At 31.1% G+C, this 56,294-nt stretch carries 70 protein-coding genes, 1 tRNA gene and 1 other annotated feature (1 of these 72 only partly in view); of the genes, 64 read left to right on the forward strand and 7 right to left on the reverse strand.

Going from position 1 to position 56,294, the window contains the following annotated elements; all coding sequences use genetic code 11:
• The 19 genes from mutM to rpmF all read left to right on the forward strand — a co-directional run.
• A protein-coding gene (mutM, locus tag FC55_RS02560; protein ID WP_003699782.1) for a DNA-formamidopyrimidine glycosylase crosses the window boundary here: on the forward strand, positions 1–277 show its final stretch. Its footprint begins 554 nt before the window's first position; the window shows 277 of its 831 coding nt (coding positions 555–831); its start codon lies off the left edge, out of view; it ends in the stop codon at positions 275–277.
• On the forward strand, positions 274–879 hold the full coding sequence (gene coaE / locus FC55_RS02565) for a dephospho-CoA kinase (protein ID WP_003699783.1): 606 nt from the start codon (positions 274–276) through the stop codon (positions 877–879). The genes mutM and coaE overlap by 4 nt, the downstream gene beginning before the upstream one ends.
• Positions 880–893: 14 nt before the next feature.
• Positions 894–1,367 carry a transcriptional regulator NrdR gene (gene nrdR / locus FC55_RS02570; protein WP_003699785.1) on the forward strand — a complete coding sequence of 158 codons (474 nt, stop codon included), beginning with the start codon at positions 894–896 and terminating at the stop codon, positions 1,365–1,367.
• Positions 1,368–1,376: 9 nt separating this feature from the next.
• Positions 1,377–2,723: a DnaD domain protein gene (locus FC55_RS02575; protein ID WP_003699787.1), complete on the forward strand. Its 1,347-nt coding sequence runs from the start codon at positions 1,377–1,379 to the stop codon at positions 2,721–2,723.
• A gap of 9 nt (positions 2,724–2,732) precedes the next feature.
• Positions 2,733–3,662, forward strand: coding sequence for a primosomal protein DnaI (gene dnaI, locus FC55_RS02580; RefSeq protein ID WP_035149667.1), 930 nt, complete (start codon positions 2,733–2,735; stop codon positions 3,660–3,662).
• 307 nt (positions 3,663–3,969) lie between these two features.
• Positions 3,970–5,919, forward strand: a complete 1,950-nt coding sequence (gene thrS / locus FC55_RS02585; RefSeq protein ID WP_003699791.1) for a threonine--tRNA ligase — start codon at positions 3,970–3,972, stop codon at positions 5,917–5,919.
• Positions 5,920–5,972: 53 nt separating this feature from the next.
• Positions 5,973–6,108 (forward strand) — a sequence feature (ribosomal protein L20 leader region).
• A 43-nt stretch (positions 6,109–6,151) separates the two neighbouring features.
• Entirely contained in the window at positions 6,152–6,652 is a 501-nt protein-coding gene (gene infC, locus FC55_RS02590) for a translation initiation factor IF-3 (RefSeq protein ID WP_003705897.1), read from the forward strand.
• A gap of 32 nt (positions 6,653–6,684) precedes the next feature.
• A complete protein-coding gene (gene rpmI / locus FC55_RS02595; RefSeq protein ID WP_003699793.1) occupies positions 6,685–6,885 on the forward strand; it encodes a 50S ribosomal protein L35 in 201 nt (66 codons plus the stop codon).
• A 92-nt stretch (positions 6,886–6,977) separates the two neighbouring features.
• Entirely contained in the window at positions 6,978–7,340 is a 363-nt protein-coding gene (rplT, locus tag FC55_RS02600) for a 50S ribosomal protein L20 (protein WP_003699795.1), read from the forward strand.
• Positions 7,341–7,482: 142 nt separating this feature from the next.
• Positions 7,483–8,022 (forward strand): YqeG family HAD IIIA-type phosphatase, encoded by a 540-nt coding sequence (locus tag FC55_RS02605; protein ID WP_003699796.1) that lies wholly within the window; start codon positions 7,483–7,485, stop codon positions 8,020–8,022.
• Positions 8,009–9,130 (forward strand): ribosome biogenesis GTPase YqeH, encoded by a 1,122-nt coding sequence (gene yqeH, locus FC55_RS02610; protein WP_003699798.1) that lies wholly within the window; start codon positions 8,009–8,011, stop codon positions 9,128–9,130. Before FC55_RS02605 ends, yqeH begins: the two co-directional genes overlap by 14 nt.
• Before the next feature lie 21 nt (positions 9,131–9,151).
• On the forward strand, positions 9,152–9,463 hold the full coding sequence (yhbY, locus tag FC55_RS02615; protein WP_003699799.1) for a ribosome assembly RNA-binding protein YhbY: 312 nt from the start codon (positions 9,152–9,154) through the stop codon (positions 9,461–9,463).
• An 18-nt stretch (positions 9,464–9,481) separates the two neighbouring features.
• Positions 9,482–10,114: a nicotinate-nucleotide adenylyltransferase gene (locus FC55_RS02620; RefSeq protein WP_003699801.1), complete on the forward strand. Its 633-nt coding sequence runs from the start codon at positions 9,482–9,484 to the stop codon at positions 10,112–10,114.
• Positions 10,107–10,706, forward strand: coding sequence for a bis(5'-nucleosyl)-tetraphosphatase (symmetrical) YqeK (yqeK, locus tag FC55_RS02625; RefSeq protein ID WP_081036599.1), 600 nt, complete (start codon positions 10,107–10,109; stop codon positions 10,704–10,706). The genes FC55_RS02620 and yqeK overlap by 8 nt, the downstream gene beginning before the upstream one ends.
• Before the next feature lie 22 nt (positions 10,707–10,728).
• Positions 10,729–11,082 (forward strand): ribosome silencing factor, encoded by a 354-nt coding sequence (gene rsfS, locus FC55_RS02630; protein ID WP_003699805.1) that lies wholly within the window; start codon positions 10,729–10,731, stop codon positions 11,080–11,082.
• Between the two features lies 1 nt (position 11,083).
• Entirely contained in the window at positions 11,084–11,818 is a 735-nt protein-coding gene (locus FC55_RS02635; protein ID WP_003699806.1) for a class I SAM-dependent DNA methyltransferase, read from the forward strand.
• A gap of 15 nt (positions 11,819–11,833) precedes the next feature.
• The gene (locus FC55_RS02640) at positions 11,834–12,976 is read left to right on the forward strand and encodes a nucleotidyltransferase (RefSeq protein ID WP_003709850.1); all 1,143 of its coding nucleotides are present in this window, start codon (positions 11,834–11,836) and stop codon (positions 12,974–12,976) included.
• Between the two features lie 76 nt (positions 12,977–13,052).
• Entirely contained in the window at positions 13,053–13,598 is a 546-nt protein-coding gene (locus FC55_RS02645; protein ID WP_003699809.1) for a YceD family protein, read from the forward strand.
• 82 nt (positions 13,599–13,680) lie between these two features.
• Positions 13,681–13,857: a 50S ribosomal protein L32 gene (rpmF, locus tag FC55_RS02650; protein WP_003699811.1), complete on the forward strand. Its 177-nt coding sequence runs from the start codon at positions 13,681–13,683 to the stop codon at positions 13,855–13,857.
• 158 nt (positions 13,858–14,015) lie between these two features.
• Here the strand turns inward: rpmF and FC55_RS02655 are convergent, their stop codons facing one another.
• Positions 14,016–14,639, reverse strand: a complete 624-nt coding sequence (locus FC55_RS02655; RefSeq protein WP_003699812.1) for a lysophospholipid acyltransferase family protein — start codon at positions 14,637–14,639, stop codon at positions 14,016–14,018.
• Positions 14,640–14,728: 89 nt separating this feature from the next.
• Here FC55_RS02655 and FC55_RS02660 point away from each other — a divergent pair, with 89 nt between their 5' ends.
• The 5 genes from FC55_RS02660 (at position 14,729) to FC55_RS02680 (ending at position 18,295) form a co-directional block, all read left to right on the forward strand.
• On the forward strand, positions 14,729–15,487 hold the full coding sequence (locus FC55_RS02660; RefSeq protein WP_003699813.1) for a tRNA1(Val) (adenine(37)-N6)-methyltransferase: 759 nt from the start codon (positions 14,729–14,731) through the stop codon (positions 15,485–15,487).
• Entirely contained in the window at positions 15,471–15,758 is a 288-nt protein-coding gene (locus FC55_RS02665) for a GIY-YIG nuclease family protein (protein WP_003699814.1), read from the forward strand. Before FC55_RS02660 ends, FC55_RS02665 begins: the two co-directional genes overlap by 17 nt.
• Before the next feature lie 163 nt (positions 15,759–15,921).
• The gene (gene rpsB / locus FC55_RS02670; RefSeq protein WP_003699815.1) at positions 15,922–16,719 is read left to right on the forward strand and encodes a 30S ribosomal protein S2; all 798 of its coding nucleotides are present in this window, start codon (positions 15,922–15,924) and stop codon (positions 16,717–16,719) included.
• A 93-nt stretch (positions 16,720–16,812) separates the two neighbouring features.
• Positions 16,813–17,688 (forward strand): translation elongation factor Ts, encoded by an 876-nt coding sequence (gene tsf / locus FC55_RS02675; protein WP_003699817.1) that lies wholly within the window; start codon positions 16,813–16,815, stop codon positions 17,686–17,688.
• Positions 17,689–17,974: 286 nt separating this feature from the next.
• Entirely contained in the window at positions 17,975–18,295 is a 321-nt protein-coding gene (locus FC55_RS02680; protein ID WP_003699818.1) for a hypothetical protein, read from the forward strand.
• A gap of 63 nt (positions 18,296–18,358) precedes the next feature.
• Here the strand turns inward: FC55_RS02680 and FC55_RS02685 are convergent, their stop codons facing one another.
• Positions 18,359–19,081, reverse strand: a complete 723-nt coding sequence (locus tag FC55_RS02685; RefSeq protein ID WP_003699820.1) for a deoxynucleoside kinase — start codon at positions 19,079–19,081, stop codon at positions 18,359–18,361.
• A gap of 204 nt (positions 19,082–19,285) precedes the next feature.
• Here FC55_RS02685 and purE point away from each other — a divergent pair, with 204 nt between their 5' ends.
• From purE to FC55_RS02705, 4 genes are all read left to right on the forward strand, one after another.
• Complete coding sequence (gene purE / locus FC55_RS02690) at positions 19,286–19,774, forward strand: 5-(carboxyamino)imidazole ribonucleotide mutase (protein ID WP_014568261.1); 489 nt, start codon at positions 19,286–19,288, stop codon at positions 19,772–19,774.
• A 1-nt stretch (position 19,775) separates the two neighbouring features.
• Positions 19,776–20,888, forward strand: a complete 1,113-nt coding sequence (gene purK, locus FC55_RS02695; RefSeq protein ID WP_003699823.1) for a 5-(carboxyamino)imidazole ribonucleotide synthase — start codon at positions 19,776–19,778, stop codon at positions 20,886–20,888.
• 11 nt (positions 20,889–20,899) lie between these two features.
• Positions 20,900–22,195, forward strand: coding sequence for an adenylosuccinate lyase (purB, locus tag FC55_RS02700; RefSeq protein ID WP_003708065.1), 1,296 nt, complete (start codon positions 20,900–20,902; stop codon positions 22,193–22,195).
• A 113-nt stretch (positions 22,196–22,308) separates the two neighbouring features.
• Positions 22,309–23,286: a choloylglycine hydrolase family protein gene (locus FC55_RS02705; RefSeq protein WP_003699826.1), complete on the forward strand. Its 978-nt coding sequence runs from the start codon at positions 22,309–22,311 to the stop codon at positions 23,284–23,286.
• 80 nt (positions 23,287–23,366) lie between these two features.
• On the opposite strand, the gene FC55_RS02710 is transcribed toward FC55_RS02705, so the two are convergent.
• Positions 23,367–23,440, reverse strand: a tRNA-Arg gene (locus tag FC55_RS02710).
• A 231-nt stretch (positions 23,441–23,671) separates the two neighbouring features.
• On the opposite strand from FC55_RS02710, the gene FC55_RS02715 reads away from it, so the two are divergent.
• Both FC55_RS02715 and FC55_RS02720 read left to right on the forward strand, forming a co-directional pair.
• Entirely contained in the window at positions 23,672–24,358 is a 687-nt protein-coding gene (locus FC55_RS02715; protein WP_003699827.1) for a response regulator transcription factor, read from the forward strand.
• A gap of 19 nt (positions 24,359–24,377) precedes the next feature.
• The gene (locus FC55_RS02720) at positions 24,378–25,868 is read left to right on the forward strand and encodes a HAMP domain-containing sensor histidine kinase (protein WP_003699829.1); all 1,491 of its coding nucleotides are present in this window, start codon (positions 24,378–24,380) and stop codon (positions 25,866–25,868) included.
• Positions 25,869–26,068: 200 nt separating this feature from the next.
• Here FC55_RS02720 and yidC read toward each other — a convergent pair whose 3' ends face one another.
• Positions 26,069–26,992, reverse strand: a complete 924-nt coding sequence (gene yidC / locus FC55_RS02725; protein WP_003699830.1) for a membrane protein insertase YidC — start codon at positions 26,990–26,992, stop codon at positions 26,069–26,071.
• Between the two features lie 107 nt (positions 26,993–27,099).
• Complete coding sequence (locus FC55_RS02730) at positions 27,100–27,372, reverse strand: acylphosphatase (RefSeq protein WP_003705923.1); 273 nt, start codon at positions 27,370–27,372, stop codon at positions 27,100–27,102.
• Between the two features lie 112 nt (positions 27,373–27,484).
• On the opposite strand from FC55_RS02730, the gene FC55_RS02735 reads away from it, so the two are divergent.
• From FC55_RS02735 to recN, 14 genes are all read left to right on the forward strand, one after another.
• Entirely contained in the window at positions 27,485–28,648 is a 1,164-nt protein-coding gene (locus FC55_RS02735) for a hydroxymethylglutaryl-CoA synthase (protein ID WP_003699832.1), read from the forward strand.
• Between the two features lie 110 nt (positions 28,649–28,758).
• Entirely contained in the window at positions 28,759–29,640 is an 882-nt protein-coding gene (locus FC55_RS02740; RefSeq protein WP_003699835.1) for a hypothetical protein, read from the forward strand.
• A 1-nt stretch (position 29,641) separates the two neighbouring features.
• The gene (locus FC55_RS02745; RefSeq protein ID WP_003699836.1) at positions 29,642–30,637 is read left to right on the forward strand and encodes a hypothetical protein; all 996 of its coding nucleotides are present in this window, start codon (positions 29,642–29,644) and stop codon (positions 30,635–30,637) included.
• A 30-nt stretch (positions 30,638–30,667) separates the two neighbouring features.
• The gene (locus FC55_RS02750; RefSeq protein WP_003699838.1) at positions 30,668–31,120 is read left to right on the forward strand and encodes a hypothetical protein; all 453 of its coding nucleotides are present in this window, start codon (positions 30,668–30,670) and stop codon (positions 31,118–31,120) included.
• Positions 31,121–31,253: 133 nt separating this feature from the next.
• Entirely contained in the window at positions 31,254–31,811 is a 558-nt protein-coding gene (efp, locus tag FC55_RS02755) for an elongation factor P (RefSeq protein WP_003699839.1), read from the forward strand.
• A gap of 16 nt (positions 31,812–31,827) precedes the next feature.
• Positions 31,828–32,250 (forward strand): Asp23/Gls24 family envelope stress response protein, encoded by a 423-nt coding sequence (locus FC55_RS02760; RefSeq protein ID WP_003699841.1) that lies wholly within the window; start codon positions 31,828–31,830, stop codon positions 32,248–32,250.
• Positions 32,250–32,645, forward strand: coding sequence for a transcription antitermination factor NusB (gene nusB, locus FC55_RS02765; RefSeq protein WP_003699843.1), 396 nt, complete (start codon positions 32,250–32,252; stop codon positions 32,643–32,645). Before FC55_RS02760 ends, nusB begins: the two co-directional genes overlap by 1 nt.
• Positions 32,646–32,789: 144 nt before the next feature.
• Positions 32,790–33,647, forward strand: coding sequence for a bifunctional methylenetetrahydrofolate dehydrogenase/methenyltetrahydrofolate cyclohydrolase FolD (gene folD, locus FC55_RS02770; RefSeq protein ID WP_011475808.1), 858 nt, complete (start codon positions 32,790–32,792; stop codon positions 33,645–33,647).
• Positions 33,640–34,980: an exodeoxyribonuclease VII large subunit gene (xseA, locus tag FC55_RS02775; RefSeq protein ID WP_003699846.1), complete on the forward strand. Its 1,341-nt coding sequence runs from the start codon at positions 33,640–33,642 to the stop codon at positions 34,978–34,980. Before folD ends, xseA begins: the two co-directional genes overlap by 8 nt.
• Positions 34,980–35,207, forward strand: a complete 228-nt coding sequence (locus FC55_RS02780) for an exodeoxyribonuclease VII small subunit (protein WP_003699848.1) — start codon at positions 34,980–34,982, stop codon at positions 35,205–35,207. The genes xseA and FC55_RS02780 overlap by 1 nt, the downstream gene beginning before the upstream one ends.
• Positions 35,197–36,090 (forward strand): polyprenyl synthetase family protein, encoded by an 894-nt coding sequence (locus FC55_RS02785; RefSeq protein WP_003708049.1) that lies wholly within the window; start codon positions 35,197–35,199, stop codon positions 36,088–36,090. Before FC55_RS02780 ends, FC55_RS02785 begins: the two co-directional genes overlap by 11 nt.
• A 2-nt stretch (positions 36,091–36,092) precedes the next feature.
• Positions 36,093–36,920, forward strand: coding sequence for a TlyA family RNA methyltransferase (locus FC55_RS02790; RefSeq protein WP_003699852.1), 828 nt, complete (start codon positions 36,093–36,095; stop codon positions 36,918–36,920).
• Positions 36,921–36,944: 24 nt separating this feature from the next.
• Positions 36,945–37,403 (forward strand): arginine repressor, encoded by a 459-nt coding sequence (locus FC55_RS02795; RefSeq protein ID WP_003699854.1) that lies wholly within the window; start codon positions 36,945–36,947, stop codon positions 37,401–37,403.
• A 4-nt stretch (positions 37,404–37,407) separates the two neighbouring features.
• Positions 37,408–39,075: a DNA repair protein RecN gene (recN, locus tag FC55_RS02800; RefSeq protein WP_003699855.1), complete on the forward strand. Its 1,668-nt coding sequence runs from the start codon at positions 37,408–37,410 to the stop codon at positions 39,073–39,075.
• A gap of 63 nt (positions 39,076–39,138) precedes the next feature.
• Here recN and lexA read toward each other — a convergent pair whose 3' ends face one another.
• Entirely contained in the window at positions 39,139–39,759 is a 621-nt protein-coding gene (gene lexA, locus FC55_RS02805; protein WP_003699857.1) for a transcriptional repressor LexA, read from the reverse strand.
• Between the two features lie 110 nt (positions 39,760–39,869).
• On the opposite strand from lexA, the gene FC55_RS02810 reads away from it, so the two are divergent.
• The 12 genes from FC55_RS02810 (at position 39,870) to FC55_RS02865 (ending at position 49,000) form a co-directional block, all read left to right on the forward strand.
• Positions 39,870–40,160, forward strand: a complete 291-nt coding sequence (locus tag FC55_RS02810) for a DUF896 domain-containing protein (protein ID WP_003699858.1) — start codon at positions 39,870–39,872, stop codon at positions 40,158–40,160.
• A 126-nt stretch (positions 40,161–40,286) separates the two neighbouring features.
• Positions 40,287–40,511 (forward strand): YneF family protein, encoded by a 225-nt coding sequence (locus tag FC55_RS02815; protein WP_003699860.1) that lies wholly within the window; start codon positions 40,287–40,289, stop codon positions 40,509–40,511.
• 82 nt (positions 40,512–40,593) lie between these two features.
• Complete coding sequence (gene yihA / locus FC55_RS02820; protein WP_003699861.1) at positions 40,594–41,184, forward strand: ribosome biogenesis GTP-binding protein YihA/YsxC; 591 nt, start codon at positions 40,594–40,596, stop codon at positions 41,182–41,184.
• Positions 41,185–41,201: 17 nt separating this feature from the next.
• Positions 41,202–41,501, forward strand: a complete 300-nt coding sequence (locus tag FC55_RS02825; protein ID WP_003699862.1) for a nucleoside triphosphate pyrophosphohydrolase family protein — start codon at positions 41,202–41,204, stop codon at positions 41,499–41,501.
• 103 nt (positions 41,502–41,604) lie between these two features.
• Positions 41,605–43,419 carry a DUF2207 domain-containing protein gene (locus tag FC55_RS02830; protein WP_225356278.1) on the forward strand — a complete coding sequence of 605 codons (1,815 nt, stop codon included), beginning with the start codon at positions 41,605–41,607 and terminating at the stop codon, positions 43,417–43,419.
• 157 nt (positions 43,420–43,576) lie between these two features.
• Positions 43,577–45,730 (forward strand): SEC10/PgrA surface exclusion domain-containing protein, encoded by a 2,154-nt coding sequence (locus tag FC55_RS02835; protein ID WP_003699867.1) that lies wholly within the window; start codon positions 43,577–43,579, stop codon positions 45,728–45,730.
• 147 nt (positions 45,731–45,877) lie between these two features.
• Positions 45,878–46,027: a 50S ribosomal protein L33 gene (gene rpmG / locus FC55_RS02840; RefSeq protein WP_003699868.1), complete on the forward strand. Its 150-nt coding sequence runs from the start codon at positions 45,878–45,880 to the stop codon at positions 46,025–46,027.
• Between the two features lie 54 nt (positions 46,028–46,081).
• Positions 46,082–46,630, forward strand: coding sequence for a 5-formyltetrahydrofolate cyclo-ligase (locus FC55_RS02845; RefSeq protein WP_003705938.1), 549 nt, complete (start codon positions 46,082–46,084; stop codon positions 46,628–46,630).
• 13 nt (positions 46,631–46,643) lie between these two features.
• The gene (locus FC55_RS02850; protein ID WP_003699871.1) at positions 46,644–47,306 is read left to right on the forward strand and encodes a rhomboid family intramembrane serine protease; all 663 of its coding nucleotides are present in this window, start codon (positions 46,644–46,646) and stop codon (positions 47,304–47,306) included.
• Positions 47,307–47,345: 39 nt separating this feature from the next.
• A complete protein-coding gene (locus FC55_RS02855) occupies positions 47,346–47,585 on the forward strand; it encodes a YqgQ family protein (protein WP_003699873.1) in 240 nt (79 codons plus the stop codon).
• The gene (locus tag FC55_RS02860) at positions 47,582–48,544 is read left to right on the forward strand and encodes an ROK family glucokinase (protein ID WP_003699875.1); all 963 of its coding nucleotides are present in this window, start codon (positions 47,582–47,584) and stop codon (positions 48,542–48,544) included. The genes FC55_RS02855 and FC55_RS02860 overlap by 4 nt, the downstream gene beginning before the upstream one ends.
• 42 nt (positions 48,545–48,586) lie before the next feature.
• Positions 48,587–49,000 (forward strand): rhodanese-like domain-containing protein, encoded by a 414-nt coding sequence (locus FC55_RS02865; RefSeq protein WP_003699876.1) that lies wholly within the window; start codon positions 48,587–48,589, stop codon positions 48,998–49,000.
• Between the two features lie 69 nt (positions 49,001–49,069).
• Here FC55_RS02865 and FC55_RS02870 read toward each other — a convergent pair whose 3' ends face one another.
• On the reverse strand, positions 49,070–49,246 hold the full coding sequence (locus tag FC55_RS02870) for a DUF3042 family protein (RefSeq protein WP_003699877.1): 177 nt from the start codon (positions 49,244–49,246) through the stop codon (positions 49,070–49,072).
• Between the two features lie 131 nt (positions 49,247–49,377).
• On the opposite strand from FC55_RS02870, the gene miaA reads away from it, so the two are divergent.
• The 8 genes from miaA (at position 49,378) to frr (ending at position 56,178) form a co-directional block, all read left to right on the forward strand.
• A complete protein-coding gene (gene miaA / locus FC55_RS02875; RefSeq protein ID WP_003699879.1) occupies positions 49,378–50,301 on the forward strand; it encodes a tRNA (adenosine(37)-N6)-dimethylallyltransferase MiaA in 924 nt (307 codons plus the stop codon).
• A 21-nt stretch (positions 50,302–50,322) separates the two neighbouring features.
• Positions 50,323–51,585: a methionine gamma-lyase family protein gene (locus FC55_RS02880; RefSeq protein ID WP_003699880.1), complete on the forward strand. Its 1,263-nt coding sequence runs from the start codon at positions 50,323–50,325 to the stop codon at positions 51,583–51,585.
• A 90-nt stretch (positions 51,586–51,675) separates the two neighbouring features.
• The gene (locus tag FC55_RS02885; RefSeq protein ID WP_003699881.1) at positions 51,676–52,062 is read left to right on the forward strand and encodes a MerR family transcriptional regulator; all 387 of its coding nucleotides are present in this window, start codon (positions 51,676–51,678) and stop codon (positions 52,060–52,062) included.
• Positions 52,063–52,091: 29 nt separating this feature from the next.
• A complete protein-coding gene (gene glnA / locus FC55_RS02890; RefSeq protein ID WP_003699883.1) occupies positions 52,092–53,435 on the forward strand; it encodes a type I glutamate--ammonia ligase in 1,344 nt (447 codons plus the stop codon).
• A 416-nt stretch (positions 53,436–53,851) separates the two neighbouring features.
• On the forward strand, positions 53,852–54,313 hold the full coding sequence (locus FC55_RS02895; protein ID WP_003699887.1) for a methylated-DNA--[protein]-cysteine S-methyltransferase: 462 nt from the start codon (positions 53,852–53,854) through the stop codon (positions 54,311–54,313).
• A gap of 86 nt (positions 54,314–54,399) precedes the next feature.
• Positions 54,400–54,777, forward strand: a complete 378-nt coding sequence (locus FC55_RS02900) for a DUF956 family protein (RefSeq protein ID WP_003699888.1) — start codon at positions 54,400–54,402, stop codon at positions 54,775–54,777.
• 112 nt (positions 54,778–54,889) lie between these two features.
• A complete protein-coding gene (pyrH, locus tag FC55_RS02905) occupies positions 54,890–55,612 on the forward strand; it encodes a UMP kinase (protein ID WP_003703168.1) in 723 nt (240 codons plus the stop codon).
• Positions 55,613–55,614: 2 nt separating this feature from the next.
• Positions 55,615–56,178, forward strand: a complete 564-nt coding sequence (frr, locus tag FC55_RS02910; RefSeq protein WP_003699890.1) for a ribosome recycling factor — start codon at positions 55,615–55,617, stop codon at positions 56,176–56,178.
• Positions 56,179–56,294: the final 116 nt, after the last annotated feature.

Below are 56,294 nucleotides of genomic sequence, written 5' to 3' on the forward strand. Positions count from 1 at the left end.
CCATCCTGAAACACCAGCAAATAAATTAACTGAAGAGGAAGTTAAAGTTTTACGAGATAATATTATTAAAGAGTTAGCGTTAGCTACCGAAGCTGGAGGAACTACAATTAGATCATATACAGATGCATTTAGACATTCTGGAGGATTTCAGTTTAGCTTACATGCTTATCAAAGAACAGGAGATCCTTGTGAGAGATGCGGAACACCAATTCAAAGAATTGTTGTAGGTCAGAGAGGAACACATTTTTGTCCTAAGTGTCAGGTGGTAAAATCATGAAAATTTTAGGATTAACTGGCGGAATAGCTTCAGGAAAGACGACTGTTAGCACATATTTAAAAGAGATGGGATATCCAATTATTGACGCTGATAAAGTTTCTCGTAAAGTTGTGGAGCCACATACAGAAGGTTTAAAAGAAATTAGTCATTTTTTTGGAAATGATATTTTACAATCTGATGGAAGTTTAAATAGAAAAAAATTGGGTGAAGTAGTTTTTGAAAACAAGGACAAAAGAGAGTTACTTAATAAAATATTGAGTAAAAAAATACGCACAGAAATAATTGATCAAATTGAATATTATAAAAAGCAAGGTGCAGATGTATTAATCCTAGATATTCCTTTGTTATTTGAAGGTGGATATGATAAGATGTGTGATTTTACAATGGTCATATACATTCCCAAAGAATTACAAATAGAAAGATTGATACAAAGAGATGGACTAACTAGGGATAAAGCGTTAAAAAGAATATCTGCTCAATTAGATAGTGCAGAAAGAAATTCCAAAGCTGATATTGTCATTGATAATTCAAGAAGTATTGAAGATACTCATAATCAAGTGATAGAATGGCTAGAGAGAAATAATTTAATGTTAGAGAAATGAGGTGAGCTACAACTATGAAATGCCCAAATTGTCATAAAAACGGTTCTAGAGTTGTAGATAGTAGACCAGCGGATAATGGACATGCCATTAGAAGACGCCGAGAATGTGAGCAGTGTGGATATCGATTCACAACATTTGAGAGAGTCGAAGTAACCCCTTTATTAGTTATTAAGAAGAACGGAACAAGGGAAGAATTTCAAAGAGAAAAATTGCTAAGGGGAATTGTAAGAGCTGCTGAAAAACGTCCTGTAGGAATAGATGAAATTACAGAAATAGTTGATAAAGTTGAAAATAAACTACGCTCTGTTGGAGGAACCGAAGTCTCAAGCCAATTAATTGGGGAATATGTAATGAAAATATTGGCTGATGTTGATGAAGTTGCCTATATTAGATATGCGAGTGTTTATAGGGAATTTAAAGATATGCACGCCTTTGCTGATGAATTAAGGGAATTAATGGATCGTGAAGAAAATAATTCGAAAGATTAGGATGAGTTTATGGATAGCGCATTGAATAAACTATCACCAAAAGATGGATATTTGGTATCTGCATCTACCTATATAGATAATCATGATATTGAAATTGTTCAAGTGCTGTATCAGCCAATAATAGGTATTGTAGCAGTAGCATTATATTCATATTTACGTTTCGAAATTGACTCTAAATTAATATTAAGTGAGAGAAAACTGAATAAGAATATTATAGATGGCTTAGGGATAAGTATCCCTGAGTTATATGATGCACGTTTGAAGCTTGAGGCTACTGGGCTTATAAAAACGTTTGAAGGTGAAGATAAATTAGGTAAGTATCATATCTATGAACTTCAAAAACCATTAAACGAAGTGAAATTTTTTACAGATGATTTATTAAGCACGGCGTTATTAGAAATGGTTGGAAATGAAAAATTTAAAAAATTATCTTTATGGAATAAATTTGATAATAATTATCATGATAAAAAAGAAGTTACAAAGCAATTTTTTGATGTATTTAATTTAAATAAAGATAATATTGTTTTACAAGCTCAATTAAATAATAGTAAGATTTCAAATGATGAATCTCTTATTAATCGTCAAAAGGTGTCATTAGACATGACAGTTTTTAGTGATTTCATAAAGAACTCATATGTAAGTTCAGATGATGTTATGAATCACTTAGATATTATTAAAAGTGTCAAATTAGTTTATGGTATAGATGAATTTCAATTAGTAAAACTTTTAGAAAAAGCAATTAATGTAACAAATAATAAGATTGATTATAATGAATTTAAAAAATTAGCTCAAAAAAATTTTGATAGCGGAATTCGAAGAAACTTTAAGAAAAACAAGATAGTAGAAACGGCTAAAGCTAAAGATGACGAAAAAGATAAGAATATTGATCCTTTAGTTAATGCTTTTAAAGCCTATGTTCCATTAGAATTTTTAGAGATTCTAAAAAATGAGTTAGGAAGTTTTGTCACTGCTAATGAAAGGTATGCTGTAAAAACATTGGTAGAAAAGCAGATGTTACCAAATGAAGTTATTAATGTTTTAATTCATTATTTGTTAGTTGTTCAAGATAGTTCTACCATCTTAAAAGGAACATTTGAAAGAATTGCTGCTGATTGGACAAAGAAAAAAATAAAAAACGCTCAAGAAGCGATGACTTACGTTAAAAGTTTCACTCGAGAAAAATCACTACAACGCAAAGCGACAAAAAAAGATTCAAAAGGCCGCAAAAGTAATGTAATTGTTAAAGAGAAATTACCTGAATGGGCTAAAGAAAAGGGAAAGAATAAGCTAACAGATGTTGGAAAGAAAGAAAATAAAGAAATTGACGAGCTATTGAAAAAAATAAATGGAAAGTAGGTGAGCTATGTGGAAGATATGGGAAAGGAACTTAGTAAAAGACTAGTAGAAAATAAGTGGGAAAAAAAGTATAAAGAAATAATTGAAAAAAGTATAAAAGATGATGATGTGCAATTGTTTTTACGTGAAAACAAAGATAGACTAAGTCATCAAGAAATATTAAAGGGTGCAAGTAAGTTATATGAATTTGTTGACTTAAAACAAAAAATAGCAGAAGGAAAAGAAGTTTTTGCCCCAGGGTATTCGCCACAATTAACTATTAGTGATCATCACATTGAAGTAACATATGTACCTACTAAAAAATTGATAGAAGAGAGACGACTAAGAGAAATAAATAATAGAATTAATATTGTCAATCTTCCTAAAAGTATTCGTAAAGCAACACTAGAAAATTATTATAGAGATGATGATGGAAGAATGATAGCTTTAAAAAAAGCTATAGAATTTGTTGCGAACTATACTGAAACGCCTAATATCTTTCATAAAGGACTATATTTATCTGGATCGTTTGGAGTAGGAAAAACATATTTACTGGGAGCGATTGCTAATAAATTAGCAGAAAAGGGGATAAAAGTAACTTTAGTTCACATGCCATCTTTTGCTGTAGAAATAAAAAATTCTATTGGTAAAAATACCACTATGGAAAAAGTTGATGCTTTGAAAAAAGCTCCTGTATTAATGATGGATGATATAGGTGCTGATCAATTAAGTAGTTGGTTTAGAGATGATGTTCTAGGTGTGATTTTACAATATCGTATGCAAGAAGAATTACCAACTTTCTTTAGTTCAAATATTGCTTTAGATGACTTAGAAGAATTCTACTTAACGCAGAATACGAGAGGTGAGTTAGAACCCTTGAAAGCAAAAAGAATCATGGAAAGAATTAGATTTTTAGTTGATGAAGTAGTTATTAATGGTGAAAATAGAAGAAATAAATAATGAAAAACCCTTGAATAATCTTCAAGATAATGGTTAAATAAAACTGTAGATTTCGTGAAAGACAAACGGATTACTATGATTCAGGGATGAAAGGCTTGACTGAAAACTTTCAATAATGTAGTATTCTTACCACTTTCATGTATTGTTTAATGAAAAGTTAGACCGGTGCGACCGTTAACAGCACAATGAGTAGTTTGTTTAAAGCTAAAAATTAAAGGTGGAACCACGTTAATAGCGTCCTTAATACATCAATGTTGGTGTGTTAGGGACGTTATTTGTTTCATAGAGAATTCAGGAGGTAGAATTAATGTCTAGTATAAAAATTACATTTCCAGATAATTCAGTAAAGGAATTTGATGCTGGTGTAACAACAGCTGAAATTGCTAAATCAATTAGTATCAGTTTGGCTAAAAAAGCTGTTGCAGGAAAAGTTGATGGTAATTTTGTTGATTTAAATCAACCATTAAAAGAAGATGGATCTATTGAAATTATTACAAAAGATTCTAATGATGGATTAGTTGTATTGTGGAGAACAGCAGCACAAGTTTTAGCTAATGCATTACATGAATTATACCCAAATATGAAATTTGGTTTGGGTGATGTTACAGAGCATGGATTCTATTTTGATACTGATAATTCTGAAGGCCAAGTTGCAGAAACAGATTTTGAAAAGATTTCTCAAAAAATGTCTGAAATAATAAAGGCAAACTTACCTATAGAACGAGTTGAGTTTTCAGAAGAAGAAGCTTTGAATTTAGTATCAGGTGACGAATATCAAGAAGAATTAGTTAGAGATGTAGCTAATAAAAATAATGGTAGAGTAGTTGCTTATAAGCAAGGTGATTTCATTGATATCACTGATGGAGTAGTTTTATCTTCAACTGGTGAAGTAAAGATTTTTAAACTATTATCTGTTGCTGGTGCATATTGGAAAGGTGCTTCAAGCAATCCAATGTTACAACGTATCTATGGTACAGCTTTTTATAAGCAAAAAGATTTGGATGCTGAATTACAACGTCAAAAAGAAGCTCGTGAAAGAGATCATCGTGTAATTGGAAATGAATTAGATTTATTCTTTGTTGATCCTAAAGTTGGTGCAGGATTACCATATTGGATGCCAAATGGTGCAACAATTCGTCGTGTAATTGAACGATATATAATTGATAAGGAAGTTGCATGGGGATTCCAACATGTCTATACTCCAGTTCTAGCAAATTTGAACTTGTATAAGCAATCTGGTCATTGGGATCACTATCGTGAAGATATGTTTCCACCAATGGATATGGGCGATGGTGAAATGTTGGAATTACGTCCGATGAACTGCCCATCCCATATTCAAGTTTACAATCATCACAAGCGTTCATATCGTGAATTGCCATTACGTATCGCTGAATTAGGTATGATGCATAGATACGAAAAGTCTGGAGCATTAACAGGATTGTCTCGTGTTCGTGAAATGACTTTGAATGATGGTCATGACTTTATTGAACCAGATCATATTGAAGATGAAATTAAGACTTTAATTAAATTAATGACGGAAGTTTATAATGACTTTGATATTACAGATTATCGTTTCCGCTTAAGTTATAGAGATCCTAAGAATACAGAAAAATACTTTGATGATGATGAAATGTGGGAAAAATCTCAAAGTAAGTTAAAAGCTGCTATGGATGATATGGGTCTAGAATATTTTGAAGCTGAAGGCGAAGCTGCATTCTATGGTCCTAAGATTGATGTCCAAACTAAGACAGCTTTAGGTGGAGAAGAAACATTATCAACTATCCAATTAGATTTCTTATTACCAGAAAGATTTGATTTGAAGTACATTGGTGCTGATGGTGAGGAACATAGACCAGTTATGGTTCACCGTGGAATTGTTTCAACTATGGAACGTTTTACAGCTTACTTAACTGAAATGTATAAGGGTGCATTTCCAACTTGGTTAGCTCCACACCAAGTAGATATTATTCCTGTTAAGAATGATTTACATATGGATTATGTAAATGATTTAAGCAGTAAATTAAGAGCACATGGCATTCGTGTTACTGTTGATGATAGAAATGAAAAAATGGGATATAAGATTCGTCAAGCCCAAGTAAACAAGATACCTTATACACTTGTTATTGGTGATGAAGAAGTTTCAAACGGAACAGTGACAGTTCGTAAATATGGTGAAGAAAAGACTAACACTATGACAAAAGCTGAATTTAAGAATCTTTTGTTTGAAGATATAGAAAATTATAGTAGAGAAAAATAATTTCTATTATAGTCTTGACGCTTTTAAGTGTAGTTGATATACTTATAAAGTTGAGAAAAAAGCAGAGGCACCCGCTTCTCGCCTAGGAAATGTAGGTTTCCGGGCAGAAATTATGATATTAATTCTAATTAAAACGGATTATTAAGACGGGCATTCTGATTTTTTGGATGTCCGTTTTCTGCATTTTCTCTCTGAATTATTTTTGGAGGTGAATATCATAGCAGTCGATAAAATGGTTAATGAAGGCATTCGTGCTCGAGAATTAAGATTGATTAGCGATAATGGTGACCAATTAGGTGTAAAGACTAAGCAAGAAGCTCTAAAAATGGCTGAAGATGCAAATCTTGACCTGGTTTTAGTTGCTCCTAAAGCTAAGCCACCTGTTGCAAAAATCATGGATTACGGTAAATATCGTTTTGAACTTCAAAAGAAACAAAGAGAAGCTCGTAAAAAGCAAAAAGTTGTTAACATCAAAGAAGTTCGTTTAAGTCCAACTATTGATACGAATGACTTTAATACTAAGATGAAGAATGCACGTAAGTTCTTATCTAAAGGAGACAAGGTTAAAGTTTCCATTCGTTTTAAGGGACGTGCAATTACTCATAAGGATATTGGTCGTGATGTCCTTAATCGTTTTGCAGAAGCAACTGAAGACGTTGCAACTGTAGAGTCTAAAGCAAAAATGGATGGTCGTAGCATGTTCTTAATGCTTGCACCAAAAACTGAAAAATAATAAAACAATTTATTTTAGGAGGATTTATAATCATGCCAAAACAAAAAACACACCGTGCATCAGCAAAACGCTTTAAGCGTACAGGAAATGGTGGTTTGAAACGTTCAAACGCCTACACATCACATCGTTTCCACGGTAAAACAAAGAAGCAACGTCGTCAATTACGTAAAGCTTCAATGGTATCTGCTTCAGATATGAAACGTATCAAGCAAATGCTTTCTCAAATGAAATAAGAATATCTAAGATAAATATTATAAAGAAGAAAAGTTACTTAATTATGTAACTATACCTAGTATAAAGGTTGAATTTTTAAGGAGGAATTGTCATGCCACGTGTTAAAGGTGGATCTGTTACACGCCAACGTCGTAAGAAAATTATCAAATTAGCTAAAGGTTATCGCGGAGCAAAGCATATTCAATTCAAAGTTGCTAAGCAACAAGTTATGAAGTCATACCAATATGCATTCCGTGATCGTCGTAAGACAAAGTCTAACTTCCGTAAGTTATGGATTGCTCGTATTAATGCTGCTGCTCGTCAAAATGACATTAGCTACAGCAAGTTAATGCATGGTTTGAAGTTAGCTAATGTTGAAGTTAACCGTAAGATGTTAGCTGATTTAGCTATTACAGATGCAGCTGCATTTACAGCACTTGTTGATGAAGCAAAGAAAGCTTTAGCTGCTGAATAATTTAGTTTTTTAATTAAGTGAGAAGGTATTTTACCTTCTTGCTTTTTTTATATCCTTAAAATTACTTATAATTTTGTATAAACAGATTGCTCAGGGAAAATATGATATAATTTAAATTGATAAAATATTAGGAGAATTTTCAATGTTTAAAAGATTTATACCGACTTGGAAGATTGAATCTATTTATGATTTAACACCACAAGAAGTTAAAAATCATGGAATTAAAGCAATTTTAACGGATTTAGATAATACATTAATTGCTTGGAATAATCCAGATGGTACACCAGAACTCAGAAATTGGTTAAAAGTTATGAGAGAGGAATCTATACCAGTTATAGTTGTATCAAATAATAATCATAGGCGTATAAAAAGAGCGGTAGAACGTTTTGAACTTCCATTTGTCTCAAGGGCATTAAAGCCATTTGTTAGAGGAATAAATATTGCTAAGAAGAGATATAATTTAAAGAATAACGAAGTTGTTTTGGTCGGAGACCAATTAATGACAGATATTGCTGCTGCTAATAATGCTGGTATTAGGAGTATTCTAGTTAAACCTTTAGTTAAAAGTGATGCATGGAATACTAAGCCAAATAGGATGTTAGAAAAAATCATAAAAAATAATTTAATAAAAAATAATAAAATGGAAAAATCATGGAGGCATTCCTTAGATGACAGAAACTAATAATGAAATTTTATATTGTATTGGGTGTGGAGCTAAAATCCAATCTAAAAACCCAAATGAACTAGGGTATACACCAGAATCTGCTGTAAAAAAAGGGTTAGAGACAGAAGAGTTGTATTGTCAACGTTGTTTTAGATTGAGACACTATAATGAAATAGCAGATGTAAGTTTGACAGATGATGATTTTTTAAGATTACTAAATCAAATTGGTGAATCAGATTCATTGATTGTTAATGTTGTAGATATATTTGATTTTAATGGATCAGTTATCCCAGGACTACATAGATTTGTTGGTAAGAATGACGTTTTGTTAGTAGGTAATAAATCTGATTTGTTACCTAAGTCTTTAAAACGTTCACGGATTAAAGACTGGTTACGTCAAGAAGCTAATAAACAAGGTTTGAGACCTATAGATGTAGCACTAACTAGTGCAAGTAAAGGGTATGAAATTGATAATTTATTAGAATTAATTGATAAGTATCGTAAAGGCAGAGATGTATATGTAGTAGGTGTTACTAATGTTGGTAAGTCCACACTTATTAACCGTATAATTAAGCAACAAACAGGTATTTCTGAGTTAATTACAACTTCGCGTTTTCCAGGGACAACATTAGATAAAATTGAAATACCATTTGATGATGGTAAAAATTTGATAGATACACCGGGAATTATTCACAAGCAACAAATGGCTCATTATTTAACAGGAAAATCGTTAAAGTTTGCTTCTCCTCAAAAAGAAATCAAGCCTAAAGTTTATCAATTAAATGAAGGACAAACCATTTTCTTAGGGTCTTTAGCAAGATTTGATTATATTTCTGGCGGACGCACAAGTGTAATTGCATATTTTGATAATAATTTACCATTACATCGCACAAAGTTACAAAATGCTGATAAATTTTATGAAAAACATGCAGGAGAATTATTACAACCACCTACTAGAGAAGAATTGGAAAAAATGCCTAAACTAACCAGATTTGAATTTAAGATAAGTGAAAAAAGTGACTTAGTATTTTCAGGATTAGGTTGGATAAGTTTAAGTCCAAATACAATTGTTGCTGGTTGGGCTCCAGAAGGTGTAGGAGTATTAATAAGAAAAGCAATGATTTAAGTATAGAAAGAGATGTGTAATATGAAACTTAGAGGAAAACAAAAACGATATTTACGTAGTGAAGCTCATCATTTAAAACCTATTTTTCAAATTGGTAAAGATGGGTTGAGTGAAGTATGGTTAGATGAAGTTTTAAAAGCATTAGATAAAAGAGAATTATTAAAAGTTAATATTTTGCAAAATTCACTAGTGGAAGTTGAAGAGGTTAAAGAATTTATAGAGAATAATAGTGATGCACAAGTTATTCAAACAATAGGTAATGTGTTAGTTCTGTTTAAAAAGTCTGGTAAGGCTGAAAACCAAAAAATTTCAGTAAAAGTTGCAGAATTATAAAAATTAGAGGGATATACAATGGTTAAAACAATAACAATTCCTGAAATAAAAGTCATGGCTGAATTAATAACGAATATGAAACATAAGAGGGTAGGAATATTAGGTGGTACTTTTAATCCGCCACATCTAGGACATTTAATTATTGCAGAACAAGTAAAAAGCCAATTAAATTTAGATGAAGTAATGTTTATCCCCGATTACCAACCACCTCATATTGATAAAAAAACAGCTATTTCTGCTGAAAAGCGACTAAAAATGGTGAAACTTAGTACGATGGATGAGCCTGGATTTAAAGTTAGTGATATAGAGTTACGACGTAAAGGTGTAAGTTATACAATAGACACAATTAAGGAATTGAAATTGAAGAATCCAGAAGTAGACTATTATTTTATAATTGGTGGAGATATGGTTGAGTATCTACCAAAATGGCATAGAATAGAAGAACTAATTAAATTAGTAAAATTTGTTGGTGTTGGTAGACCTGGATATAGAAAGGAAAGTAAATATCCAATTATGTGGGTAGATGTTCCAATGACAGATATTAGTTCAACTTTAGTTAGACGAAATGTAAAGCAAGGATGTTCTATAAAATATTTAGTGACACCAGAAGTGGAAAACTATATACATGAAGAAGGTTTGTATCGTGAATAATCTAGATTTAGAATATACAGAGGGAATTTTTCCCGGAACGCGAGAAGAATTGGTAAAAAAAGTAAAAGAATCAGTAAAAGAGTCAAGATTTAAACATATACTTGGTGTAGAAAAATCAGCAATCGAATTAGCTAAGCAAAATGATTATAGTACAGAAAAAGCAAGTATTGCTGCTTTAGTACATGATTATGCTAAGGAAAGAACACCAGAAGAATTTAAAAAAACAATTTTAGATGAAAAATTGTCTAAAGATTTGCTAAATTGGAATAATTTTATTTGGCATGGTGTAGTTGGTGCAGAAATCATTAAAAATGAATTGCAAATTAAAAATGAAGAAATTTTAAATGCTGTTAGACGACATACTGTAGGTGATGTTGAGATGACAACTTTGGATAAGATTATATATGTTGCCGATTACATTGAAGAGGGACGCAGTTTTCCAGGAGTAAAGCTAGCTAGAACAATTGCTAAAGCAAATTTAGACGATGCTGTTAGTTATGAAACTAAACATGTTTTAGAATTTTTGTTAAGTCAGGATAAAGTTATCTACCCTAAAGCTATATTAACTTATAATAAATGGGTAGCAGAGTAATTATTTGAAAGGATTTTGATTAATGGATAGTAAGAAACTTTTAGAAATAGTTGTAAAAGCTGCTGATAGTAAGAGAGCAGAGGATACAGTAGCATTAGATGTTCAAGGAATTAGTATTTTAGCGGATTATTTTGTAATTACACAAGCTAATTCTGAACGACAAGTAAAGGCTATTGCTGATGCAGTTAAAGAACAAGTTTATGAAGCTGGTGCTGATGTTAAAGATATTGAAGGAAAAGATGGAGCAAACTGGATATTATTAGACTTAGGAGATGTAGTAGTTCATGTTTTCAAGACAGAAACTAGACAGTTTTATAATTTAGAAAAACTATGGTCTGATGCACCATTAGTAAATATTGCCGATTGGATAAAATAATATGATATATACAACGTTCGCCCAATTGTACGACAAATTAATGGATCCGCAAATGTATAAGGATTGGGTGTCTTATTTTGATAGATATGAATTTGAAAAAAATAGTAATATTTTAGATTTAGCATGTGGTTCTGGAAGATTTGCAGTGGAAATTGCAAAGAAGGGCTATGATGTAACCGGATTTGATTTATCTGAAGAAATGTTGTCATTAGCATATCAGCATTCATATGAAAAAAACATAGAATTAACATTAGTTGCTGGTGATATGCAAGATTTATCAGGTCTAGAAAAATATAATGTTGTAACTTGTTTTGCTGATTCTTTATGTTATTTACCTAATAAAAGAATATTAAAGAATGTATTTAGAGAAGTGAAACAACATTTAAAAAAAGATGGTGTTTTTTTGTTTGATGTAATAACGCCATATAAGACTGATAAAATATATCCAGGATATATGTATAATTACAGTGATGATGAGCAAACTTTTGTATGGACAACATACTTAGGAGAATATGAACATAGTGTTGAACATGATTTAACTTTTTTCATTTTTGATGAAAGTATTAATGCATATAAAAAAGTTAATGAACTTCATAAAGAAAGAACTTACGAATTAAGAGATTATATTGAATTGCTGAAAGAAGCTGGCTTTAATCAGATAGAAGTAAGTGCCGAATTTGGACGTGAAGATATAGAAAAACAAACTGAACGTTGGTTCTTTAAATGTAGTATTTAATAAGTGGTGATAGTAATGAAAATTATTGGTATTATAGCAGAATATAATCCATTTCATAATGGTCATCTATATCAAATAGAAAAAGTTAAAGAGATTTATCCGGAATCAATCATAATTGTTGCTATGAGTGGTAATTTTCTACAAAGAGGGGAGCCTGCAATTGTTGATAAGTGGGTAAGAGCAAGACAAGCATTGTTGAATGGTGTAGATGTAGTTGTAGAGATACCGATTGCTGGATGCGTACAACCTGCCGATAGATTTGCTGAGAATGGGGTACGAATATTAAGTAATATGGGATGTGAAGAACTTTTCTTTGGTGCTGAACATGCTGAGTATGATTTTATGACATATGCACAGTTGGTTCAAAATTTAGATAGTACTGAATTTTCAAAAAAAAATATATCTTATGCTGAAGCATTCCAAGAAGCTGTTGCGGCAAAAATAGGACATAATATAGATTCACCTAATGATGTCTTAGGCTTGGCATATGCTAAGGCAAATTTGAAATTTGGAAAAAAGTTAAAGTTAAATCCAATCTCTAGAAATGTTGCAGGTTATCATGATAAGTCTTTGTCTCCTGATAGTAATATCGCAAGTGCTACAGCAATCAGAAAAGTTTTGTTTTCTAAAGACCATAATTTAGTTGATAAGTATCTTCCTTCCTACCAAGATTTAAGGGATGAAAAATATGTTTCTTGGGATGATTTTTGGCCATTTCTAAGATATAAACTAATATCTAGTGATATTGATGAGTTAGCTAATATTTACGGGATGGCTGAAGGAATTCAATATAGAATGAAAAAGAAAGCTTTAGAACTAAAGACGGAAGCGACATTTGATGAATGGCTAAAAGCTGTTAAATCAAAAAGATTCACATACACTAGGCTAACAAGATTATCAGTTGCTACTTTAGTAGGAATGAAAGTTAATGATGTTAGTTTGTATAATAAATTTCCTTATGTGCATTTATTAGGATTTACGAAAAATGGACAGAAAGCTTTGAATATAATGAAGAAAAATAGTGAAATACCATTACTGGCTAAAATATCCCAACAAGATAAAGATGACTTTTATCATGTTGATTATAGAGCTGGGAAAATTTATCAATCTCAAAATTATAAAGAGCAAGATTTAAAAAGAGCCCCATTGATATTTTGAGGTGTCAAGGAAAAAACATTGACAAAGGTTTAAATGAAAGTTATAATCAAATTTGTTGCATTGGGAGGAATATAACATGAAATGGTCTTTAAAAGAGCTAAATCAAGCAAGTGAAGCTCCAATCCATTTTACAGAGAATTTAGATTTGAATGAAGCATTAAAATCTAGAAGATCTGATATTATAAAAGTTTCAACAGTACATGTTGATGGAATGTTTTCTGTCGACGAATTAGGAGTTTTAGGCTATATGAAGGTTAACTGTACAGTAACCTTACCTTCTAGTCGTTCATTTCAACCAGTCGATTTAGAACTTAATTTTGATGTAACAGAGCATTATTTAAGTCATTATAATCCGAATTTATCAAATTTTGAAGATACGGATGTCGTTATTGTATTAAAAGATGATATACTGAATCTTGCAGATGTTATAGAAGACAATATATTGTTACAAATTCCTATGCAGGTTTTATCTGTAGATGAGAAACGAGATGACGCGGTTATGCCGTCTGGTAATGACTGGAGTGTCATTCGTGAGGAACAGTTGCAGAAAAACAATCATAAGAAAGATAATATTGATCCAAGATTAGCTAAGTTAAAGAATTTCTTTGATGAAGATAAATAGTAATAGCTATTGCAAATTTTGTGAATAACAAGTAGAATCTTTCTTGGTAGATTTATTTATTGTTTTAAGGAGGTGTCTAATAATGGCTGTACCAGCACGTAGAACATCTAAAACTCGCAAGAGATTACGTCGCACACATTACAAGTTACAAGTACCTGGTATGAGTGCTTGCCCAAATTGTGGTGAATTACGTAAAGCACATCATGTATGCCCAAGTTGTGGATACTATGGTGACAAGGAAGTTGTAAAAACTAAGTAATCGAAATATTAATTAAGATTAAAGGGACCATGGCCCTTTAATAACTTGGATAACGCTTTTCTTTATTCAGAAAGAAAAGCGTTATTTTAATATTTACTAAATAAAAAGTACGATAAAATTTGAGATAATAATTTTATCGTACTTTTTTGAAAACTGGATTATTTTTTTGACACATCAATGTACTTAAAATCAGGATTAATAGATTTATCTAAACTATTGAATTGCTGTTCCATTTTTTCAATAATAATTTTCTGATTTTCATCGTTAATTTTCATTTTCCTATCTAAATAGATTGGATCTCCAAAAGCAACTGTAGTTTTTTTTCTAGTTAAAAGTCCTTTAAAGGTTAATGGCCCTTGATACACAGCAGGAACAATAGGAACTCCTGAAAGTTTAGCAATTAAAATTACTCCACCTTTTAGTTTTTGAGAATGTCTAGTTCCAGATGGAAACATGATAAGTGATAAATCTTTCTTTTTTAACCATTTAACAGGAGTTTTAATAACTGAAGGTCCAGGATTTTCTCGATTAACAGGAAAAGCATTGGCGTGTACAAGAATGAATCGTAATATAGGATTTTTGAATAATTCTTCTTTAGCCATAAAAGAGAATTTCTTTGGAGAAGCAGCTAATGCAAAATATAAAGGATCGAACCAAGTCCTATGTGGGCCGACTAAAATATAATTTCCAGTTGGAAGTTTTTCTTTATTTAAATATGTAGGTTTTCCATTAACAATGTAAACTATAATACGAACTATCACACGAATGAAAGAATAAAACATTGAGCGACAACCTTTCTATAATTTGTTATACTACTATCATATAGTATGAAAAAAATTTTTAAGTTGCAAGTAAAAAATGAGGTTTTATAATGCATGAGGATATATTACTATCTAATGAACGAATTGATCAATTGTATTCATCAAAGATAAAAATTATTCAAAGTAGCGAAGTTTTTTCTTTTTCAATAGATGCTGTTTTATTGGCTGACTTTGCAGACTCATTGAAGAAAAAGAATTCTAAGATAGTGGATCTATGTGCAGGAAATGGTGCAGTAGGTCTTTTTTTGAGTCAGAAAGTGAATGGAAAAATAATCCAAGTAGAGATTCAAAAAAGATTAGCTGATATGGCTAGAAGAAGTATATTACTGAATAATTTAGAAGATAAAATCACAATCTTAAATGAGGATTTAAATAATTTACAAGGTTTGATATCAAAAGATTCGGTTGATATGGTGGTATGTAATCCTCCGTATTTCGCTAATTTGGAAACAAGTAAAAAAAATCCTAATCAGTACTATGCTATTGCAAGACATGAAATTAAGGTAACTCTAGAACAAGTCATAGAAGTTACAAGTGGACTTTTGAAATTTGGTGGGAAGGCTAATTTTGTATATAGACCTGATAGGCTACTTGAAATGTTAGATTTAATGAGAAAACACAATATTGCTCCAAAAAAAATTCAATTAGTATATCCAAAAAAAGATAAGGAAGCTAATATTGTATTAGTTCAAGGTATAAAAGCAGGAAAAGATGGTGGGATTCGTTACCTTCCACCTATAATTGTGTCTGAAGATAATGGAAAATATACTAATGTTATAGAGGAACTTTTATATGGTAAAGGAAAATAGCTATTATTTCTATGTATTATTGTGTGCAGACAATACTTTATATGGAGGATTTACGACTGATTTAATTAGGAGATTAAATCAACATAATGATGGAGTAGGTGCTAAATACACAAGATTAAAAAAACGTAGACCAGTTGAAATGATTTATCATGAAAAATTTAGTTCTAAAAGTATGGCTTTAAAAAAAGAATATGCATTTAAGCATCAATCTAGAGAAAAGAAAAATAAATATTTAGTTGAACATGGTGTAGATAGAAATTTAATTGAATGATTAATAAAATCATTGCAATTCATACAATAATAAAGTATAATCTTTTAAGTGTGTAAGACACAATTCACACTGCATGCGATAGTTAAAAAGTTGCTCGTCAGAGTTTTTTAACAATTGAACATGTGGGAGGATAAAAAAACAAATTATTTGGAGGTAAATTGTAATGGCAGTTATTACCATGAAACAATTACTAGAAGCTGGTGTACATTTTGGTCACCAAACACGTCGTTGGAACCCTAAGATGAAGAAGTATATCTTTACAGAACGTAACGGTATCTACATCATTGACTTACAAAAAACAGTTAAGTTAATTGATGATGCATATGACTTCATTAAAGATGCTGCAAGTGATGACGGCGTAGTATTATTTGTTGGTACAAAGAAGCAAGCACAAGAAGCTATCGAAGAAGAAGCAAAGCGTGCAGGTCAATACTATGTTAACCATCGTTGGTTAGGTGGTACTTTGACTAACTGGAATACAATTCAAAAGCGTATTAAGAAGTTAAAAGAAATCAAAGCAATGGCTGAAGATGGTACTTTTGATCGCTTACCTAAGAAGGAAGTTGCTTTGTTAATTAAACAAAGAGATCGTTTAGAAAAATTCCTTGGTGGTATTGAAGATATGCCACGTATTCCTGATGTATTGTTCATCGTTGATCCTCGTAAAGAACGTATCGCTGTTAAGGAAGCTCAAAAGTTGAACATTCCTATTGTTGCTATGGTTGATACAAACGCTGATCCTGATGAAATTGATGTTAAGATTCCATCAAACGATGATGCAATTCGTGCAGTTCGTTTAATCACTTCTAAGATGGCAGATGCTATCATTGAAGGTCGTCAAGGTGAAGATGATGCACCTGTTACTGAAGATACATTTGAAAATACAGATGATCAAGTTGATTCAATCGAAGATATCGTTGAAGCTGTAGAAGGCGACAATGATAGCACAGATGCTGAATAGTTAGTTAACTTAGGCTGTCTCGAATTTGTGGGCAAATAGCCTCAGTTTGAGACAGCTTTTTTAGTAATTTTAATTTTAAGGAGGCCAATTAAGATGGCAAAGATTTCTGCTGCTCAAGTAAAAGAGTTACGTGATAAAACAGGCGTTGGTATGATGGACGCTAAAAAAGCTTTAGTTGCTGTAGAAGGTGACATGGAAAAAGCTATTGATTTCTTACGTGAAAAAGGTATGGCAAAAGCTGCTAAGAAGAGTGATCGTGTTGCTGCTGAAGGTTTAGCAAACGTTGCTGTAAATGGTAATAAGGCTGTTATTGTTGAAGTTAACGCTGAAACAGACTTTGTTGCACAAAATGATCAATTTAAAGCATTAGTAAAGCATATTGCAGACGTTATTGCTGAAAACACACCTGCTGATGTAGAAGCTGCTTTACAATTAAAGACAGATAAAGGTACTCTTAACGATGAATTAATTGAAGCTACACAAGTTATTGGTGAAAAGATTAGTTTACGTCGCTTTGAAGTTGTTGAAAAGGCAGACGCTGACAACTTTGGTGCATACTTACACGATGGTGGACGTATTGCTGTATTGTCAGTAGTAGAAGGTGCTGATGAAGCTACAGCTAAGGATGTTGCTATGCACGTTGCTGCTATTAATCCTAAGTATGTAAACCGTGATGAAGTTCCAGAAGCTGAAGTTGCACATGAAAAGGAAGTTCTTACAGAAGAAGCTAAGAATGAAGGTAAGCCAGAAAAAATCATTGAAAAAATGGTTGCTGGTCGCTTGAACAAGTTCTTTGCAGAAGTTGCATTGGATGATCAAGACTTTGTTAAGGATCCTGATTTAACAGTTGCAAAATATGTTGCTTCTAAGAATGGTAAGGTAAAATCTTTTGTTCGTTATGAAGTTGGCGAAGGTATCGAAAAGAAAGAAGAAAACTTTGCTGAAGAAGTAATGTCTCAAATTAAATAATATTTAATTTAGTTGCTGTAAATGTTGGTTTATCAACGTTTATGGCAATTTTTTTATACTTTTATATAGTATTAATAAGTTTATGTCGATTGTCGTATAGGAAATACTACTTAGTTAATGTTAAATAAAATAATAATTCAGCACTTGTAAAAGAATAATATTATGTTATAATCAAATTTTGTATAAATATAGTGATCAATTTTAAAATTAAGATTCTTTATAGCTAATGTATGGTATAATTACATGTGAAAGAATTTTGTAGGAAATTGTCAAAGGAGGGTTGGACATGCTGAGGAAAACAAAGAATTTTTTGAAGGCCAATGGAGTTTACTATGAAAAAGAACACGTTAATCCACTAATGGTTCCTGAGAGAGTTTATGTATTAAAATTTGGAATCGATGAAAAAACAATGAATAATCGCTTTATCGTCGAATATACGTATACATGGACTGGAAGAATTAAGATTAATAAGATTTCCTTACGTTTACATGGACAGCAACATCCGCGTGAATTCAGAAATGAGGCACAGTTGTTACAATATTTAAAGAAACATTCTAAGAGATATGTAAAAGGTAAAGAAATATCAAATAAAAAACGTAGTAAATAGTAAATGAACAATAATTAAATAAAAATCCGTTCAAGAACTTGTTAAAATTCTTGAACGGATTTTTTAATTTTCAGTATATAGTTTTAAATGTTCATCTCTAGATATTTTTCCCATGTCTAAAAGAGTATCAGCAATAGTATTGAGAACAAATTGACGATCTGATTTATTTTCTACAAAATCGTATTTATCGCCGTCTATTACTAGTAATGGGGATTTATCATAAGTACGTTCCCATTCGTCGTAGAATTCTAATAATCGTTTATAGTAATCTACTAAAGAAGGATCATTTGTAACCTGTTCATATTCACGTCCTCGTTTTTCAATACGCTTGATCATTGTAGGATAAGAAACTTTAATTAGAATCATCAAGTCTTTATGATTTTTAGGGGTTGCTAATTTAATTTCATCTAGCATATTTTTTAATAATTCTTGATAAATTTGATACTCTATTTGGGTTGCATTACCTAATTCTGTATTCATTCTCATGAACATAGCATCTTCATAAATAGATCTATCTAATATATTGTTATCCCCACGCATAGCTTCTTTTATCATTTTGAAACGACGATTTAAGAAGAAAGTTTGTAAAAGGTAAGTATAAGGATTGGTTACATCGGTAGCGCCAGCAGCTCTTTTTTTTGCTGCCAATTCATTTCCTTTATAAAATAGTGGTAAAACAGGATTATCAGTAACTGGTTCAAAGAAAGGTGTAGTATTTAATTCTTGAGATAATAATTTTGTTAAACTAGACTTTCCAGAACCAATAATTCCAGCTAAAGTTATCAAAAGTAATTCCTCCGTTAAAATAAACTTACATTTAATTTTACCTTAAGTAAAGCAATAATTCCAAAATATTATTATTTAATGATAAAGTTCGTGTTTTTGTGATATAAGGGTGTTTTTTATCACGTATTTAAAAATAAAATTCGAATTTTACTTTGACATCTAAGGCGCATTTTGCTATTCTATGTTTGTCTAGGAGGGATAATTTTGAAAAGAGAAGTAGCAATTGTAATGGGTAGTATTTCTGATTGGGATACTATGAAAGAGGCAGCTGAAATTTTAGAAAATTTTGGAGTAAACTATGATAAAAAAGTTATTTCAGCTCATAGAATGCCAAAAGAAATGTTCGTCTTTTCTGAAACTGCAAAGGATAAAGGGTTAAAAGTAATTATAGCTGGAGCTGGTGGTGCTGCACATCTTCCGGGAATGGTAGCAGCTAACACTATACTACCGGTTATTGGAGTCCCAGTTAAATCTCGTGCATTAAATGGAATGGATTCATTATTGTCGATTGTACAAATGCCAGCTGGAATTCCGGTAGCTACTACAGCAATTGGTGCTTCAGGTGCTAAGAATGCAGCATTATTGGCGTTGCAAATTTTGGGAATTAATGATGAAGAAATAGCTGAAAAATTAGTTTTATTTAGAAAAAAACAGCATGATGATGCAGAAAAGAGCGGTGAGCAACTTGGATAGTATGATAATGCAAGGAAAAACAATTGGAATTATCGGTGGAGGACAGTTAGGGCAAATGTTGTCATTTTCTGCAAAAAAAGCTGGAATGAGAGTTATAATCTTGGATCCTAATCCAGATTGCTCAGCGGGACAAGTTTCAGATGAACAGATTGTAGCACCTTATGATGATATAGACGCAATAGAGGAACTAGCTGATAAGGCCGATGTATTAACCTATGAATTTGAAAATGTTGATCTTAACGCATTAGAGAATGTTAGTAGCAAAGTAGAAATCCCTCAAGGTACGGAATTATTAAGAATTACTAAAGATAGAATAAGAGAAAAAACTTTTTTGCAAAAAAGTGGGTTAAAAGTAGCCCCATTTGCTGAGATAAATAAATTTTCAGATTTAGAAAAAGAGATAAATGAAATAGGTTATCCAGCAATCTTAAAAACATGCGAAGGAGGGTATGATGGTAAGGGACAATTAGTTCTCAATTCAGAAAAAGATTTAGTTGAAGCTGATGAAATTATAAAGTTAGGACAATGCATTTTAGAAGGAAAAATAAATTTTCAAATGGAATGTTCGGTAATGGTAGGAAGAAACCTTAGAGGTGAGATTACTGTATTTCCAGTAAGCGAAAATATCCATCGTAACCAGATATTACATGAAAGTATTGTACCAGCTAGAATTTCAAGTGAATTACAAGAAAAAGCAAAAGAAACAGCTGTAAAAGTAGCTGAAAGTTTGAATTTGTGTGGAATCTTAGGAATTGAAATGTTTATAGGCGAGGATAATGAGATTTACATAAATGAATTAGCACCTAGACCACATAATTCGGGACATTACTCAATAGAAGCATGTAATTTTTCACAGTTTGATATTCATAATAGAGCTATATGTAATTGGCCATTACCTAAAATTGAGCTATTAAAGCCAGTAGTGATGGTGAATGTTTTAGGACAACATGTTGAGAAAACACAAGAATTGATATCAAAAAAACCTACATGGCAATTCCATGATTACGGTAAAGGTGAAATTCGTGTTGATAGAAAAATGGGACATGTTACAATATTAACAGATGATATAAATAAAACACTTGATGAGATTGTATCAACTCATGTATGGGATTAAAGGAGAGTAAAATGATTTCACGTTATACACGTCCAGAAATGGCAGCAATTTGGAATGATGAAAAGAAATACGAATGTTGGTTAGCAGTTGAGTTAGCTGCGGATGAAGCTTGGGCAAAGCTTGGTCATATTCCTGATGAAGATGTTGAAAAATTAAAGAAAAATGCAAAGATAAATGTAGATCGTATTGCAGAAATAGAAGAAGTAACACATCATGATGTTATTGCATTTACGCGTGCTTTATCTGAGACATTAGGTGATGAAAAGAAATGGGTACATTATGGGTTGACGAGTACAGATGTCGTTGATACTGCCTATGGTTATCAATTAAAGCAAGTAAATGATATTTTACGTAAAGATTTACAAGAATTTAAAGAAATTGTTGCTCGTAAAGCTAAAAAGTATAAGAATACTGTTATGATGGGACGTACTCATGGAGTCCATGCAGAACCTACTACATTTGGCTTGAAATTAGCAAGATGGTATTCTGAGATTAATCGTGATATTGAACGTTTTGAACATGCTGCTAAAGGTGTAGAAGCTGGTAAAATTAGTGGTGCTGTTGGTACATTTGCAAATATTGATCCTTTTGTTGAAAAATATGTATGTGATAAATTAGGAATTAGAGCACAAGAAATTTCTAGTCAAGTTTTACCAAGAGATTTACATGCTGAATACTTATCTGCATTGGCTTTAATTGCTACAAGTTTGGAAGAATTTGCAACTGAAATTAGAGGATTGCAAAAATCTGAAACACGTGAAGTAGAAGAATATTTTGCAAAAGGTCAAAAGGGATCTTCTGCAATGCCACATAAGCGTAATCCTATTGGTTCTGAAAATATCTGCGGATTAGCTAGAGTTTGCCGAGGACATATGGTAACTGCCTTTGAAAATGTTTCTTTATGGCATGAACGTGATATCTCTCATTCATCAGCAGAAAGAATAATTTTACCTGATACTACAATTTTGATTGATTACATGTTACATCGTTTTGGAAAGATTGTTGAGAATTTAACAGTCTTCCCTGAAAATATGAAACGTAATATGGATAGAACATTCGGATTGATTTATAGTGGACGTGTACTTTTGAAATTAATCGATACAGGAATGAGTAGAGAAGAGGCATACGACTTAATTCAACCAAAAACTGCTGAATCTTGGGATAAGCAAGTTCCATTCCGTCCTTTGTTAGAGCAAGATGAAGAAATTTCTAAGCGTTTATCCAAAGAAGATTTAGATGATGCGTTTGATTATCATTGGCATTTACGTCATGTAGATGATATTTTTAAACGCGTGGGATTAGAATAATAAAATATATATTAACAGAAGTGTATTTTATAATATGCTTCTGTTTTTTTGGTTTAAAATACTTGTATTTTGAGATAATTATATGATAAAAGTAATTTGAAGGAAGTGATGAAATGTGTACAAGTGTTAGTGTTATTTCTGAAGATGGAACACATGTTATGGGAAGAACAATGGATTGGTATGATCTTTATGTGAAACCTATGTATGTTCCCAGGGGATATCAGTGGAAATCAGCATTTGATAATAAAAAATATATAAACAAATACGCTATAGTTGGTGGAGGTTTTCAAGATAATAATTATATTGATTTAAGTGATGGAGTTAATGAATGTGGGTTGATGGCCCAAAAATTGACATTTTCTAATGGAGCACAATTGGTTGATGATAAGCATGATGATAAAATCCAACTTGAAGCATATGAATTTGTTACTTATATACTTGGAAATTTTTCTTCAGTAACTGAAGTAGAAGAAAATATAGAGAAAATTGAACTAATGAGTAATGTAATTAATAATACAAAACATGGTGGATCAGAGTTACATTTTAGTCTTTCAGATGAGAGTGGACGAAATATTGTAGTTGAACCTAGTCAGCACCCAATGAGAATAATTGATAATCCTTTAGGGGTAGTAACTAATATGCCTAAATTTGAGCGTCAGTTGGCAAAATTAGAAAATTATATGGAATTTACTGATGAATTTAAAGAAAATTCGATTAAATATGGAAAATTTCATGTAACTACTGGAAAACTGGGTGGCAAGAAGACACCACCAGGATCTTACTCTCCAAGCCAAAGATTTATTCGTGCATCTTATTTAAAGGAACTTGTTGATATGCCTAAAACACGCGATGAAGCCGTATCGTTAGCATTTGGTATATTAGATACAGTTTCAATTCCTAAGAGTAAAGCACATAGACCGACGTATACAGTTTATAGAGCAGTTGCGGTATCAGAGGATAGGACTTATTATTATCAAGCAAATGGGCAAGCTACGGTTAGTGGAATTAAATTAGATGAAGAGCTAGTACAAAATACAGAACCGATAGTATTTAATGTATCGAATATATGGAATCCACAAATGTTAAGTTAATAAAAAAAGTTGCAGACTTCAAAATCTGCAACTAAAAATAAAAAAGATCAGGACAAAATCCTGATCTAACAATTATGAAATGATCCGGGTGAGATTCGAACTCACGACCGTTCGCTTAGAAGGCGAATGCTCTATCCAGCTGAGCTACCAGACCATCACAACAAAAATTATTATATGGTATATACTTATAAATGTCAATTGATTTTTTCTAAATAATAATATTTTTTGTTAGAAGAATATTTTTTAAATGATATTAGAAATGATTACTATAAATAGTTTTAAGTGTAACTTTAATGATAGGCATTTTTGTGGTAAAATGTTAAAATTGCAATGAGTAGAATTTAAGATATAATTTATTTGTCATTATTATATAGGAGTGTCGTATATGAGCAGAATTTTAATAATTGAGGACGAAAAAAATTTATCTCGTTTTGTTGAACTTGAATTACAACATGAAGGATACGAGACAGAAGTATGTAAAAATGGACGACAAGGTTTAGAATTGGCACTGGACGAAGATTGGGATGCCATTTTATTAGATTTAATGTTACCTGAATTAAATGGTTTGGAAGTTTGTCGTCGTGTTCGTCAAGTGAAGAATACACCAATTATCATGATGACTGCAAGAGATTCAGTTATCGACAGAGTTTCAGGTCTAGATCATGGGGCAGATGACTATATTGTAAAACCATTTGCTATTGAAGAATTACTAGCAAGATTAAGAGCCGTTTTGCGTCGTGTAGAGCTAGAAAATGAACAAAATGGAAATAAACAAACAACACTAACATATCGCGACTTAACTATTGAAAAGGAAAATAGAGTTGTAAGACGTGGAGATGAAATCATAGAATTAACTAAGAGAGAGTATGAACTACTATTAACGTTGATGGAAAATATAAATGTTGTTTTAGCTAGAGATACACTTTTGAAGAAAGTATGGGGATATGAAACACAAATAGAAACAAATGTTGTGGATGTTTATATCCGTTATTTACGTAATAAGATTGATCGTCCTGGAGAAGACAGCTATATCCAAACAGTTCGTGGTACTGGATATGTAATGCGTTCCTAAAAATTAAGGTGTTGATAATATGGAAACGACGAATGAAAAGAAAAAGAAAAAGTTTTTTTCGATTAACTTAAAATGGTCGTTGGGAACAGGTCTAGGTGTTGTTATAATTTTTGCCGTTTTTGCAACACTTTTATTTCAAAGTTTTTCCAGTCTTTTAATAAGACAAGAAAAGGGACATTCAGAAGAGGCGATGAATGCTGTAACTTTAAGGTTAGCGCAATCTAATAGTACACTTACAGATACTGGTGTAAGGGATATTCTTAGCTCTTCTTGGAATGATGATATTCAGAATAGGAAACAAGCAGCAATATATTCTGATTCTGTTTTGACTGCAACTTCAGGAAAAAATATAGGAATTAGTGTTTATAGTGTTAATAAAGAATTGCTATTTGCTTCTAGAGGAGTATTAGTAGATTTTTCTAGCAAAAATAAACAAAAAATCACGAAAATCAATGGACAAACTGTATATATAGTTAGAAGACCTGTTTATTCAAATAAAAGTAATAAATTAATTGGATATGTACAAGTCACTAATAAATTAGTAGATTACGATGCTACTAGACATAAGTTAATATTGATATTTATTGTTTTTGGTGTAACTGCTGGGTTAGCTAGTGCTTTAGTTGGATATGTACTTTCAGCATGGTTATTAAGACCAATAGAACTTATAAATGAAACAATTGGTAAAATAAATACAGATGATGAAAGAGACTCCTTAGCTAACGTTAGAGTTCCGATTCTAAATCAAAATGATGAACTATCAGAATTAAGCAATTTATTTAATGATATGCTTGATAGAATGGAAAGATACATTCAACAACAACAACAATTTGTAGAAGATGTATCGCATGAATTGAGAACACCTGTGGCGATTATTCAAGGACATTTGGACTTATTAAGTAGATGGGGCAAGGATGATCCACAGATATTGGAAGAATCTATTTCAGCATCATTACAGGAAATAACAAGAATGAAAAGTTTAGTTCAGGAAATGTTAGATTTATCTAGAGCAGAACAAGTAGAGTTGCAATTTGGTAATGAAGTTAGCGATGCAAGAGAAGTAGGATTACAAGTATTCAATAATTTCAAGATGATACATCCAGATTTTACATTTGTTTTGGATAATGATTTAAAAAATAATACACCAGTAAAAATTTATAGAAATCATTTGGAACAAGTGTTAATTATTCTGATGGATAATGCAGTAAAATATTCTCAAGATAGAAAAGAAGTTCATATGTCAATTTCGAAGAATAGTAAGTTGGTTGAATTTGTTGTTCAAGATTTTGGGGTTGGAATTTCACAGGAAAATATAGATAAGATCTTTGATAGGTTTTATCGAGTTGATAAGGCACGTAGCCGAGATAAGGGTGGTAATGGACTTGGATTGTCAATTGCTAGAAAGTTAGTTGAAGGCTATCATGGATCTATGTCTGTTGAGAGTGTCGAAGGACAGGGTTCCTTATTTAGAATTTCTTTACCATTGGTAGACTTAGATAATAAAAAATAAGAAGTATGGCAAGTAAGTCATACTTCTTATTTTTTATATAGCTTTAAGAATGAAATTGGTTAAAAAAGAGGCTAGGGGAAAACCATATTTTTAGATGAATTTTAGAAAATAGTTATATTAAAAGCCGCTAGGAATCAATGTTTTTAGTAACGTGATTTCTAGCGGCTTTTTCTAGTCTCGATATAAAAAGTTATATTTGATCATTTCTTACGATTTTGCTTACCAGCGTTTCTTTTACGATTTTTTTCATGCATATCCTTAGAAACTGAGGTTACTTTCTTTTCATCATCAGTCTTCTTTACAGGTGATTCAACGGTAACTTCTTTAATTGGTTTATTTTTCAGCTCTTTTTTAATATCCTTACGAATTCTAGGACGCATGAAATTAATAATTAGAGTTTGAATGCAAGCAAAAATACCACCAATAAAGAAATACAATCCTAAACCAGCAGGGGAAATGTATGTCATTCCAGTTAGCATTACTGGAGATACAATAATCATTGATTGCATTTGCTTTTTTTGTTCTTCAGGTAGTCCTAATGTAGACAACCAACCTTGTAAAGCATAAATAACAAATGTTAGCACAACAAAAGTAAAACTTCTATGACCTAAGTTAATTCCCATAAAAGTTGTCTTAGATAACTCAGGAGAATATTGTATTGCCGCATATAAAGCAGCGAAGATAGGCATTTGTATAAGTAATGGAAGACAACCAATTCCACCAACCATAGAAATATTATTTTCTTGGTAAAGTTTCATCATAGCTTGGCTAGCAGCATTTCTCTCTTCAGGAGTCTTGGCATTTTTTTGCTGCTCTTGAATTTTAGCAAGTTGAGGTCTAATCATTGCAATTTTTTCTTGTTGAATGGTTGCTTTTTTAGATTGATTAATCATAATAGGCATCATAATTAATCGAACAATGAAAGTAATAACTATGATTGACCAGCCATAGCTTCCACCTAGAACACCGGATAGCCATTCCAATAAATGTTGAGTAGGTATAGCTAATTTTTCGTAAATGAATCCATAGGGTTTTCCATCCTTGGTTCTTTGTACACAACCACTTAATAATAGAGCGATTGTGAGAAATGAAGGTAATAGTATGTATTTTTTATTTTTATTCATTAATAATTCCCTTTCATATTTATTCTGTAGAATACTATACTTGATTAAACGTTTTTTTTCAATATAAAAATAAACAAGCGGATACAGTGAAACGCTTGTTTAAACAACTAATAAGTTACAGAAAAGTCATTATATGTTTTTACAGGAATTTCTGAAACTTCAATTTTTGTAACTTTAGCAAATGGATTTTTTGGAGCTTTTATAGAAGATATGAATTGCGATAATAATAGACTATTTCCCTGTGCTTCAATATAAACAGTTCCATCGCTTTGGTTACGTACAATTCCCTTAATACCCATATTATCAGCGATAGCTTTAGTTGTATAACGGAATCCAACACCTTGGACGGTACCGAAAACAATAATCTTATAATTTTTCAAACTTATCACCACCTGTTATCATTATACTAAAAAATAAGACATGAACGTTTAATAACCTTAAAAAACGTGATAACATAAGTTAGATAACTAATTGAAAGTAGAGTGTATATTGATGGATATAGGAATTGATAAAATTAATTTTTTTACTTCTAATTTATACGTAGATATGACTGAACTAGCAATTGCCAGAAATGAGGATCCAGATAAATATCTTATAGGTATAGGTCAAAGTAAAATGGCAGTAATTCCACATACTCAAGATATAGTTACGATGGGTGCGAATGCTGCAGAATCTATGCTCACAAATGAAGATAAAGAAAGCATTGATTTGGTAATTGTGGGGACAGAATCAGGAATAGATAATTCTAAATCAGCAGCTGCTTATATTGCTGATTTGTTAGGTCTAAGAGATGATATTAGAACTTTTGAAATAAAGCAAGCATGTTATGGTGCAACAGCTGCGTTACAAATGGCTAAAGCACAAGTTGCGTTAAATCCGGATAGTAAAGCGTTAATTATAGGTGCAGATATTGCTAAATACGGATTGAATACTCCTGGTGAAGTAACACAAGGTGGTGGAGCAGTTGCAATGTTAGTTAGTGCTAATCCTAAATTATTGTCATTTGAAGGAGGTTCGACATATCTATCACGTAATATAATGGACTTTTGGAGACCTCTTGGACATAGCGAGGCTTTAGTTGACGGAAAATATTCATCAAACGTATATTTAGACTTTTTTAATAATGTTTATAGTAATTATAAAGATAAGACTGGATTTACTATTGATAATTTTGAAGCTCTTTTATTTCATTTGCCATATACTAAAATGGGATTAAAAGCATTACGAGAAGCACAAAAAGATGCAGATGCTAAAGTGTCAGCTAAATTAGCTCATAGATTTGAAGATTCACGCTTGTACAATCGACAAGTAGGCAATTTGTATACGGGTTCCTTATATTTAAGCCTATTATCATTATTAGAAAACAATGATGATTTAAAATCTGGTGACAGATTAGGTCTATTTAGTTATGGTTCTGGAGCACAGGGAGAATTCTTTGCTATGCTTTTGAGAAAGGATTATCGTAAATATTTAATGAATACAACAAATGAGTTTCTACAAAAAAGAACACGTATTTCTGTCGAAGAGTACGAAAAAATTTATTTAAGGAGCTTACATTATGAAAATAATAGTGAATTAGATTTAGATATGGATGATGCTCAATTTGTTTTAACAGGCATAAAGGAAAATCAAAGACAATATAAAAATAGAATTTAAATAATTTTTATTCTAATCTTAATTATGTCAAGCTTTAGAACTAAAGGAATATTTGGTAAAATAAGATTATAGTTTTATTTAAAAATTAATGATTATTAAGGAGAGTTCAAATGGCGGATTCAAACCAATTTAATTTATCAGACCATGACTATGCGACAAAAGAGTTATCTAACTCATTGATAAGCAAAATAGAATATTTAAAGGTTTTAAACGATGCTATTGACGAGCAAGACGACCGATTAGTTTATCAATTAATAGACGGTCAACGCTACTCCAAAGAAATTTTAAAAGCAAAACATAGCGTAGCAGATATAGAAAATGAAAGTTTAATTTTAGATGTTCATGATAAAATAAGTGCTTTTTTGAGTAAAAAGTTAATTACTTATTTACGTGAAATGTATCCTTTCTTTTATTTTGAAGAGATAGGTGTAGGGCGTTTTCAATTTTATTTTGGAAATTGGTGGGGACGACGCTTATTTGGTGAATTAGATGTATTGAATGTCGAATTCAAATTTAATGCTGAAGAATACGAAAAGTTATCTCGAGCATTTGAATTAGAAGTAGAGAATAAAAGATATAATACAGATGAAATTAATAAAATTTCTGAAGAGACAGATTCTTTACAAGAGTTAATAGACGGACAAGACAGTCGTGATCAACGTAAAGATGAAATAAGAAAAGAATTGAAGAGACAATCTCAGGAAAAAGTAAGTTTCTGGGAGCAATCTAAACAAAAGGAACAAAGACAAAAGTTAATGTCGGAGTTATCAAAACTAACTGATTTAGATGAAGCAGCAAATAATGCGTATCAAAAGATTCGTGAAAATGAAGAAAAAGTTTTGAATTTATCGAAAGAAGATACATTATTAGGCTATGAAAAGCAAAGTATTATTACAAAGTTTGGTACATTTGAAAACTTTATTGACCATAATAATTCTCTATATCGTGATTATATTGCTGATTTAATTGCAAGAAAAGGGAGAGTAGATTAGTATGGAAAAAAATAATAGCAATGGTACTGTTACCTTTTACCCTAATAACTATGAAAATAGTGAGGAAGATGTACACTCTTTAAGTACTAAAGGAAGACTTCTTTCATATAACAATCAACTAAAAGATAGTTTACATAATGGATTGAAGTTCACAGAGTTATTGGATGAACTTATAGAAACTACGGATTCCCAAAATTTATTAAGAGCTGCAATGGAACTGACTCTATTTCAACTAGATACGGCTTATTTAGTTTTTCCTCAACAATATAGTCAATCTGATTATTATTTGATCTTTTTAAATAGATTATTACAGTTACATCAAAACGAACAGGTTATACTACAGTCATCCGATAGAAATGATGAATTGTATCATGAATTTCCAGGGATAAATCAAAATGGCTACTTCACTTTTAGAATAGATAATACAGAAGAAGGTGGGGCTTACTATACTGAAAAAAATACAGGTGAAATTTTGTTCTATCTTAACTTTCAAAGAAGAATTTTGCATTTCAATAGTAGAGCTATCACTAACTTATTAGTTGTTGATTATAGCAAGACATACAATTATGAAACTGTGAAGAAGTTTGAGATGTATTTAATGGCTTTGGGAGAGTATTTCAAAAAAGATTATGGATTTGATGTAGACTTTAACATTATGGATCCTTCCAATAGTACATTCTATCAATTTGGTAATTCAGGTATTCCTCAAGCCGCCCTAGATAAATTGTTTATTCAAGCTGCGAGAGAAAACTTTATGTTAGTAACAGGCTTGCATAATGAAGCTATTTTGAAGTTGGATAATGATGTTGAAGTTACAATTTACGATAAATCAATAGAAGATAGTAGTGCTACATTAAATAAGTGGGGATTAGTTGTTACAGATGATGATCATAAAGTATCTTGGTTTGATTTATTATTCCAATATGACTTCATTCGTACATGGTACTTAGATAATTTAAGTAGTTTAGAAATACAATCTAATCCTTTATATTTCTAATTATAAATTTTTATTGAGGGTCTAATTTATATGGATATTAACGAAATAGCTAAAAAAGTTAGAGGAAGAGAAATTAAGTTATTTTTACCAACAAAAGTTTTAAATCCAGAAGAAAGAGTAGCTGGACTCTATGTAGGTTTAAATATTTATTTGGCAAAGATGATGGAAAATGTTCGTAATGAGAATAGAAAAGAACTTATAGAATATTTTTGTGAGATAATGGTATATTTTATAAGTATTGCTAATGAAAAGAAATGGCTCTATCTATTATTATTAAATGAAGAACAAATATCAAATTTTAAGTCTAAATGGCATAGTAAATCATATAATAGTGTTTATTTAATTATTCAACAACAGATAAATAAGTGCTATTTTAATCATCAAAGTACAGAATTTGTACATGCGTGGCATATGTTAATAAAATTTGGCTTGGTAGAATTAGGGATAAGTCCAGAAGAGATAGAAGATTATTTTAATCAATAAAACTAAGAATAATTTGAAATAAGCTTGCAAAAGAGTATTCATTCTTGATACTATTTATAGGTAGCTAATTGATGGGAATACTTATGTCTTTTATTATTGTATTTCGCTAACATAATTTTAGGAGGATAAACAAATGATTTCAGTTAACGAATTTAAAAATGGTTTAACTATTGAAGTAGATGGTGAACTATGGCGTGTTGTTGAATTTCAACATGTTAAGCCAGGTAAGGGATCTGCATTTGTACGTTCTAAATTAAAGAATTTACGTACAGGTGCTGTACAAGAAAAAACATTCCGTGCGGGTGAAAAGGTAAATCAAGCACAAATAGATCGTAAAAAGATGCAATATCTATATGCTGATGGTGATAACTATGTATTTATGGATACAAATACTTACGAACAGCTTGAATTACCAGGTTCACAAATCGAAGAAGAACTTAAATATATGAAAGAAAACATGGTAGTAAGTATCATCATGTTTGGTACAGAAACATTAGGTGTTGAATTACCTAATACAGTTGACTTGGAAGTTAAAGAAACAGAACCTGGCATTAAAGGTGATACATCTTCAGGTGGTTCTAAACCAGCTACAATGGAAACTGGTTTAGTAGTACAAGTTCCTTTCTTTGTTAGTGAAGGAGACGTTTTAACTATTAATACAAGTGACGGTACTTACATTTCACGTGCTTAGTTAAGAGGTGTTTTTAATGGCAGATAATATCGTCTTAAAAAACGAAGAAACAAATGATTTAGGTAGAATAGAGATGGCGCCTGAAGTTTTAGAAATTATTATTGGGATTGCAGCTGCTAAGGTTGATGGAGTTTATTCAATGAGAGGATCATTGGCTAATAATATTTCTGCACTTCTTGGTCGTCAAAATCGTGGTAAAGGTGTAAAACTAAGTAATACAGATACAGATTTAGCTGTTGATGTATATACTTTCCTTAATTACGGTGTCTCTGTTCCTAAAGTAGCTAATGAAATTCAAGAAAAAGTACGACAACAAGTATTGTTTATGACTGGGATAGAATTAGCGGCAGTTAATGTTCATATTCAAGGTATGGTTCCAGAAAAAGAAGAACCTACAGTTGATCCTAACAACCTATTTGAAGAAAATGGTGACGAATAATGAGCTTGAGTAGACACGATATTAGAAAAATAGCATTTCAAACTTTGTTTGCATTAGGAAGTAATCCAGATGCAAATAGTGAAGACATTTATCAAGAATTACTAGATGAAGATAACAATGATTCTGATTTATCATATTTAAACGAACTTGTAGATGGTGTTCTAGACCATCAAAGTGAAATTGATATGGAAATTACTAAATATTTGAGAAAAAATTGGAATATTGGTCGACTTAATAAAACTGATTTGATTATCTTGAGAATAGCTATATTTGAAATTAAGTATAGTGATGTTGCTAGTAAAATTGCTGTTAATGAAGCTGTTGAATTGGCAAAGGAATTCAGTGATGATAAGTCATATAAATTTGTAAATGCTATTTTACAAAACTTAATATAAAAATGAAATACAGTTATATCACTGATATAGCTGTATTTTTGATTATATAATTAGTTTTTTTAATTATTTTGAGAACGTGCGCATTAGATAGATCATTTATGGTAAAATTTATTTTATGAATTAATGTTTAAAGGGGAAATTTTTATGGTAGCAACAATATTAGATGGGCGAATGTTATCTAAAAAAATAAGAACTAATGTATCTGAAAAAGTTAGCTTATTAAAACAAGAAGGGATAACTCCAAAATTAGTAGTAATTTTAGTAGGCGAAGATCCTGCTAGTCAAGTTTACGTAAGAAATAAAAGAAAAACTGCACATGCGTTAGGTATAGAAGCTGTAGATATTAGATTGCCTGAAAATGTTGAAGAAGATGAATTAATTAGGTTAATTGATGAATTAAATAGTGATGGAACTGTTCATGGTATTTTAGTACAATTGCCGTTACCAAAACATATAAATGAAAATAAAGTAACCCATAGAATTATACCCGAAAAAGATGTAGATGGATTTCATCCTTTAAATATCGGAAAACTATTTATGAATATACCTGGACCATTACCTTGTACCCCAAGAGGAATTATGGAATTTTTCAAGGAATATGATATTCCTGTTTCAGGAAAAAGAGTTGTAATTGTTGGTAGAAGTAATATTGTAGGTAGACCAATGGCTGCATTGTTGGTAAATAGTGATGCTACTGTAACAATAGCGCATAGTAAGACCAAGAATTTAGCTGAAGTGACAAAGCAAGCTGATATTTTGATTGTTGCTATTGGTAAAGGTGAGTTTATAGATGAAAATTATGTAAAGAAAGGAGCTGTTGTGATAGACGTGGGTATGAACAGAAATAATGATGGAAAATTAGTTGGCGATGTTAATATGGAAAGTGTGAGCAAAGTAGCCAGCTATATAACCCCAGTTCCTGGTGGTGTAGGGCCAATGACAATTGCAATGTTGATGAAACAAACAGTAGAATTAGCAGAAAGAAGTGTTGCTGGTGAGTAAAGAATATTTAACGGTAAGTGCTCTGACAAAATATTTGCATACTAAATTTACTCGTGATCCTTATTTAAGAAGGGTATATTTAACAGGTGAAATATCTAATTTTAGACGTAGAGCTACACATCAGTACTTTAGTTTAAAAGATGATAATGCTGTGATAAGTGTAATGATGTTCCAAAGTGCCTTTTCAAAAATAAAGTTTGAACCAGAGGAAGGAATGAAAGTTTTGGTCTCTGGGAGAGTTGATTTATATGAAAAATCCGGAAGATATCAAATAATTATTGATACAATGCAACCTGATGGAGTAGGGGCATTATATCAAGCATATGAACAATTAGTAAAAAAATTACGAATAGAAGGATTGTTTAATGAAGAATTAAAGAAGCCTTTGGTTAAATATCCCAAAAGAATTGCTGTTATTACCAGCCCATCTGGTGCAGTTATTAGGGATATTATTACTACAACACGTAGACGCTATCCAATTGCACAATTAGTTTTATTCCCAGCAGTTGTTCAAGGGGATGATGCTGCTGATTCTTTAGTTGGAAGACTAAAACAAGTAAACGAAGATGGAAATTTTGATACAATAATTATTGGTAGAGGTGGAGGATCAATAGAGGATTTGTGGCCTTTTAATGAAGAAAAGGTCGCTAGGGCAATCAGTGATAGCAAGATACCAGTAATATCTTCTGTAGGTCATGAAACTGATACAACAATTGCAGATTTAGTAGCAGATGTTAGAGCTGCTACACCTACAGCAGCTGCTGAATTAGCAACACCTGTATTGAGCGAAGAAATAGTTAAGATTAAGCAGTATCGTTTAAGAATAATACAAGTTCTAAAAAATAAAATATCCAGTTATCAACAGATTTTAGATAAGGTATGCAGTTCATATATTTTGCAACAACCAGATAGATTATATACAGGATATGTGCAAAATTTAGATTCATTGATTAATAGAAAAAATCAAGCTTTTAAAAATTTAGTTTATCAAAATAAAAAACAATTACAGTTATTAGAAAGTAATTTACAACATAATAATCCAAGCATTAGAATTAAAGATGAAAAAAATAATTTACAACAATTATTAGAAAAAATGCATCTAGGGATGTTAGGCGTTTTTAATGACAAAAGCTATAAATTAGAAAAATTAATGTCATCTTTAGATATGTTGAGTCCATTAAAAGTTATGAATAGAGGATATAGTTATATTTTAAAAGATGGTAAAACAGTAAGAAATGTTAAATCATTGCAACCAAATGATGACGTAACACTTTATTTTGAAAATGGTAGTGCTGAAGCTAGAATAACAAAAACCAGAGAGGAAAAGAAATAATGGCAGAAAAAGTAACTTTTGAACAAGATATGAAGAACCTTGAAGAAATAGTAAAAAGACTTGAGCAGGGAGACATTCCATTAGAAGAAGCAATTGAAAAATTTAAACAAGGGATGGATTTGAGTAAAAAATTACAAAATACACTTCTACAAGCAGAAGAAACATTGACTAAAGTAATAGATGATAATGGAGATGAACAATTATTTGAAAAAGAAAATGAGGATTAGTAATTTAACTGAATTTGAAAAAATCTCACTCCCAAAATTAGAGAATGAGATGGATCTTTATTTAAATTCTTTGAATAGTAATCAAATTTTGAAAGAATCTATGAGATATTCAGTTGATGCTGGTGGAAAAAGAATAAGACCTTTATTGGTGTTAATTTCAGCGTATTCTTTAGGTAAGAAAATTTCAAAAAGTGATTATCAAGTGGCAGGTAGTTTGGAACTTCTGCATACCTACTCATTAATTCATGATGATTTACCAGAAATGGATAATGATGAATTAAGAAGAGGAAAGCCAACTAACCATAAAAAATTTGGGCAAGCAATAGCAGTTTTAGCAGGGGATGGTTTGTTAACGACTTCATTTGAATGGCTATCTCTTACTGATATTGATAACGATAAAAAAATAAAATTAATCTCACAATTAGCTTTGGCTGCTGGACCACAGGGGATGGTAAGTGGTCAAACTGATGATATTTTAGGGGAAAGTAAAAAATATAATTTGGAAGAATTGAAACATCTTCATGCAGGTAAGACAGGTGCATTGTTAAGATATGCTTGTGTTGCCGGAGGGATTTTGAGTGATGCTTCTGATAATCAATTAGAGTTACTAAGAAAATATGGTGAGAATTTTGGCTTAGCATTTCAAATTTATGATGACTTATTAGATGTAATTGGTGATGCCAAATCTTTAGGCAAAAATGTTCATAAAGATGAGATAGAAAATAAAAATACTTATCCAATTCTTTTAGGAGTACAGGGGACCAAGGAAGCTTTAGTTGAAGTTTTAAATAATACTGAGAATTTATTAAAAGAAATGGCGAATAATGATATTGCAATAGACCTATTTGAGCAATTGTTAGATTATTTTAAAGTAAGGAAGTAATTATGAAAAAAGAACGTGTAGATGTACTATTAGTTAAACAGGGATTATTTTCTACAAGAGAACAAGCTAAAAGGGCTGTAATGGCTGGCGAAATTTTAGGAGAGAACGAAGAAAGATTAGATAAACCCGGAATGAAAATTTCTGTAGATACTGAGTTACATTTTAAGGGGACAAAAATGCCTTATGTAAGTAGAGGCGGTTTAAAACTCGAAAAAGCACTTAAGGTATTTAAAGTTGATGCAAAAAATAAAACTATGTTAGACATAGGATCGTCTACTGGAGGATTTACAGATGTAGCTCTACAAAAAGGGGCCAAATTAAGCTATGCTTTAGATGTAGGAACTAATCAATTAGCTTGGAAGTTGCGTCAAGATAACAGAGTTGTTGTTATGGAGAATACAAATTTCAGATACAGTAAATTAGAAGATTTTACTAAAGGACAACCAGATTTAGCTACAATAGATGTTTCTTTTATTTCTTTACAGTTAATATTACCAACTTTACATGAGATTATTCAAAATAATGGTGATGTAATAGCTTTAATTAAGCCCCAATTTGAAGCAGGAAAAGAAAAAGTTGGAAAACATGGAATTGTAAGAGATCCAAAGGTTCATCTAGAAGTACTAAATAAAATCATAAGTTTTGCAGCTGAAGAAAATTACGATGTTGTTGAATTAGATTTTTCACCTATCACTGGTGGGGAAGGAAATATTGAATTTTTAGTTCATCTGGTATCTAAGGAAAGTGTTGGAAATATTTCGCCTAGTGTAAATCCTGAGTTAATTGTGAAACAAGCTCATGCTACATTAGATATTAAAAAGAAAGCATAATTATATGAGAGAGGGATGAACTGAATGAGAAAGCAAGTCAGACAGAAACTTATCAAGGAAATCCTCCAAGAAAATGTTATATATAAGCAAGAAGATATTGTAGAAAAGTTAAATGCTCGTGGAATAAATGTAACGCAAGCAACTATTTCTCGCGATGTAAAAGAAATGCAACTAGTTAAATTGCCAACACAAACTGGTAGTTATAGGTATAGTATGCCTACGCTAAAAGAAATTAATGTAGAAAAGAAATTGAGTGATACATTAAGTGAATCATATGTTTCTTCAGCACAAAATAGAGAACTATGTGTATTTAAAGTTTTACCTGGTAGTGGACCTGCAGTTGCTAATCTGATTGAACAAGCAAAATATCCGGAAGTTTTTGCGACTTTAGGAGATGATGCTACAGTCATGATATTTGCTTACTCAGAAGAAGATGCAATAAAAATGGAGAATAAGTTGTTAAATCTGATAAATATAGGGTGATTATATGTTACAAGAATTATCAATAAAGGATTTCGCCATTATAGATGAAATACAAATATCATTTCAACCTAAGATGACAGTATTGACGGGTGAGACAGGTGCTGGTAAATCAATTATTATTGATGCTCTGGGCTTATTAGCAGGAGGCAGAGGTTCTACTGAATTTATTCGTAAGGGTGAGAAAAAAGCTGTTATTCAGGGGTTATTTACATTACCTAGAGAAGCTAATACTTACAACATTTTGGAAGAATACGGAATAGATTCTGAAGATGGACAAATAATCTTGCAAAGAGATTTATATCGAGGCGGAAGAAATATTTGTCGCATCAATGGAATGATGGTAAATTTGGCAACTTTACGAAAGGTAGGAGAAACATTAATTGATATTCATGGGCAGAATGAGCACCAAGAATTGATGAAGCCAGAAAACCATATAGATTTGTTAGATGAATATGATAAAAAAACATCCCAGTTAAGAAATCAATATCAAGTTGTGTATCAAAATTATCGTAAGCTAAAATTATCAATGGAAAAAAAAGAAGCTGATGAGAAGGCCTGGGCCCAAAGACTAGATATGCTAAATTTCCAAGTCAAAGAAATTGAAGAAGCTGGTTTAAAAATTAATGAAGAAGATGAACTAGTCGAAGAAAAAAATAAATTGGATAATTTTCAAGCAATACATGATGCTTTAGAATTAAGTTATCAAATTTTATCTGGTGAAAAAATAGATGTAGTTGGAAATTTAGGAAATGCAATGAATGAGTTAAGCGATGTTTCAGATTTATCAGAAAATCTTCAAGAAATCAATACTAAAATTTCAGATGCTTTTTATAGTCTAGAAGATGCCGCTCGTGATATTTCAGATGAACTTGATTCAATGGAGTGGAATGGAGAAAGGTTAAATGAAATAGAGGAAAGATTAGAGTTGATCCACCAATTGAAGAGAAAATATGGTGATACAATAGAGGATATTTTGCATTATCATAGTAGAATTGAAAAAGAATTAAGAGAAATGGAAAATGCGGAACAAAATTCAGAAAAGCAAGAAAGACAATTATCTGAGGCATTAGAAAAAGTAAAAGAATTGGCAATAAAACTTTCGAAACAGCGGAAGAAAAGCGCTAAAAAATTAGAAAAAATGATCCATGAACAATTAAGTGCATTATATATGGACAAAGCTGTATTTGAAGTTAAATGTTTAAATAATTCTAAATTGTATTCTAAAGGTATCGATAAAGTTGAATTTTATATTCAAACTAATCCAGGTGAAGAAATGGGCCCATTAGCTAAGATAGCTTCAGGTGGTGAACTTTCACGAATAATGTTAGCTTTAAAAACAATTTTTTCTCAAAAGATGGGTGTCACAAGTATTATCTTTGATGAAGTTGATACTGGTGTTAGCGGTCGTGTAGCTCAAGCGATTGCTGAAAAAATAAGCCAAATTTCAAATAATTCACAAGTTTTATGCATTACTCACTTACCGCAAGTTGCAGCAATTGCAGACAATCATTACTATATTTCAAAATCTGTCAACGATGGTAGAACAGAAACTTCATTAAAAGAATTAGATGAAAAACAAAAAATTAGAGAGATAGCAAGAATGTTATCTGGATCTGAAATTACAGAATTAACATTGAAACATGCAGAAGAATTAATTAAAATGTCAAAATAAAAAGCTAGGATTTGGTATTGTGTAACACCATATATTGGTATAAAAACAATACATCCTAGCTTTTTAAATAAGATCACGATATAATCCAACAACTTTTCCTAAAATAGTTACATTTTCTAAGATAATAGGATCCATTGTATCATTTTCGGGTTGTAATCGGTAATATCCATCTTCTTTGAAGAAACGTTTGCAAGTTGCTTCATTCTCTTCAGTCATAGCAATAACTATTTCTCCATTATTTGCAGAAGATTGCTTACGAACAATAACTTGATCACCATCTAAGATACCAGCGTTTATCATACTCTCGCCACGAATAGATAACATGAAAAGATCATCAGCAGATTCAAAATAAGGTGGTAGAGGAAAATAATCTCTATTTTCTTCAACTGCTAAAATAGGTTCACCAGCAGTAACAGTACCTACAATGGGAATTTGAGTTTTGTTAGGTAACTCATCCAACATTTCTAAGCCTGCTAAAGTAATTTCAATGGCGCGAGGTTTAGTAGGATCGCGTTTAATGAGGCCCTTACTTTCAAGCTTAGAAAGATGTCCATGAACGGTTGAAGTAGATGATAAACCAACAGCGTTACAAATTTCACGAACAGTAGGTGGGTAGCCACTATCAGATACATGTGAAAATATATAACGAAGAATATCATGTTGACGTTTCTCTGATTTTGTCATTCTAGACACTCCAATATTAATATAATAACTTGATTATAGCATAGAATTATTAAGAACGTCAAACTAACGTTCGTGTTTATAACTTGTCTTTTTGTAAGCTTTTTGATAATATGTCAAATAGAGTAAATCACAAAGGAGTGAGACGATTGGCTGATAATAAAGGAATTCCACAAGAGTTAATAGATAGAATAAATGAACTTTCTAAAAAGAAAAAAGAAGAAGGCCTAACATCTGAAGAGTTAGCAGAACAAAAAGAATTACGAGAAACCTATCTTTCTTTATTTAGAGAAAATTTTAGAAGCCATATTGAAATGCTACAAGTATATGATAAAAATGGTAAAGAAGTAACACCTGAAAAGGTAAAAAAGATTCAAAGAGAACGTGGTCTAAGAGATGATTAATTTATCTTAGTGTAAGCGTTGATAGGTAATATTACAAATGATATAATATAATAAGCGTTAAAAAGTAAGATTAATTTTTTAAATTATTAGATAGGTTAATCTTATTAGAGGAAGGAGAACTTATAGATGAGTACAGGTATTTGGGTGCTTATTGTCATTATTGCTGCTGTGCTAGGCTTTGTTGGTGGTTTTTTTGCTGCTCGAAAGTACATGGAAGACTATTTAAAGAAGAATCCACCTATTAATGAACAAATGATGCGTACTATGATGATTCAAATGGGACAAAAACCATCTGAAAAGAAATTGCATCAAATGATGAATGCAATGAAGAATAATTATGGTAAGAAGTAATTAGTTTTTGAGGGAGTGAGTAGATGTAAGTCAGTCACTTCCTTATTTATTATTATAATTTAGATTAAGGTGGTATTATTTAATGCAAGTACATAACGTCAATTTAACAATTAGTGCCGTAAGACCAGAACAATATCCAGATGCTAAATTGCCAGAAGTAGCACTTGCTGGTCGTTCCAATGTTGGAAAGTCTTCATTAATTAACACATTAATTAATAGAAGAAATTATGCCCGTACGTCAAGTCAACCCGGAAAAACGCAAACGCTGAATTTTTACAATATCGAGGATTTATTATATTTTGTTGATGTACCAGGTTACGGATATGCTAAAGTTTCACAAAAAGAAAGAGAAAAATGGGCTAGAATGATAGAAACATATTTTTCTACTCGACAAGAGCTAAAGGGAGCTATCAGTTTAGTAGATGCTCGCCATGAACCTTCAGAATTAGATTGTCAAATGATAGAATTTTTGCATTATTACAATATACCTGTATTAGTTGTAGGAACGAAAATAGATAAAATTCCTAAAAGCAAAAGAAATAAAAGTGAAAGTCAAATTAGAAAAAAACTACAATTGACAAAAAATGATAGACTAATTTTATTCTCTGCTGTTGATAAAACAGGTAAAGATGAAGTTTGGGATTGGATTGAAGATATTACCAAAGTTAATTAATAATTGTGAGGAATATTATGGAATTTAATGAATATCAAGAAGCGGCTAATCGAACATTATATGGAAATGAGCAAGTTCTTACAAATTGTGCATTAGGATTAGCTGGGGAAACAGGACAAGTTGTTGATTTAGTTAAGGCGTATACTTTTAAAGGAAAAGATTTAGATAAAGAAAAATTAGTACATGAACTTGGGGATGTACTTTGGTATTTATCACAAATTGCAGAATGGGCAGATATACCCTTTGATGAAGTAGCGCAAGAAAACATCGAAACGTTAAATAAACGTTACCCTAATGGATTTAATCCAGCAAATTAATCAAAAGTCATTGTGTTTATGAAACATAATGACTTTTTTATTAAGAAATATTTTTTTAAAGTAGACAACAGGTTGAAACTTTGTCATAATTCTTATGATAGGGGTGTCGAATTTGAAAAAAAAAGTTATAAGTCTTTTCAAAAAGAATTGGAAATATTGCTTATTAGTAATATTAGTATTGAGTATAATTTTAGTTATTAAAAATATTAACAAAAGACACTACGATATTGAAGATTATAATTCTAATATTCAATTAAAAAATGATGGCTCTATAGGAGTATCGACACGTGTACAATATAATATTCATGGTAAGTATGACTTATTAGTTATTCCACAAGCATTACCAAAAGATGTGGATACGATTAATAATGTGGAAGTGTATGAAATTAAAAATAACAAGCAAGTCTTATTAAAAAAAGGGACTAATGCAGATATATCTAAAGAGGCCAAGATGAATGCTGGTAAATATTTTGTCACTTCTGATTTAGCAGAAACAAATACTAAAGTAAAAGTAAGAATATATCAACCAGTTGAAAATGAGAGAGTTACATACAAACTAACATATAATGTACCAAATGCGATTATAAATTATGGTAATAGTAATATTTCAGAATTAAATTGGAATATACTGAGTAATTGGGGACATAAGTTTAGCAATATTGATATAACATTTGATTTACCTGAAAAAAATCCACAAATTTTACGAGCGTGGGTGAGAGGAACAACCGATGGTAAAATAACGACTAGTAAGAAAAATGGAAAAGTGAATTTTAAGTTGAATAGGCTTCCCGAAAATAAGAGTTTACATTTAAGACTAATATGTTCTAAAGATCTATTTGCTTATAATACTAACAATATGTTTAAAACCCCTATACCAACAGAAAGTAGTATTTCAGGATATGAATACAAAAATAGTGATAAAGTAAAGAGGGATAGTAGACTAAAATATACTGGAAAGTATATTTCTATAACAATATTATTAATTGTTATGACAATTATGGGAATATTCAGTTGGAGAGTGTTATCTAAAAATTTAGTTTTATCAAATTATCTTAAGTTTACAAAGTATTCATTTGATATTCCTGATATATCGGTTAAATATGTTAGATCGATTTTATTTCCTAAACGAAAGCCCAACAGAAATGTTTACGCAGCATATATAGTAGACTTAATAAATAAGGGTGATCTAGTATTAAATCCACTAAGAACTGAAAATTATCAGACTATATATGACTACGAATTGCAAGTTAAAGATGAACAGTTTATAGAAAATAATAGATTGAATACATTATTATTTAGTAATCTTACTTCTGACAATAAAATTAAGTTATCTGAAATAGAAGAAACTGTCAATCTTATGAAGATTTCAGAAGTTACTGAAACTTATAAGCAATGGCAAGGGAAAATTAAAGAAGAAGTGGATAATCTATTTAAACTGGAACATAAACGTAATTTAAAAGGTTATTTTACTAAAAAATGGTTAATACTCTGGACACTATTCAATCTAGCAGGAGTAATTTTATTTTTTATTGTATCTAAATGGTTAGGGATAATTATAGCTACAATTCTTATTGTTAATGATATAAATTTGATATATATATTTATTAATGTTTATAAATATGAACCTGAAATATTTATAGAACTGAGAAGATTAAAGATTTTATATCGAAGTTTACGCAATATAGAAAAGCTAGAATTGAATGATGTTGGTGACGAAAATTTTTGGGAAAAATTATTACCATATGCAATAGCTTTAAATATGGAAGAAAGAACAAATCGAAAACTATATCAGTTATATAGTGAATCAAATGTCTTTATGAAAGATTCCATATTATATATGGGGGATTTTGCTGAAAAAATAGGGGAAATTTTTATTAGATTAGATTTAAATAGTGAAACGTTGAATATAAAAAAATAAACTATAAATACTGGTAAATGTGGGAATTTACTGGTATTTTTTATTAAATATTTTAAATATGATAAAAAATTAAAAAGTAACTATATTAAGAGCAATATTTTTATTATAATAAGGGTAGTATATTTTAGTTTGCTGGGAAGAAAGAGGCGGATGTGTAATGGACAATAAAGGAATAGTACAGAATGACATAGCAGACGCACAAGATAAGGTCCAAAAACCTCAACAAAATTTAAAAGATGAAATCAAAAATTTAAACAAAGATATAGTTGAATTCACAGAATTAAAAAATGAAAAAGAGTCTGAGTTAGACAACTTATTAAATTTACAAATAACATTACAAAATGAATATGCAAAGTTAGTTAACATAAAAGAAAAAATTTTAAATGAAGGTGAAGAGAGTCAAAAAGAAGAGTTAGAGAGAAATAAAAAATCTCTAGAAAGAGTAGAGAAATCTTTACACGAGACGGAATTACAGTGGAATAATAACCACAAAAAGTTGATTCAAGCTAAAGAAGATTTAAATGATGTAAAGGAAGAAGTTAGCAATATCGAAAAAAAGCAAGTTAATGCTAAAGATAGTTCAGAAATAATAAAAAGAGATGTAGAACGTGCTGATAGAAAAGTAAAGATTTCTTATGAAGATTGGATGCGTAAGAAAAAAGAAATAGAGAGTACAGAAAAAGATATAGCTCGGTGTAAGGATGATATTTCTAGTAAGAAGAAACAGTTAGAAAAAGAAAAAGATAAGTTACCAACTACGGATGAGTTAGTCAAAGAAGTACAGAAAAAAATAGATAAGAATTTGGAAAATATAGATACAGTTCAAAAGCAAAAGGATGAACTACAATCTATATTATCTAAATTAGTAAGTGCAATAGAAAAAGAAAAAAATAAAATAGACTTATTGCCACAAATTAGGATACCTAAAGACTACACACAAGTGCTCTTTGAAAATTTTGATTATGGAAAAATTTCTCGTGAAGAAGTAGCAGATATAATATCTCCAGGCCTAGAACTTAATAATAAGAAGTTGAATTTTTCAGAAATTGATGATAAGAATAAAATTTCAGATGTAACAAAGCTTACACTGCAGGAATTAATAGAAATTTCAACTTTTGTAGCAAGTTTATTAAATCCATTACGAGAAAAAATGGGAAGTAGGTTAATAGAGGTTACTCCAGATTCTATACAGTTCACACAAGCAGTGGTAGATAGGTATAATCAGGATAATTGGCAAACTTTTTACAGTCAGAAAAGTAATAAATTAGGTTTAGGACATGATATTGAAGGATTGTCAGATCTGTGGAACCAAACTCCAAGTGTTTTTGAGGATTATGATAGCAAGGATGAAGAATTGGCTAATGGTGAAGAGTATTTTAATGAATTTAGTGATAATGAAATGACTATGGCTGATTTAAAGGCTGTGATTTATAGAGTATTAGTTGATTTCCTATTTAATGACACTAAAAATAATTTTGGCCATTTAGAAACGTTACTTGGTTTAAATAAAAGCAAAGGCTATAGTACACACTATATGGCTGTGGGAATTGATAACAATTTAGCTATTCACTTTGAATTTGCGTATAACAATATAAAAGCTAATGGTTCATATGTCATATCTGATTTTGGAAAGAAAAATATAGAAGCAAAGATCAACGAATTAAAGGCTGAGCAAGCTGGAAACTTAATAAAATTAAGTGATCTTAATAGTCAATTGGAAAATGAAAATAAGAATAAAATAGCGTTGGAAGAAGAGTTACAAAATGCCCAAAAGGGTCCTGATATGACTGGGATTACGAAATTGGAAGATGATTTAAATTCTTTGAATAAAAATATTAGCGTACTACGAGATAGATTAAGAGGGAAAAATAATTTATCAGAATTGGTACGTGAAGAGTGGATAAAGAATAAAGGGCTTTTAAGAAGAGAAGAAAATAAATTTGAAGCAAGCAAAGCAGCTATCACTGCAACTGAAATTGAATTGAATTCTATTAAAATTGATTTAAGTCAGAAAGAAAAACAAGTAGAAAAATATAATAAATCAGAGTTAGAAAATAGTGAACAATTGAATATTTTGAAAGTAAACTATGAAACTATTCAAGAAAATATACAGACTATATTAGACGATTTAAAAGAATATAATGGAATTGATCAAAAGATTGAAGAATTAAAGGAAAAGCTTATTAATAATGAAAAAGATGTAGCAAAGATAACTGCCGTATATAATGATTTAGTTGTTAAAGTTCAATCATATCAAAATGTATTAGAATATAAGGAAAAAGAATTAAGTGATTTACAAAATAATGAATAGTCTAACATATGTTAATAGTGTCAAGTTAATTTCCTTAACAAATAATAAAAAAAACTGGAAATAGGTTTGAAAAGATGGTATCATATTAAACGTCGAAGATAAAGTTATGTCTTTTTGAAATCTAAAACATGTTTGGAGGTTTAAAACATGCGTGTAAATATTACTTTAGAATGTACAGAATGTCATGAACAAACATATCTTACAAGCAAGAATAAACGTAACAATCCTGATCGCATCGAATTGAAAAAATATTGCCCACGTGATCACAAAGTTACTTTACATCGTGAAACAAAATAACAACAGGAAAAAATCCTGTTGTTTTTTTCTTTATGTACGACATGAGGTGATGCAATGTCAATGAATAAGAAAGAATTTAGAAAAAACCAAATTCAAAAATTACAGAAATTAAGTAAAACTTGGGAAAAAAAGTTAGATGAACTAAATCTGTATAAAGAGTTATTTAAAACTACTGAGTGGGAAAAAGCTGATAATGTAGCAATTACACTGAGTGAAGATTTTGAGTTAGATACTTTTCCTATAATTTCAACTGCTCAGCAACAAAATAAAAAAGTTTTAGTACCTAAGACTTTGCCAAATAGAATGATGGAGTTTGTTGAATTAACTCCTGATGTCAAAATAGTAAGAACTAAATTTGGTGTTTTGGAACCTGAAAGTGAGAATTATGTTAATAAAGAAAATATCGATTTAATCATTGTCCCAGGCTTGGCATTTGCTGAAAATGGAGCAAGGTTAGGATTCGGTGGAGGATTTTACGATAAGTATTTAAGTGATTATCGTGGAAATAAGGTAGCACTTGTTGATAGAAGTAGATATTTCCAAGAACCTCAGTGGGATGTTGATAGTTTTGATATTTACATTACTAATCAAATAAGAATATAAAGAGGTGCGGTTTATGTTGCAATATTTAAAAAATAAACCTAGTATCACTTATACGTTAATTATTCTTAATATAGTAATGTATATAGTAATGACATTATTTGGTGGAACAGAAAATATTGCTAATTTAGTGCGTTTTGGAGCAAAGTATTCCCCTTATATTATCAATGGTCAGTATTGGCGCTTGATAACTCCTATGTTTATTCATATAGGATTACAACATTTACTTATCAATATGATAACTTTATATTTTTTAGGAACTTTATTAGAAAATATTTTTGGAAAGACAAGGTTCTTAATAATTTATTTGGTAAGTGGAATTTGTGGGAATATAGCAAGTTTTGCATTTAATTTTAGTAGTATTTCTGCAGGTGCTAGTACAGCATTGTTTGGTATGTTCGGTTCTTTTTTGATGTTGGGAGAATCTTTCAGAAGAAATCCATATTTACAAACTATGTCTCGTCAATTTTTTCTGTTAGTAATATTGAATATATTCTTTGGTATGTTTGGAAATTCGGATTTGACAGGACATTTAGGTGGATTAGTAAGTGGTTTTCTTTTAGGTTATGTCGTTGGTGTCCCTAATTTAGGTAGGGTCCCTAAAGTTAAAAGAATTGTAAGTTTTGTAATTTTACTTTTTATAAATTTGATAATCTTAAATTTTGGTTTTACAAGTTAAGTACAATTCAAGTATAATTAAACGTTGAGGTGATAGAGCATGAAAACGTTATATGATGTACAGCAATTATTAAAAAATTTTGGTATTTTTGTATATGTTGGTAAACGTATGTGGGACATTGAGTTAATGGCTCTAGAACTTGATCATTTATATAAAGCAGGAGTAATTGACAAGCAAACTTTTTTATCAGCAAAGTTAGTTCTTAATCGAGAACATGGTGTTGAAGAAAAAAGAGCTAAGTCACCTGTAAAATTTACTATTAAGGAGAATGAGGAATGAATAAGAAGTTAATTGGCGTTGATTTAGGCGGTACAACAATTAAATTTGCTATCTTGACACTAGATGGTGAAATCCAACAAAAATGGAGTGTTGAAACTAATATTTTAGACGATGGTAAACATATTGTTCCTGATATTGTTGAATCAATTAATCATCATTTAGATTTATATGATATGAAACCAGAACAATTTGTTGGAATTGGAATGGGTACACCGGGAACAGTAGATATTGAAAATGGTACAGTTGAAGCAGCATTTAACTTGAACTGGAAAGAAAAGCAAAATCTAAAAGAAGAAATTGAAAAGGGCACTGGTATGAAGTTTGCTGTAGATAATGATGCCAATGTAGCAGCATTGGGTGAACGCTGGAAAGGTGCCGGAGAAAATGATGATGAAGTAACATTTGTTACATTAGGTACAGGTGTTGGTGGTGGTGTCATCACTAATGGTGAAATGGTTCACGGAGCTGGAGCTGGTGGTGAAATTGGTCATATAAATGTACAACCAAATGGCTATTTGTGTACTTGTGGAAATCATGGCTGTTTAGAAACTTATGCTTCTGCAACAGGTGTTGTACGTGTTGCACGTGATATGGCTGAAGAATTTGCTGGAAAATCTGATTTAAAGAAAATGTTAGATGATGGGCAAGATATTAGTTCTAAGATAGTATTTGATTTAGCAAAAGATGGCGATGTTTTAGCTGAACGTGTTGTGGATCGTGTTTGCTACTATTTAGGATTTGCTTGTGCTAATATTGGTAGTCTTATCAATCCATCATATATTGTAATTGGTGGTGGCGTTTCTGCAGCGGGTAAGTTCTTATTAGATCAGGTTGATAGTTACTTTAAGGAATTTGCTTTCCCTTCAGTTAAAAAATCAACTACTTTAAAACTTGCTGAATTAGGAAATGAAGCTGGAGTTATAGGTGCAGCTTCACTAGCTTTAAAATTTAATAAGTAGTTAATATTTTTTAATAATTACAGCTAAGGAGGTCTTAGTACAATGTTTTTGGCTGATATTTCTGTATGGGCATGGGTAAACATTATTCTAATTTTATTAGTAGCTTATCTTCTAGGAATGCAGTTATATACCTACATTTCTGGGAAGAGAGTATCTACCATGCTTGATAATGAAGAATTTAAAAAGGGAATGAAAAAAGCTCAAGTTATAGATTTGCGTGAACCTGACACTTTTAATGCGGGACATATTTTAGGAGCACGTAATATGCCATATAGCCAATTTAAAATCTATAAATCAAGTCTCCGTAAAGATATGCCAGTATATTTATATGAAACTGGAAGAACAATTGCTACAAGAGCAGCTGTTCAATTGTACAAAGACGGTTTTAGAGATTTATATATATTAAAATCAGGCTATGATCGTTGGAATGGAAAAAAGAAGAAGAGCAAATATTAATAATAAAAATAGCAGCAAGGCTAATAAATCTAGCTTGCTGCTATTTTGATATAAGACAATTACTATTTTTTATCCTTGATGTGCAGAACGACTCTTGCGTAAAGCACGACGACGATGTTCTTCTAAAATAGCTTCTTTTTCTTCAATTGGTTCAACAACATTTTTCTTAAAAGTAAAAACAGCACCAGCTAAAGTACCTAATGTTGTTGTAACACCTAGTAAGAAACCTAAATTAAATTTTTTCATATTGAGTACCTCCTTCGAAGTGGTTCTATATACATTATGAATGATATTGATAAAAATATCCAGGAAAATAGTTATAATTTAAGTAATAATGATATACTAATTTTATAAAAAGATAATTAAGGGAAGATAGTATGACACAAAAAGTTATTGTGATTGTTGGCCCAACAGCAGTAGGAAAGACAGTTTTATCAATTGATATTGCTAAGAAATATAAAGGACAAATTATTTCAGGCGATTCAATGCAAGTTTATAAAAATTTGGATATAGGAACAGCAAAGATAACACCTGATGAAATGGAAGATATAAAGCACTATATGATAGATATCTTACAAGTTCAGCAAAGATTTTCTGTTGCTGACTTTATAGATAACTGCCGTAAAGATATAAAGGAAATAGCTAATGATGATAATATACCTATCATCGTTGGTGGGACAGGCTTTTATTTGCAAGCACTTTTAGATGGTTATAGTTTAGGTGGAGATACTTTTGATCAATTGAGTATTGAAAGAAGAAAAAAATGGCAACTTTTTATGGAAAAAAATGGAAAAGAAAGATTGTGGGAAGAACTAGCAAAATTAGATGTAGTAGCTGCTAGGAAAATTCCAATCAATAATTCTAGAAGAGTGATAAGGGCTTTGGAGGTTATTGAACAAACTGGACGCCTTTTTTCTGAACAACATGATGAAAGTAATGAGGAATTTGAGCCATTATTAATAGGATTGAATACTCAAAGAAGTACCCTATATGAAAGAATTAATAAAAGAGTAGATATAATGATTCAAACTGGATTGATTGAGGAAGCAAAGTACCTATATGATTTAGGCGGAGCTACACTACCTGCTGGTAAAGGAATAGGTTATAAAGAATTTTATCCTTATTTTGATGGTGAAATATCTAAAGATGAAGCTATTGAACTAGTAAAAAGAAATTCACGTAGATATGCTAAACGACAATTGACATGGTTTAGGAATAAAATGAATGTAGTTTGGTTTGATTTAGTTAATAACCCTGAAGATATAAAGAAAATATATAAACTAATTGATGATTGGATATAAATATTAAGGAGTGAAGTGATAATGAGTAAATGGTCAGAAGATTTACCTAAAGATTTACAAAATAAAATAGAGATAGTAGATGAGAAAATATCTTCAAAATTAGAGGATATAACAGAAATAGTATTAAATAATCAGCGAAGAGTATTAGAATTATTTAGGAAGCATCATGTCGCTGAGGAAGACTTAGTTGGTTCAACAGGATATGGTTATGATGACATAGGTAGAGATAAACTTGATGCTATGTTTGCTGATTATTTTAAAACTGAAGATGCTATGGTTAGACCGCAATTGACATCTGGTACCCATGCCATTTCAACTGCATTTTTTGGAGTGTTGCGTCCACATGATACATTGCATTATTTAACAGGAATGCCATATGATACTATTCAAGAAGTTATAGGTGTAGCTGGAAATAATCCAGGAACTTTGGAAGAACATCTAATTAATTTTTCTTACACACCACTTTTAGATAATGGGAAAGTAGATTATAAAAGAGCGAAGGAAGATTTACAAAAAGATTCTTCGATAAAAATGGTAGCTATACAACGTTCGCGAGGTTATTCTTCAAGAGATAGTTTCGTTGTTTCTGAAATAGCTGAGATGATAAAATTTGTAAAAAAATATGCCCCTCAAGCGATAATTTTTATTGATAATTGTTATGGAGAATTTACAGAGACTGAAGAACCAACATTTTATGGAGCTGATTTGATGGCTGGCTCCCTATACAAAAATGCTGGTGGTGGAATTGCAAAAACAGGTGCATTTTTAGTTGGGAATAAAGATCTTATTGATAGATGCGGTGCAAGGCTCATTGTTCCAGGAGCAGGAAAGAATGAAGGTGCCACATATCCATTTATGAGAGATTTTTACGAAGGTTTCTTCTTGGCTCCTAATGTGACAGGAGAGGCAATTAAAGGATCGATTTATACAGCAGCATTACTAGAAGAAATGGGAATGGATGTATCACCTAGCTGGGATGCGCCTAGGACAGATTTGGTTCAAACGGTTAATTTTGGTAATCCTGATGCAATGGTCAAATTTTGTGCAGCAATACAACATAATTCTCCTATGAATGCATATGTTGAACCAGTTCCAAGTTATATGGATGGATATGAAGATAAAATTATTATGGCATCTGGAAGTTTTACAGAAGGGTCCACAATAGAATTATCAAGTGATGGTCCTTTAAGAGAACCATATACATTATATATTCAAGGTGGATTAACTTATGCACATGTAAAAATTGCTATAACTAAAGCGGTGCTAGAAACATTTTATAAATAAAAAATTCGTGTAAGAAAATATTACATGGGATATTGACATTTGTCTGTCTTATTGATATCATTAACACGTAATTTAAAGGAGGGTTGGATTATGCGAGAAAAAGAGCTTAGACGTTCACTTGCAGTTTTACCTATGGGAACTGTTATGAAACTAACAAATCTTACTGCACGCCAGATTAGATACTATGAAGAACAAGAATTGGTTATACCTGAACGTAATGCGGGAAATAGGCGAATGTATTCCTTGAATGACATAGATAAGCTTTTAGAAATTAAAGATTTTTTAGGTGAAGGAATAAATATGGCGGGAATTAAGCATATTTATGAAGAAAAAGCTAAAAAAGAACAAGAAAAAGCTGATAAACATAATACATTAACAGATGCTGATGTTCGACGCATTTTACGTGATGAGTTTGTATCTGCTGGTGGTTTTATGAAAGATAATGATTTTTCTTTGCGTAATAACCGTTCACTTTAAATTAACAACCCGACAAGGAGCAATAAAAGATGGTAAAATTCGACTACACAAAAGATGACATTCGACGCATTGCAAAGGAAGAAAATGTACGTTTCTTACGTTTAATGTTTACTGATTTATATGGAACAATTAAAAATGTTGAAGTTCCAATTAGTCAGTTAGATAAAGTTTTAGATAATAAGATGATGTTTGATGGTTCATCCATTGATGGCTTTGTACGTATTGAAGAAAGTGATATGTGGTTATATCCAGATTTATCAACATGGATGATTTTTCCATGGGGTGGAGAACATGGAAAAGTTGCTCGTTTAATTTGTGAGGTATATAATGCAGATCGCACACCATTTTTAGGAGATCCTCGTAATAATTTAATTAGAGTACTTGATGAAATGAAGGAAATGGGCTTTACAGAATTTAATATCGGGCCTGAACCTGAATTCTTTTTATTCAAATTAGATGAAAAAACTGGACGTCCAACAATCCACTTAAATGATAAGGGAAGTTATTTCGATTTAGCTCCTGTTGATTTAGGTGAAAATTGTCGTCGTGATATTGTGTTAGAGTTGGAAAATATGGGATTTGATGTAGAAGCTTCCCATCATGAAGTAGCTCCTGGACAACATGAAGTTGATTTTAAGTATGCGGATGCTTTGCATGCATGTGATAATATTCAAACATTTAAACTTGTTGTAAAGACTGTTGCACGTAAATATGGATTACATGCAACATTTATGCCAAAACCATTAGATAGAATTAACGGTTCAGGCATGCATTTAAATATGTCATTGTTCCATAAAGACGGTAATGCATTCTTTGATACTAAAGGTGAAGAACAACTATCACAAGATGCATACTACTTCTTGGGTGGCGTATTGAAACATGCACGTAACTTTACTGCTATTATGAATCCTACTGTAAATTCTTATAAACGTTTAGTACCTGGATATGAAGCTCCTGTTTATGTGGCTTGGTCAGGACATAATCGTTCACCACTGGTTCGTGTTCCAATTGCAAGAGGAAATTCAACTCGCTTAGAATTACGTTCAGTAGATCCATCTGCTAATCCATATTTAGCAGTAGCTGCATTACTAGAAGCAGGTTTAGATGGATTACGTAATAAAATTGAACCAGCAGCTCCTGTTGATAGAAATATTTATGCAATGGATGATGAAGAACGTGAGGCAAATAACATTCAAGATTTACCATCAACATTGCACAATGCATTAAAAGCATTGAAGACAGATAAGGTTGTTCAAGATGCTATGGGACCACATTTATATCAAAACTTCTTAGAAGCAAAGCGTTTAGAATGGGATGCTTATCGTCAAGAAGTTTCACAGTGGGAAAGAGATCAATATTTAGAAATGTATTAGTGAACTTTAAGATGAATAAGTCATTTTGTGGACTTATTCATCTTTTTTATATATGTTATTTTAATTAGTATAGAATTTAAAAATTAATCATTTCTTAATATTTGCTTAATAAAATAGTCTAATTTATTGAGTGCTATATATTTACAGTTAGTAAGCTAGTTTTTTTATGAAAGAGAGGAGTAAGCCTATGATTTCAATAAAAAAAGATACAGTAGAAGTTACTATAGTAAATAATAAACCGGTAATTGATAAATTAAGTATAGATAGAAAAAAGAAGCATAAGCCAGTAATTAAAATTAAGTAAATAGATGTTTATTTATAATAATAGTTTTAGCAACACTAAGCGGATGATAAGATGGTATAGGTAGCTATCTTATCATCCGCTTAGTGTTGCTTTTTTTTAAGGAGTGATATGCATGTATAAAATGAATTATGATTCACCAATCGGAAATATAGTTTTAAAATCTGATGGATATTCTTTAGTAGAATGTTATTTTAGTGATGAGGAAGAAAATGAAGAAAAAAATATTGGTAATGTGGTGTTAGAAAAAACAGTACAATGGTTGGATGACTATTTTAAAGGAAATAAGCCATTAATTAAAGATCTACCAATTAAATTTAAAGGAACTGAATTTCAATTGAAAGTATGGAATGAATTATTAAAAATACCCTATGGATCTACCATATCATATAAAGAATTAGGCAAAATAATTTTTGGTGAAAAGAATATTTCGTCACAAGCAATTGGAAGAGCAGTTTCAAAAAATAAATTATTAGTAATAGTTCCATGTCATAGAGTGATAGGTAGTAAAGGAGATTTAGTGGGGTATGCTGGAGGAATAGATAGGAAGAAATATTTATTGGATCATGAAAAATAAGTAATAATTCCATTATTGTAAGCATTTACGAGGTGTTTTCTGATATAATAAGTACAATAATGTAAAAAGTGGAGTTGAATTTAATTATGGTTCAGTCAATTAATACAAAAGTAGATTTAACAATGGCAGGTACGTCTTATATGGGATTATCTGATTATGGAAAGATAATGATAGGTGATAAGGGATTTGAATTTTTTAATGATAGAGATGTTAGAAAATATATCCAAATTCCATGGGAAGAAGTGGATGTAGTTATAGCTTCTGTGATGTTTAAAGGGAAATGGATACCACGCTTTGCTTTGAGAACTAAAAAAAATGGTATGTTTACTTTTTCTGCCAAAAATTCTAAAGAAGTATTGCGAGCAATTAGAGAATATGTTCCTGCAGATAGAATGGTTCGTTCATTAACTTTCTTCCAAGTTATTAAAAGAAATTTAAAGAACTTATTTAAAAATAAAAAATAAGTAGCAATTATTTTTGGACCTACTATCATTATGATAAGTATGGTAAAATGAAATTTTAGAAGAGATAAAATTTTATAGAATGAATTATGATAAATATTGGGAGGAATTTTACATGTCTGACATCAAGTATAAACGTGTATTACTAAAGTTGAGTGGTGAAGCACTTGCTGGTGATCAAGGAAAAGGAATTAATCCGCCCGAAATTTTGAAAGTTGCAGAAGAAATAAAAGAAGTTCATGATTTAGGTGTACAAATTGCTATCGTCGTAGGTGGCGGAAATATGTGGCGTGGTGAAGCTGGTGCTGAAATAGGAATGGAGAGAGCACAAGCTGATTACATAGGCATGTTGGGAACTGTTATGAACGCTTTAGCACTTCAAGATAGTCTAGAGTCAGTTGGAGTTCCTACAAGAGTTCAAACAGCTATTGAAATGAGACAAGTAGCAGAACCATATATTCGTAGAAAAGCAATTCGTCATCTAGAAAAAGGAAGAATTGTTATTTTTGCAGCAGGTACAGGCTCACCATATTTCTCAACAGATACTACAGCTGCATTAAGAGCATCCGAGCTTAATGCAGAAGTAATCTTAATGGCTAAAAATGGAGTAGATGGAATCTACAATGCGGATCCTAAAGTTGATCCTACAGCTAAAAAGTATACTAAGTTAACACATATGGATATTATTAATAAGGGATTACGTGTTATGGATACTACAGCTTCATCATTATCAATGGATAACAATATTGCTTTAGTGGTCTTCAACATGAATAACCGAGGAAACATTAAGAAGGTTGTTGAAGGCGAAGAAATTGGTACAACAGTGGAAGGAAAATAATTATGAAAATAACAGAACCTATTATTAAAGAAGCACAAGAAAAAATGACGAAAGCAGAGGACTCTTTACGAAGAGAATTAGGAAATATCCGTGCAGGACGTGCTAATGCCAGTTTATTGAATAGAATTAATGTAGAATACTATGGAGCTCCTACTCCTTTAAATCAAATGGCACAGATTTCAGTTCCTGAAGCACGTGTATTGTTGGTCACACCATATGATAAGTCCTCTTTGAAGAACATTGAACATGCTATCATGGCATCAGATTTAGGAATTGCTCCAATGAATGATGGAACAGCAATTCGTTTAGTCATTCCACAATTAACTGAAGAACGTCGTAAAGAGTTAGCAAAGCAAGTAAAGGCTGTTTCTGAAACTGGAAAAGTTGCCGTTAGAAATATTCGTCGTGATATGATGGATGCTTTGAAGAAAGCTCAAAAGAATGGTGACTTAACAGAAGATGATTTAAGAGATTTAGAAAATCAAGCACAAAAAGTGACAGATGAATCTATTAAAAATATTGATAAAATTACAGAGGACAAAGAAAAAGAAGTTCTCGAAGGATAATTGCAATAGACTATTGTATCACGAGGGTAAAGATTTGTTACTTTGCCCTTTTTTTATTGTATATTAACTTTATTGTTTAAAAAAAAGCTGCTATAGTAATTTAGAGGTATATTTCC

Source organism: Ligilactobacillus salivarius DSM 20555 = ATCC 11741, from assembly GCF_001435955.1.
Classification (GTDB): domain Bacteria; phylum Bacillota; class Bacilli; order Lactobacillales; family Lactobacillaceae; genus Ligilactobacillus; species Ligilactobacillus salivarius.

Excerpts from the sequence above, each read along its gene's own strand:
- coaE (WP_003699783.1), top strand. The coding sequence starts at position 274 with ATGAAAATTTTAGGATTAACTGGCGGAATAGCTTCAGGAAAGACGACT.
- nrdR (WP_003699785.1), top strand. The coding sequence starts at position 894 with ATGAAATGCCCAAATTGTCATAAAAACGGTTCTAGAGTTGTAGATAGT.
- FC55_RS02575 (WP_003699787.1), top strand. The coding sequence starts at position 1,377 with ATGGATAGCGCATTGAATAAACTATCACCAAAAGATGGATATTTGGTA.
- thrS (WP_003699791.1), top strand. The coding sequence starts at position 3,970 with ATGTCTAGTATAAAAATTACATTTCCAGATAATTCAGTAAAGGAATTT.
- infC (WP_003705897.1), top strand. The coding sequence starts at position 6,152 with ATGGTTAATGAAGGCATTCGTGCTCGAGAATTAAGATTGATTAGCGAT.
- rpmI (WP_003699793.1), top strand. The coding sequence starts at position 6,685 with ATGCCAAAACAAAAAACACACCGTGCATCAGCAAAACGCTTTAAGCGT.
- rplT (WP_003699795.1), top strand. The coding sequence starts at position 6,978 with ATGCCACGTGTTAAAGGTGGATCTGTTACACGCCAACGTCGTAAGAAA.
- FC55_RS02605 (WP_003699796.1), top strand. The coding sequence starts at position 7,483 with ATGTTTAAAAGATTTATACCGACTTGGAAGATTGAATCTATTTATGAT.
- yqeH (WP_003699798.1), top strand. The coding sequence starts at position 8,009 with ATGACAGAAACTAATAATGAAATTTTATATTGTATTGGGTGTGGAGCT.
- yhbY (WP_003699799.1), top strand. The coding sequence starts at position 9,152 with ATGAAACTTAGAGGAAAACAAAAACGATATTTACGTAGTGAAGCTCAT.
- FC55_RS02620 (WP_003699801.1), top strand. The coding sequence starts at position 9,482 with ATGGTTAAAACAATAACAATTCCTGAAATAAAAGTCATGGCTGAATTA.
- rsfS (WP_003699805.1), top strand. The coding sequence starts at position 10,729 with ATGGATAGTAAGAAACTTTTAGAAATAGTTGTAAAAGCTGCTGATAGT.
- FC55_RS02635 (WP_003699806.1), top strand. The coding sequence starts at position 11,084 with ATGATATATACAACGTTCGCCCAATTGTACGACAAATTAATGGATCCG.
- FC55_RS02640 (WP_003709850.1), top strand. The coding sequence starts at position 11,834 with ATGAAAATTATTGGTATTATAGCAGAATATAATCCATTTCATAATGGT.
- FC55_RS02645 (WP_003699809.1), top strand. The coding sequence starts at position 13,053 with ATGAAATGGTCTTTAAAAGAGCTAAATCAAGCAAGTGAAGCTCCAATC.
- rpmF (WP_003699811.1), top strand. The coding sequence starts at position 13,681 with ATGGCTGTACCAGCACGTAGAACATCTAAAACTCGCAAGAGATTACGT.
- FC55_RS02655 (WP_003699812.1), bottom strand. The coding sequence starts at position 14,639 with ATGTTTTATTCTTTCATTCGTGTGATAGTTCGTATTATAGTTTACATT.
- FC55_RS02660 (WP_003699813.1), top strand. The coding sequence starts at position 14,729 with ATGCATGAGGATATATTACTATCTAATGAACGAATTGATCAATTGTAT.
- FC55_RS02665 (WP_003699814.1), top strand. The coding sequence starts at position 15,471 with ATGGTAAAGGAAAATAGCTATTATTTCTATGTATTATTGTGTGCAGAC.
- rpsB (WP_003699815.1), top strand. The coding sequence starts at position 15,922 with ATGGCAGTTATTACCATGAAACAATTACTAGAAGCTGGTGTACATTTT.
- tsf (WP_003699817.1), top strand. The coding sequence starts at position 16,813 with ATGGCAAAGATTTCTGCTGCTCAAGTAAAAGAGTTACGTGATAAAACA.
- FC55_RS02680 (WP_003699818.1), top strand. The coding sequence starts at position 17,975 with ATGCTGAGGAAAACAAAGAATTTTTTGAAGGCCAATGGAGTTTACTAT.
- purK (WP_003699823.1), top strand. The coding sequence starts at position 19,776 with ATGATAATGCAAGGAAAAACAATTGGAATTATCGGTGGAGGACAGTTA.
- purB (WP_003708065.1), top strand. The coding sequence starts at position 20,900 with ATGATTTCACGTTATACACGTCCAGAAATGGCAGCAATTTGGAATGAT.
- FC55_RS02705 (WP_003699826.1), top strand. The coding sequence starts at position 22,309 with ATGTGTACAAGTGTTAGTGTTATTTCTGAAGATGGAACACATGTTATG.
- FC55_RS02715 (WP_003699827.1), top strand. The coding sequence starts at position 23,672 with ATGAGCAGAATTTTAATAATTGAGGACGAAAAAAATTTATCTCGTTTT.
- FC55_RS02720 (WP_003699829.1), top strand. The coding sequence starts at position 24,378 with ATGGAAACGACGAATGAAAAGAAAAAGAAAAAGTTTTTTTCGATTAAC.
- yidC (WP_003699830.1), bottom strand. The coding sequence starts at position 26,992 with ATGAATAAAAATAAAAAATACATACTATTACCTTCATTTCTCACAATC.
- FC55_RS02735 (WP_003699832.1), top strand. The coding sequence starts at position 27,485 with ATGGATATAGGAATTGATAAAATTAATTTTTTTACTTCTAATTTATAC.
- FC55_RS02740 (WP_003699835.1), top strand. The coding sequence starts at position 28,759 with ATGGCGGATTCAAACCAATTTAATTTATCAGACCATGACTATGCGACA.
- FC55_RS02745 (WP_003699836.1), top strand. The coding sequence starts at position 29,642 with ATGGAAAAAAATAATAGCAATGGTACTGTTACCTTTTACCCTAATAAC.
- FC55_RS02750 (WP_003699838.1), top strand. The coding sequence starts at position 30,668 with ATGGATATTAACGAAATAGCTAAAAAAGTTAGAGGAAGAGAAATTAAG.
- efp (WP_003699839.1), top strand. The coding sequence starts at position 31,254 with ATGATTTCAGTTAACGAATTTAAAAATGGTTTAACTATTGAAGTAGAT.
- FC55_RS02760 (WP_003699841.1), top strand. The coding sequence starts at position 31,828 with ATGGCAGATAATATCGTCTTAAAAAACGAAGAAACAAATGATTTAGGT.
- nusB (WP_003699843.1), top strand. The coding sequence starts at position 32,250 with ATGAGCTTGAGTAGACACGATATTAGAAAAATAGCATTTCAAACTTTG.
- folD (WP_011475808.1), top strand. The coding sequence starts at position 32,790 with ATGGTAGCAACAATATTAGATGGGCGAATGTTATCTAAAAAAATAAGA.
- FC55_RS02780 (WP_003699848.1), top strand. The coding sequence starts at position 34,980 with ATGGCAGAAAAAGTAACTTTTGAACAAGATATGAAGAACCTTGAAGAA.
- FC55_RS02785 (WP_003708049.1), top strand. The coding sequence starts at position 35,197 with ATGAGGATTAGTAATTTAACTGAATTTGAAAAAATCTCACTCCCAAAA.
- FC55_RS02790 (WP_003699852.1), top strand. The coding sequence starts at position 36,093 with ATGAAAAAAGAACGTGTAGATGTACTATTAGTTAAACAGGGATTATTT.
- FC55_RS02795 (WP_003699854.1), top strand. The coding sequence starts at position 36,945 with ATGAGAAAGCAAGTCAGACAGAAACTTATCAAGGAAATCCTCCAAGAA.
- recN (WP_003699855.1), top strand. The coding sequence starts at position 37,408 with ATGTTACAAGAATTATCAATAAAGGATTTCGCCATTATAGATGAAATA.
- lexA (WP_003699857.1), bottom strand. The coding sequence starts at position 39,759 with ATGACAAAATCAGAGAAACGTCAACATGATATTCTTCGTTATATATTT.
- FC55_RS02810 (WP_003699858.1), top strand. The coding sequence starts at position 39,870 with ATGTCAAATAGAGTAAATCACAAAGGAGTGAGACGATTGGCTGATAAT.
- FC55_RS02815 (WP_003699860.1), top strand. The coding sequence starts at position 40,287 with ATGAGTACAGGTATTTGGGTGCTTATTGTCATTATTGCTGCTGTGCTA.
- yihA (WP_003699861.1), top strand. The coding sequence starts at position 40,594 with ATGCAAGTACATAACGTCAATTTAACAATTAGTGCCGTAAGACCAGAA.
- FC55_RS02825 (WP_003699862.1), top strand. The coding sequence starts at position 41,202 with ATGGAATTTAATGAATATCAAGAAGCGGCTAATCGAACATTATATGGA.
- FC55_RS02835 (WP_003699867.1), top strand. The coding sequence starts at position 43,577 with ATGGACAATAAAGGAATAGTACAGAATGACATAGCAGACGCACAAGAT.
- rpmG (WP_003699868.1), top strand. The coding sequence starts at position 45,878 with ATGCGTGTAAATATTACTTTAGAATGTACAGAATGTCATGAACAAACA.
- FC55_RS02845 (WP_003705938.1), top strand. The coding sequence starts at position 46,082 with ATGTCAATGAATAAGAAAGAATTTAGAAAAAACCAAATTCAAAAATTA.
- FC55_RS02850 (WP_003699871.1), top strand. The coding sequence starts at position 46,644 with ATGTTGCAATATTTAAAAAATAAACCTAGTATCACTTATACGTTAATT.
- FC55_RS02855 (WP_003699873.1), top strand. The coding sequence starts at position 47,346 with ATGAAAACGTTATATGATGTACAGCAATTATTAAAAAATTTTGGTATT.
- FC55_RS02860 (WP_003699875.1), top strand. The coding sequence starts at position 47,582 with ATGAATAAGAAGTTAATTGGCGTTGATTTAGGCGGTACAACAATTAAA.
- FC55_RS02865 (WP_003699876.1), top strand. The coding sequence starts at position 48,587 with ATGTTTTTGGCTGATATTTCTGTATGGGCATGGGTAAACATTATTCTA.
- FC55_RS02870 (WP_003699877.1), bottom strand. The coding sequence starts at position 49,246 with ATGAAAAAATTTAATTTAGGTTTCTTACTAGGTGTTACAACAACATTA.
- miaA (WP_003699879.1), top strand. The coding sequence starts at position 49,378 with ATGACACAAAAAGTTATTGTGATTGTTGGCCCAACAGCAGTAGGAAAG.
- FC55_RS02880 (WP_003699880.1), top strand. The coding sequence starts at position 50,323 with ATGAGTAAATGGTCAGAAGATTTACCTAAAGATTTACAAAATAAAATA.
- FC55_RS02885 (WP_003699881.1), top strand. The coding sequence starts at position 51,676 with ATGCGAGAAAAAGAGCTTAGACGTTCACTTGCAGTTTTACCTATGGGA.
- glnA (WP_003699883.1), top strand. The coding sequence starts at position 52,092 with ATGGTAAAATTCGACTACACAAAAGATGACATTCGACGCATTGCAAAG.
- FC55_RS02895 (WP_003699887.1), top strand. The coding sequence starts at position 53,852 with ATGTATAAAATGAATTATGATTCACCAATCGGAAATATAGTTTTAAAA.
- FC55_RS02900 (WP_003699888.1), top strand. The coding sequence starts at position 54,400 with ATGGTTCAGTCAATTAATACAAAAGTAGATTTAACAATGGCAGGTACG.
- pyrH (WP_003703168.1), top strand. The coding sequence starts at position 54,890 with ATGTCTGACATCAAGTATAAACGTGTATTACTAAAGTTGAGTGGTGAA.
- frr (WP_003699890.1), top strand. The coding sequence starts at position 55,615 with ATGAAAATAACAGAACCTATTATTAAAGAAGCACAAGAAAAAATGACG.